This is a genomic window from Salinisphaera orenii subsp. orenii MK-B5 (genome assembly GCF_003788635.1).
Classification (GTDB): domain Bacteria; phylum Pseudomonadota; class Gammaproteobacteria; order Nevskiales; family Salinisphaeraceae; genus Salinisphaera; species Salinisphaera orenii.
This window is the reverse complement of sequence record NZ_AYKH01000002.1, coordinates 1-57,671: the sequence shown is the minus strand read 5'-3', so window position 1 is coordinate 57,671 and position 57,671 is coordinate 1. Positions and strand designations below refer to the sequence as shown.

Sequence of the window (57,671 nt, the reverse complement as noted above, 5' to 3'; positions counted from 1 at the left end):
CGCCGTTGTTGACGTAGATCATGTCGTCGTCGCCGACCGCCAGGCCGCGGGCGGCGTGCGAGTCCTGCTCCGGCATGCCGGTCACGAGGTGTTCCGGTTCGCCTTCCGGGGTGAGCGAATCGCCCAGTCGGTAGCGGTAGATGTCGGTCACTGTCGCGGCATAGAGCCAGCCATCATGGATGGCCAGCCCGGTGCCGCCGCCCTTGCCGAAGGTCGCGCGCTCGTCGGCCTTGCCGTCGTCGTTGCTGTCGCGCAGCGCCATCAGGCCGCCGTCGTCGCCCTCGCTGGCGAGATTGACGTAGACCGTGCCGTTGTCGGCGACGGCTAGATGACGCGGCTGGTGGGCGTCGGTGGCGAACTCGGTGGCGCAGAAGCCGTCGGGCAGGTCCAGCCCGGCGGTGTCGCAGGATTGGGCCAGCGCCGCCGGGGCGGCCAGTACGCCGCCGGCCATGGCGGCCGAGCCGGCGAGGAGTCTGAGAATAGTGGGTCGCATAATCATATTGCGGGTTAGGGAATATGCAGCGGTTGTAGCAGTTCCCCCGGGACGAAGCAAAGACGTTACGGAAAAACGATAAAACAACCGTTGAAACGTGTCGCGCCGTGCCCATCGTTCTGGACAGGCAACAAGGCCCATTCACACAGGAGGAGTTCGACATGGCAATCCAGCGCTTTCAGCCGACCAGCAGCCTGCTGCAGCAGTTCAACGACGAGATCAACCGCATGTTTCTCGGCGAGACCGACGCCGTGCCGGCGTTCGCCGGGGGCAGCTGGCGCCCCGCGGTCGACATACACGAGAACGCCGACGCCTATCTGATCGACGCCGAGATCCCCGGCATCGACCCGGCCGACATCGAGGTCACCCTCGACAAGGGCGTGCTCACGCTCAAGGGCGAGCGTCGCAGCACGCACGAGAAGGCCGCGGAAGCGGCCGGCGACAACGACGGCGGTCGCGGCGAGCAGACACGCCACATCGAGCGCAGTTACGGCCGTTTCGTGCGCCGCTTCTCGCTGCCGGAGACCGCCGACGAGGACAACGTCGAGGCCACTGCCGAGAACGGCGTGCTGCGCCTGTCGATCGCCAAGAAGCCGCAGAGCGAGCCGCGGCGGATCGAGGTCAAGGGCTAGCGCGCCGCAGGCCTGTCGCAGACGGCTGCGACCGCGACGCCCCGTTGCGGGCGTCGCGTGGCCGCTCATCGGGCGGAGTCCGACGGGCTCCGCCTTTTTCATGTGGCGGCGTCAGTCCTCGGCGCGCAGGCTCGTCCAGGCCGGCTGGCGCAGCACATCGCCCAGCGACGCCAGCCCGGCCAGCGCGATGGCGATCGTCGCCGAGGTCACCGCGACCAGCCACACGCCGGGCCGCCAGGTGTAGCCGAGGTCCAGCACCTGGGTGGCCAGCACGACGGCCGCGATCTGGGCGACGACAGCCGCCAGCACCGCGGCGCAGGCGCCGAGCAGCAGGCATTCCACGACCACCGCCTGGCGCAGCCAGCGGGCGCGCGTGCCGAGCGCGCGCAGCAGGGCCGCCTCGCGCCGGCGCGCGCTGCGGCTGGCCTGCATCGCCGCCAGCAGCACGACCAGACCCGCGGCCAGGGTGAAACCGAAGACCAGCTCGACCGCCAGGCTCACGCGGTCGATCAGCGTGGTCAGCTGGTCGAGGATCGCGGCAATATCGATGACGCTGACGTTGTTGAACTCGCGGACCAGATCGCCCAGCACCGCACGTCGGTCGTCGGGCAGATGGAAACTGGTGATGTAGGTGCTCGGATAATCGTCGAGAAAGCCGGGCGGGAAGAGCACATAGAAATTGGCCTCCAGGCTCGACCAGTCGATGCTGCGGATGCTCCGGATCTCGGTGGTGAACGTCCGGCCGGCGAGGTCGAAGCCCAGCGTGTCGCCGATGCCGACACCGAGCCGTTCGGCGACCGATTCGTCGATCGACACATGCGGCTCGCCGCGATCGGCCGGCTGCCACCAGCGGCCCTCGAGCAGACGGTTGTCGGCCTTGAGGGTGTCCGTCCACGACAGATTTAGCTCGCGCCGGGCGAGCTCGCCGGCCGACTCGGCCAGCGCCGGGTCGGATTCGATCGCTCGGCCGTCGACCGTGGTCAGGCGTGCGCGCACCAGCGGAAAGAAGGCGGGCGCCTCGATGCCGTGCTCGGCCAGAAAATCGGCCACCTGCGGCTGCTGATCCGGCGTGATGTTGATCAAAAAGCGATTGGGCGCGTCGGCGGCGATATCCGCACGCCAGCCGGCCAGCAGATCGCCGCGCACGATCACCAGCAGGAACAGCATGATCAGACCGACGCCGAAGGCCACGATCTGCAGTACGCTGGCCGCGCGTCGACGCGACAGCGCGGCCAGTCCCAGCCGGATGCCGGGCCCGAGCCGTCCACCCAGGCCGGTGCGCGCCCGCTCGACGCACCAGAGCAGGCCGAGCGCGCCGAGAGCAAGTGCCGCGGCGCCGGCGAGCGCGCCGCCGAGCACCCAGGCCGTAAGCATTGCATCCCGGGTCGCGAGCGCCGCGAGCACGGCCACGCTCGCGATCGCGCCGGCGTGCATCCGCCACGCCCGGCGATCGTCGTCGGCCAGGGCGCGGGCCAGCACGCGCGCCGGCGGTGTCCGGCGGGCGCGCGCCAGCGCCGGCCAGGCGAAGCCGGCCAGCAGCAGGGCGCCGGCGATCGGCCCCGGCCAGAGCCCGCGCCAGGCCGGACCGGGCAGCGCGATCTCGAAGGCGCCGGCGATGACGCGGCCGATGCCCGCCTGGGCCGCGGCGCCCAGAATCAAACCGCCGGCGATGCCCAGCACGCCGATCAGGACCAGCTGCCAGGCCAGCACCCGGGCGATCAGCCCGCGGCGGGCGCCGAGCGTCTTGAGCAATGCGATCTCGTCGAGCCGCGATTCGGCGTGGCGCCGTGCGGTCAGGGCGATGGCCACGCCCGCCAGCACCACCGCCACGAGGGCGGCGAGGTCGAGGAAGACATCCGCCCGTGAGAGCGCCCGCGATAGGGCCCGGTTCGACTCCGCCGGCGTCTGCAGGCGTTCGCCGGTGGCCAGATCGTCATCGAGCGCGGCCCGCGCCGCGGCCACTGCCGGGGCGTCGCCGGCGATCAGCGTGGCGTACTCGGCCCGGCTGCCGAATCCGAGCAGCCCGGTGGCCTCGATGTCGGCCGCGGCGATCATCACCCGCGGCGCGAGGCCGGCAAAGCCCGGATCGCGGTCGGGTTCGGTCACCAGCACGGCGTCGATCGTGAGCTCGGCATCGCCCAGCTGCAGCCGGTCGCCGACGCCGCGGTCCTGTTCGTCGAGCACGCGCTGGGCGACCCAGACGCGGCCCGGCGGCGGGCCGTGGGCCACGGTCTCGGTGGCCGTACCCGGCGGTCCCCGCCGCAGAGTGAGCGTGCCGCGCAGCGGATAGGCCCGCTCGACCGCCTTGACCGAGACCAGCGTCACCGTGTCGTCATCGGAGAGCGTGCTCGGAAAGACCGTCACCGCTGCGGTCTCCACGCCGGTGGCCGCCAGCGCGCGGGCGCGATCGGCCTCCAGCGGCGCCCGCGTCGACAGCCGCAGATCGGCGGCCAGCGTGGTCGCGCCCTGGCGCACCATGGCCGAGCGCACGCGGTCGGTCAGCAGGCCGACCGCGGTCACGGCCGCCACCGCGACCGCCAGCGCGACGAGCAGAATCAGCCATTCGCCGCGCCCGGCGGAGCGCCGGCCGTGGCGCCAGGCCAGACCGAGGGCGGACGCCTCGTTGCCGCGCTCAGACATGCAGCCGGCCGTCCGCCAGCCGGGCGCTGCGGCTGCAGCGTTCGGCGAGGGTGTCGTCGTGGGTGACCAGGACCAGCGTGGTCGCCTGCTCGGCGTTCAGGGCGAACAGCAGGTCGGCCACATGCGCGCCGGTGGCGCCGTCGAGATTGCCGGTCGGTTCGTCCGCGAACAGGATCCGCGGCCGGCAGGCGAAGGCGCGGGCGATGGCCACGCGCTGCTGTTCGCCGCCGGAGAGCTGGCGCGGCGTGTGCGTCAGGCGATCGCCCAGGCCCACCTGATCGAGCAGGTCGCGGGCGGTGGCCCGGGCCGTCGTCAGATCCGTACCGGCCAGTTCCAGCGGCAGGATCACGTTGTCCAGCGCCGACAGGCCGGCCAGCAGTTGAAAGGACTGGAACACGAAACCCACGCGCGCGGCACGCCAGGCCGCGCGGGCGTCCTCGTCCAGCTCGGTGAGGTCGCGTCCGAGCAGTTCGATGCGGCCGCGGCTGGGGGCGTCGAGCCCGGCGAGCAGGGCCAGCAGCGTCGATTTGCCGGAGCCGGACGTACCCACGATCGACAGCGTGTCGCCGCCAGTCAGCGTCAGTTCGATGTCGTCGAGTATCGTGAGCGTACGCTCACCGCTGGCGACGGTCTTGGCCACGCCGCGGGCCACCAATGCAGGAGAGGCCATTGAACGGTTTTCCCCGGACGAATGATTCACGGATGCGCGGGCGCGGCTGGCGCCTGCTCGTGTGCGCCCTGCTGCTGGGCGCGACGCTGCCGGTATACGCAGCCGGCGGGATTCTGGTTTTCGGCGACAGCCTGAGCGCGGCCTACGGGATCGATCGCAGCGCCGGCTGGGTGGCCCTGCTGCGCGAGCGTCTGGCCGCCGCCGATGCACCGCTGGCCGTGCACAACGCCAGCGTCAGCGGCGAGACCACTGCGGGCGGCCGCGAGCGCCTGCCCGAGGCGCTGGCCCGCACCGAGCCGGATATCGTCGTGCTCGAGCTGGGTGCCAACGATGGCTTGCGGGCGCTGTCGCTCGAGGCCATGCAGGCCAACCTCGCGGCCATGATCGAGGCCAGCCGCGAGGCCGGGGCCGAGGTGTTGCTGCTGGGCATGCGCATCCCGACCAACTACGGCCGCGACTACGGCGAACGCTTCCACGCGAGTTTCGAGACCCTGGCCGAGCGTCATGACGTGGCCTACGTGCCGTTCTTCCTGGCGCCCATCGCCCGCGACCGCAGCGCTTTCCAGGACGACGGCGTGCACCCGGACGCCGCGGCCCAGCCGGCGTTGCTCGAGCACGTCTGGCCGGCGCTGAAGCCGCTGGTGGCCGAGGTCAGGCAAACGTCGGCGGTGCGCTGAAGCCGCCCATGGCCGCGGCCAGATGCTGGGCGAAGGCGATGGCCGTGGTGTCGCGGCCGTAGTCGGCCACGATCTGCAGGCCGACCGGCAGCCCGGCCGCGGTGACGCCCACCGGCGCGCTGGTGGCGGGCAGTCCGGCCACGGTGGCCGGGGCGATCCAGCGGAAGAGATCGGTGTAGCCGCGGCTGCGGCCGTCCACGTCGATACGCCGCGAGAGCACGTTGCCGCTGTGGTCGTGGGCGATGGCGGGGACACAGACGCTCGGTAGCAGCAGCACGTCGCAGTCGCGGAAGAATTCGTGCCAGGTCTCGCGCAGCCGGTGGCGCGCTTCGTTGGCGACCATCCAGTCGCGATGGCTGGTGGTGGCCCGGCGGGTGAAGCTGGCGAGCGTGCCGGGGCCCTTGTCGCGGCCGGCCAGGCCCAGAAAGCGGGCGCCGCGGCGCGCCTTGGCGTAGAGCTTGTCGGGGATGGCCGCACCGACCATGCCGTTGAGCAGCCGGTCGTAAGTGTCGTAGCCGGTCTCGAAACCGCCCGGTAGATCGTCGATCGCCGCCACGCGGGCGCCGGCGCGGCGGGCCGTCTCCAGCGCGTCTTCGAGTCGTTGCCGTACGGCCGACGCGACCGGGCAGAAGGCGTGGTCGAAGCAGTGGGCGACGCGGAAGTCGCCGAAGGTGGTCGGGCCGGGGGCCGGCAGGCGCGCCGACCACACCGTGGCATCCACGGCGTCCGGGCCGGCGAGCACCTCCAGTGCGAGCCCGAGATCGTCGGCGCTGCGCGCCAGCGGTCCGGCCACGCACAGATCCGGTTCGGCCCGCGTGCCCGGCGGCCCGGGCACATGGCCGCGCATCGGGATCAGCCCGTAGCTGGCCTTGTGGCCGTAGACGCCGCACCAGCTCGCCGGCGTGCGGATGGAGCCGGCGAGGTCCGAGCCGATCTCCAGCGCGGTGAAGCCCGCGGCCAGGGCGGCCGCCGCGCCGCCGGAGGAGCCGCCCGGCGTGCGTTCGGGGTTCCAGGGGTTGTGACTGGTGCCGTGGACGGGATTGGTGGTCTGCACGTCCTGGGCCAGACGCGGCGTGTTCGTCTTGCCGAAGATCACCGCGCCCGCCGCGCGCAGACGCGCCACCGCCACGGCGTCCCGGTCGCTGACATAGTCTCGCAGCTTGGGTTCGCCGACGACCGTCGGCAGGCCGCGCACCTCGTAGGTGTCCTTCACGGTCATGGGCACGCCGTGCAGCGGCCCCCACGATTCGCCGCGGGCGATCGCCGCATCGGCGGCGTCGGCGCGTTCGCGCGCGCCCTCGGCGTCGAGCGCGATCACGGCGTTGATCGGCGAGCCCAGGCGTTCGATGCGTTCGAGATAATGATCGAGCGCGGCGCGGCTGCCGGTCTCGCCGGTAGCGATCGCGCGCGCCAGCGCGCGGGCGGACAGCTGATGGAGTTCGGTCATGGTCATGGCGTATCGGTTCGCGGACAGCGTGTCATTCTAGCCGGCGTCGCCGCGCCGGCGTGCGCCGTGCCCTGGCGGGACGGCGGATAGCGCGGATCGGCGGTGCGCCGGGACGCAGGAGTCGACGGATTGCCGCGGCCCGGCGTGACCGACGCGCGTCGTGGCGGCTCCGGCGGTCGGTCGTCGGGTATGTCGACGGCCCCGACAGGCCGTCCACAGCGCATGCACGGTCGCCCGAGTCGCTCGACGAGACTGTGAGTACGGCTGACCAGCCGACATCCGCGACAGCCGGGCCGCCCTGACGCGAGGAATCGCCAGTGGCGCGGGCGCTGGGAATGCATCCACGTTTCGAAAGCCGCGACCCGCGATCGGTCATCGACCACGGCGCGTCGGATGGCCGAAGCCGTTGAGCCTACAGCGCATGATCGGCAGGGGCGGTGGCGGCGTCCGCACCGACTGCGCGCGGCGTGCAGCCGTCCATGCGCCGGGCCGTGTGTTCCGGCCCTTCGACCGGCGCGCGCGGGTCGATGCGGATCGCACGCCGATCCGCAACTCGCCGGCAAGCGACGGGGCGCTCGGCGCCGAGCCGCCTCGGGGCCGGCCCTCTCTCGTCGAGTCGCCGTGCCGGATCGCGGCGCCCACTAGGCCGCGTCGGCCGGTGTCGCACGGCGCCGGCTCCGGGCACTGCAAGCGCCGACGCCGAGCCGGATCACGACGATGGGCGGGAATGCGACCCGCACGGTCGTCGGGTACTAGTCGTGGGGCGTGCCGAGAGCGTCGAACAGGGCCTGGCGGAAGCGCTCGGGCGCTTCGATGGGCGGCAGGTGGCCGATCCCCTCGAAGGTCACCAGTTCCGCCTCCGGTATGGCGGCCACGGTCTGCCGGCCGAGCCGGGGATAGTCGCCGAGCCGGGCGCGCAGTTCGTCGGAGACCAGGTCCTTGCCGAGTGCGGTGCGGTCGCGGGTACCGATCATCAGCGTGGTGGGCACCGTCAGCTGGCCGAATTCGTGCACCACCGGCTGGGTGTAGACCATGTCGTAGGTCGCGGCCTGGGCCCAGGCCACGCGCGCCCGGTCCTCGCCGGCGTACATGCCCGCCAGCGCCTTCGCCCACTCGGCGTAGTCCTCGTTCCATTCGCCGTCGTAGTAGCTTTTCTTCTGATAGGCCTTGATCGCGGCATAGTCCTTTTTCATCTCCCGCGCATACCAGGCGTTCATGCCGCGATAGGGCACGCCCTTGGCCTTCCAGTCCTCCAGCCCGATCGGATCGACCAGCACCAGCCGCTCGACCGCTTGCGGATACATCAGCGCATAGCGGGCCGCGAGCATGCCGCCCATGGAGTGGCCGACGACGGTCGCGGTGTCGATATCGAGATCGTTCAGCAGCGTGCGCGTGTTCTCGGCCAGATGGTGGAAGGTGTAGCTGTAGGCGGCCGGCTTGTCGGACTTGCCGAAGCCGATCTGGTCGGGAACGATCACCCGATAGCCGTTGGCGGCCAGCGCGCGCGCCGTATCCTCCCAGTAGGCGCCGAAGAAGTTCTTGCCGTGCAGCAGCACCACCACCGGCGGGTCGCTGATGTCGTCGTCCGGCGCGATGTCCATATAGGCCATCGACACCTCGCCCTGCGGCGCCTCGAGCGTGTGACGCTCGACCGGCCAGGGATAGTCGTAGTGTTCGAGGTTCGCGCCCAGGGCCCGGACGTCGGACTCGTCGTCGGCGGCGAAGGCCGCCGGAGCGGCCAGCGCCGTCAGCAGACCGATGAATAGCGCGGCGAGCGTGGTTGGGGTGCGGGTCATGATCTAGGCGGGCCGGAAAGGGTTGTCACCAGCTTACGCATGAAACCGCCGCGCCGGCCAGCGCGCGTCCCCGGGCTGCCGCAGCCGCTGCGTGACGACGTTCCGGGGAGCGCAGGCCGATATGCCCGGCCGGCGGCGCGCAGCGGCCGTCGGCATGAGCGCGCATGGCGAGCGGTTTCCGCGGGCGACCGTGGCCCCCGAAGATGCGGGTTGCAGGAAATTTCGTGCCCATCCGGAACCTTGTGCGTCGCTGCGGGTTCTATATGCGTAGGCCCAGGAGACGGGCCCGCATATCGCGGGCCGCCGGACCATTCGCATGGGGGAAACGTGATTCGTCGATTGCTCGGCGCAGGAAACGTCTGCGGCCCGAAAGCCGCATTCAGTACGGGTCGGGCCGCCGTCTGGCTGGTCATGCTGTTCGTCGGCAGCACGGCGCTGGCGGCGCCGACCATGGTCGAGACGGTCGATGTGGAACAGCAGCGCTGGCGCCAGACCCTGCCGCTCTACGGCACGCTGACGTCGCCGCGCGACGCCGAGCTCACGCCGCGGGTCGCGGGCCTGGTCGAGCGGGTGGATGTCGACGCCGGCGATCGCGTGGACGCGGGCGAGACCCTGATCACCCTGGACCGGTCGCTGGCGCGTCTCACCCTGAACACGCTCGAGGCGTCGGTCGCCGAGGCCCGGGCGCAGCTGGCCGAGGCCGAGCGCCTGGCCTCCGAGGCCGAGCGTCTGGCCGCGCGCAGCGCCATCTCGCAGACGGAGCTGGCCAGCCGGCGTTCCGAAGTGGATGTGCAGGCCGCGGCGCTGGATCGGCTGCGGGCAGAGGCGGCGCGCCAGCGCGAGGTGCTCGACCGCCACGAGATCGTCGCCCCGTTCGCGGGCACGGTGCGCGAGCGCCTGGTCGAGCCGGGCGAGTACGTCGCCGAATCCACGCCGGTGGTGGGCCTGGTGGCGACCGAGCGGCTGCGCATGGATGTGGCCGCGCCCCAGCAGTATTTCTCCGCGATCGAGGCCGGCATGCCGGTGCGCATCCAGCCCGAAGCGCTGCACGGCGAGACACTCGAGGCCAAGGTGGACGTGAAGGTCGCGGCCTCGGACGCGCTGGCACGGACCTTTCTCGCCCGCATCTTCGTGGACAACGCCGCAGGGCGCCTCACGCCGGGAATGTCGGCGAAGGTGCTCTTCGAGATCACCTCGCCGGAGGAAGTGCTGGTAATCCCGCGCGACGCGCTGGTGCGCGAGCCCCGTGGCGGCACGCGCGTCTGGATCGTCGAATCCGGCGACGAGGGCCTGCGCGCCGTGGAACGTCAGGTCAGCCTCGGTCGGAGCGCCGACAACCGGGTCGAGGTGCTGTCGGGGCTGTCGGCGGGTGACCGGGTGATCGTGCGCGGCAACGAGAGCCTGTCCCGCGGCCAGCGCGTACGCCTGGCCGAGCCGCGCGCCGGTCCGGATCGGGCCGCGACCGCCGCCGACCGGTCGCTGCGACTGTCCGACGGCACGAGCGGCTAGCCCATGTTCGAGGCGCTGATGCGGCGCGGCACGCTGATCACGATCACCGTGCTGCTGATCTGTCTGTTCGGGGTGCTCGCGGCGATGCGCATCCCGGTGCAGATGATCCCCGATCTGGCCGTGCGCACGATCACGGTCAACACCAGCTGGGCCGGGGCGACGCCGCAGGATATCGAGAACGAGATCCTGATCGAGCAGGAGGAGTATCTCGCCAACATCATCGGCCTGCAGCGGATGACCGCCGAGGCCAAGACCGGCGAGGCCGAGATCGAGCTCGAGTTCCCCTTCTCGACCGACATCAACGAAGCCCTCATCCGCGTGACCAACGCGCTGATGCAGGTGCCGAGCTACCCCGAGGACGTCGACGAGCCGGAGGTCATCGCGGCCTCGTTCTCCCAGAATTCGTTCATGTACTTCAACGTCGCGCCACTGGAGGGCAATCCCGCGGGCCTGGACATGGCCTTCATGCGCGATTTCGTCGACGACTCGATCCGACGACGGATGGAACGGGTGGAGGGCGTGGCCGACGTCGAGGTCGGCGGCGGCGCCGAACGCCAGATCCGCATCGCGGTGGACCCGTCGCAGCTGGCCGCGCGCGGCATCGGCCTGGCGGATGTGCGCGACGCCATCCGCGAGCGCAACCAGGATTTCTCCGGCGGCGACATGGATGCCGGCAAACGGCGCTACCTGATCCGGACCGTCGGCCGCTTCGAGGATATCTCGGGCCTGTCCGAGGTCGTGCTCGAGCGTGAGGGCGACGCCGTGACCACGCTCGGCGACGTCGCCCGCATCCGGCTGGATCACGCCGAGCAGCGCCAGCTGTCGTTCTTCAACGACGAGGAGGTGGTCAACCTCCAGGTCCGGCGTCAGCCGGGCTCGAACGTGATCGACATCAAGAACGACATGGCCGCCGCGGTCGAGGGCATCAACGCCCGCATCGCCGAGCCGGCCGGCATGCGCCTGGCGCTGACCTCGGACGACGTACGCTATGTCGAGGCCTCGATCGCCAGCGTCTGGCGCAATCTGGCGCTGGGCGCGGTGCTGGCGGCGATCGTGATGTTTCTCTTTCTGCGGTCGCTGCCGGCCACGCTGATCACCGTGCTCGGCATCCCGGTATGCGCGATCGCCGCCTTCATCGGCCTGCTGATCTTCGGCCGCACGATCAACGTGATCTCGCTGGCCGGCATCGCCTTCGCGATCGGCATGACCCTGGACAACACCATCGTCGTGCTGGAGAACATCGAGCGCGAGCGCCGCCGCGGTCGCTCCCGATGGGATGCGGCGGTGGCCGGGGTGCGCGAGGTCTGGCCGGCGGTGCTGGCCTCGACGCTGACCACGGTGATGGTCTTCGCGCCGGTGCTGTTCATCACCGAGAAGGCCGGCCAGCTCTATTCGGACATTTCGATTGCCATTGCGGCGGCGATCCTGACCTCCATGGTGGTCGCGATCATGGTCGTGCCGGCGGCGGCCGCGCGCGTGCTGCCGCGCCAGGTCTCCGACGTGGACGCCGCGCCCGGGCGCTTCTCGCGTGGCGTGCTGGCGCTGGCCGGCTGGATCGTGGCGCGCCGGATGCGGCGCTGGGGCACGATGCTCTCGATCGCCGGCGCGCTGGGCCTCGGCGTCTACGCGCTCACGCCGCCGGCCGAGTACCTGCCCGACGGCGAGGAGGCCAAGACCTTCTCGACCATGCTGCCGCCGCCGGGCTACAACCTCACCGAAATGGCGGGCATCGCCGAGGAACTTCGGGCCGATCTCCTCGATTACGTGGTCGACGAGGACGGCGACATCGCCGCCGACGACAACGCGGTGCCGCCGATCGCCTACATGAACATGAGCGTGTCGACCAACGAGCTGCGCATCATCTCGGAGCCGGTCGACGACGGCGATCTGGCCGCGCTGATGCGGGCCTTCAACGAGCGTTTCGAGGCCTATCCGGGCATGCGGGCGTTCTCCACGCGTGGCTCGATCATCTCCTCCAACGACGGCGGCACGCGGGCGATCAATCTCGACATCTCTGCGCCGGAGCTCGCCGACATCTACGCCGTGGCCGAGACCGCCTACGACCGCGCCGAGACGGTCTTCGATAACCCGCAGCTGCTCGCCGAGCCGTCCACGCTGACCCTCGCCCAGCCGCTGCTGCGGGTCGAGCCGGACTATCCGCGCATCGCCGAACTGGGGCTGGACGCGGAGTCCATCGGCTATGCGGTCTCGGCGCTGGTCGACGGCGCCTATGTCGACGAATATTTCTTCGCGGACGACAAGGTCGACATCTATCTCTATGACGACGGCGGCAAGCCCGACGCCGTCGACGCGCTCTCGCGGCTGCCGATCTACACGCCAGAGGCCGGGGTGCTGCCGCTGACCGCGCTGGCGCGGGTCGAGCCCACCGTGGACACCGACGTGATCCGTCGACTGGACAGCCGGCGCACGGTGACGCTGCGCATCATTCCGCCGGAGGATGTGCCGCTGGAGGCCGGGGTCGATCGCGTGATGAGCGACATCATCGGCGAGATGCGCGACGCCGGCGAGATCCCGTCCTCGGTCGACATCGACATCTCCGGTGCCTCGGACGAACTGGAGGTGACGCGCAACGCGCTCACCGGCAACTACATCGTGGCCCTGCTGGTCTGCTACCTGCTGCTGGTGGCGATCTTCTCCCACTGGGGGTATCCGCTGCTGATCCTGACGAGCGTGCCGCTGGGCATCGCCGGCGGCATCGTCGGACTCTGGCTGCTGAATGCCCTCGGGAGCTGGTTGCCCGTGATCGGCATCGGCGCGCTCTCCCAGCCCTTCGATCTCATCACCATGCTGGGTTTCCTGATCCTGGTGGGCACGGTGGTGAACAACCCGATTCTGATCGTGGAACGGGCGCGGGCCAACGCCGCCGGGGGCATGGCCGCCGCGGATGCCGTGGTCGAGGCCGTGCAGGTGCGGCTGCGGCCGATCCTGATGACCACCATCACGACCACGTTCGGTCTCGCCCCGCTCGTTTTCCTGCCGGGCGCGGGCACCGAGCTGTATCGCGGCCTTGGCGCGATCGTCATGTTCGGCCTGCTGTTCACGATGTTCACGACCGTGACGTTCCTGCCCGCCATGCTCACCGGCGTGCTGCGCTGGCGCGAGCGGCGCTTCGCGGCGTCGTGAGACGGAGGGCGATACACCCCCGCCGCGGCCGATGTAGAATGCATGGAAAGACGCCGTCCGGCGTCGACACGTCACCCCAGACCGGAGCTGCTCTTGAGCGATCTCTTCTCCCCCTGGACCCTGGGCGAAGTCACTTTCCGCAACCGCATCTTCGTCGCCCCGATGTGCCAGTACTCCAGCGCGGACGGGCACCCGACCGACTGGCACTTCGTGCATCTGGGCAGTCGGGCGGTCGGCGGCGCTGGCCTGGTGATGATCGAGGCCACCGCGGTGACGCCGGATGGCCGGATCACCCCGGACGACTCGGGCATCTGGGACGAGGCGCATATCGACTCGTTCCGTCGCATCGTCGATTTCATGCACGCCCAGGGGACGGTCGCCGGCATGCAGATCGCCCATGCCGGGCGCAAGGCCTCGACCGACGCCCCCTGGCGCGGCGGTCGGCCGCTGGGCCCGGACGAACGCGGCTGGACGCCCGTGGCCCCGAGTGCGCTGGCCTTCGCCGAGGGGCATCCCGTGCCCCGAGCGATGAGCGCCGACAACATCGCCGAGACCGTGACCGCTTTCGCCGACGCGGCCCGGCGCGCCCGGGATGCCGGCATCCGCGTGCTCGAGATCCACATGGCCCACGGCTATCTCCTGCACGAGTTCCTGTCGCCGCTGTCGAACGAACGCGACGACGACTACGGCGGCGCGCTGGAAAACCGCGCCCGGTTTCCGCTCGAGGTCGTGCGCGCCGTGCGCGCGGTCTGGCCGAAGGCGTTGCCGCTGTTCGTGCGCATCTCGGCCACCGACTGGGTCGACGGCGGCTGGGACATCGAGCAGTCCTTGCGGCTGGCGCACTGGCTCAAGGCCGAGGGCGTGGACCTCGTCGACTGCTCGGCCGGCGGCAGCACCCCGGATGCCGTGATTCCGACCGGGCCCGGCTATCAGACCCCGTTCGCCGCGCGCATCCGTCACGAGGTCGGCATCGCCACCGGCGCGGTCGGGCTGATCACCGAGCCGGTGCAGGCCGAACACATCGTGCATTCGGGCCAGGCCGACTGCGTGCTGCTCGCCCGCGAATTCCTGCGCGATCCCCACTTCCCGCTGCGCGCGGCCGCCGAACTGCGCCACGCCGAGGCCGATTGGCCGCCGCAGTACGAACGCGCCCGGCGCTGACCCGAGCCGCGGGTGCGGCATCCGCGTGCGGCGCGAGCGGTCGACACTCGGGCCGTTTCGGCAGGCCGGGTCGCGACGGACCAGCGGCTGATGCCCGCGAGCGCAGGCGGCGATCAGGGCCGGCTCTGCAGGGAGCGCAGGCCGTTCGATGGGCCAGCCGATCCCGCGTCGCGGCGAACCCGCGCGGCCGGGTCGGTTGCTGCGTCCGTGGGCGCTCGCGGCGTTCGGCCGTCGAGTTCGTGAGCGGGCCCGCAACGCCGCTTCGGCCCACTTATTGGAGGTTCGACGCGAGCGCATCGCGCGTCGGCTTGCCGTGTCGCGAGTCACGCGGCGGATCGCCGGCCCGTGTGTTGGGAAGATGGCCGCGCGGCGCATGCCCTGGTGTTGGCGAAGTCGGCGGAATCGCGTTCGAGGCGAACGCGCGAACGTATCGGCCGGTCTTGCCTCCGCGCCCTGCGTAGCAGGCGACACGGGGGCGCCGAGGGCGAAGCCGATGTGCCTTCGGGCGAGCGGCCGCTCGCCGCACGAATGAACGCGCAACATCGGACGTGCAACCCGCGGGGCGCCGGTTCAGACTGACGGCATGCGATCGGTGACGGAGCGTGTCCGATGAGCGAGGAGAGCGAGGCTGCGGTGTCGACGGATTTCGATGGCGATGCCGCGCGCTGGCGGGCGGTCTGCGCCAACGACAGGCGCGCGAACGGGTGCTTCGTCTATGCCGTGCGCACGACCGGTGTGTACTGTCGCCCGGGCTGTGTCTCCCGCCAGCCGCGGCGCGCGAACGTGGTCTTCTTCGACACCGGCACGGCCGCCGCGGAGGCCGGCTATCGACCCTGCAAGCGCTGTCTGCCGAGCGGCCGAAGCCGCGCCGAGCGCCACCGCGAGTTGGTCGTGCGCGCCTGCCGACGGATCGACGCCGGGCCGGGCCGCGTATCGCTGGCGGATCTGGCGACGGCGGCCGGGCTCAGTCGCGGCCATTTTCATCGTCTGTTTCGCGAACACACCGGGCTGACGCCGCATCAGTACGAGCGCGCCCAGCGCGATGAACGTCTGCGGTGCGCGTTGGCGGACGGCGCGCCGGTCGCCCGAGCGCTGGGCGAAGCCGGTCATGATGCCGGCGGGACCGGGCACGCCCGGGCCACCGGCGCCCTGGGCATGCCGCCGTCGCGCTATCGCCGCGGCGGGGCGGGCAGCACGATCCGTTTCGCTGTCGGCCAGGCGACGCTGGGTGCCGTGCTCGTCGCCGGCGCCGAGCGCGGTGTCTGTGCCATCGCCCTCGGCGACGATCCCGACGCCTTGGTACGCGGGCTGCAGGCGCGTTTCCCGCGCGCTTCGCTGGTGGCGGACGAGGACGGATTCGCGGCGCATGTGGCCCGTGTGGTGGGTTTCGTCGAAACGCCGTCGCTGGGGCTGGATCTGCCGCTGGACATCCGCGGCACGGTGTTCCAGCGCCGCGTCTGGCGGGCGCTGTCGGAGATCCCGCTCGGGGGCACGGCCAGCTACGCGGAGATCGCCCGCGCCATCGGCGCGCCGGGGTCGGCTCGCGCCGTGGCCGCGGCCTGCGGTGCCAATCCGCTGGCGCTGGCCGTGCCCTGTCATCGGGTGGTGCGCAGCGATGGCGGGCTGTCGGGCTATCGCTGGGGCGTCGAGCGCAAGCGGGCGCTGCTCGCCCGGGAGCGCGACGCCGCGGGCTGATGTCGCCGTCGGTCGCCCCGCGAGCGAGGTCGCCGAGCGTCGGGGCGGCGACGCCTGTCGCCCTGGCGAACACCGGCGTCGTGACGCAGCGAGCTCGCGCCGGTGCGTGCGGTGCGGGCCCGCGCGGTCCGTAGAGCCGGAACGGGTATGCGTCAGCTTTTGCGGCGGGTGCCAGTATCAACGTCAGGACGCGTGGGACATCGGCCGCCGTAGGCGCCGTACGCGCGGCTGTGGCTGGACGCGGGCGCTGATCGTTTCCACCGTCGTATAAGCCGCATGGAGGGGCGCGGCTGTCATCGGTGCCCGGGCTCGCCTATGCTGCAGCGCGACACGCGACCTGCGGCAACGCTACAATTGCATCATGAAACGACCCGTTTTTCTCCCGGATAACTTCATTCTGGCGCTCGTGGGCGCGATCGTGCTGGCCACGGTGCTGCCGATATCCGGTGCGCCGGCGGCGGTCTACGGCCACATCACCACGGCCGCGATCGCGTTGCTGTTCTTTCTGCACGGGGCCAAGCTCTCGCGCGAGGCGGTGTATGCGGGCGCGACCAACTGGCGGCTGCATCTGTGCGTGCTCGCGGCCACCTTCGTGCTGTTTCCGGTGCTCGGTCTGGCCGGCGGCCCGCTGCTGTCGGACTGGCTGACGCCGGAACTCTACACCGGCCTGCTGTTTCTGTGCGTGCTGCCGTCGACGGTGCAGTCCTCGATCGCCTTCACTTCCATGGCGCGTGGCAACGTGCCCGCGGCGGTCTGCAGCGCGAGCGCCTCCAACCTGCTGGGCGTGCTGGTCACGCCGTTGCTGGCCGGCTGGCTGATCAGCAGCCAGGGCAGCGCCGGCTTCTCGCTGGATGCGGTCGCCTCCATCGTGCTCGAGATCCTGCTGCCGTTCGGGGTCGGCCAGATCGCCCGGCGCTGGGTCGGTGCCTGGGTGAGCGCGCATCCGAAGCTGGTCAAGTTCGTCGATCAGGGCGCGATCGTGCTGGTGGTCTACGGTGCGTTCAGCGCCTCGGTCAACGAAGGGCTGTGGCAGGAATTGCCCCTCCAGGCGCTGCTGCTGCTGCTCTTGGTTTCGGCGGTGCTGCTCGCGATCGTGCTCGGGGTGACCTTCGCCGTCGGCCGGCGCTTCTTCGCGCGCGAGGACGAGATCGTGCTGCTGTTCTGCGGCTCCAAGAAGAGCCTGGCCAGCGGCATCCCGATCGCCAAGGTGCTGTTCGCCGGCGGTGCGCTGGGCGCCGTGGTGCTGCCGTTGATGATCTTCCACCAGATCCAGCTGATCGTGTGCGCGGTCATCGCCCGCCGCTACGGCCGCGCCGCGGACCGGGCCACGAGCGGGCCGCAGCCGTCGGCGGGCAGCGGCTCCTGAGCGCCGCCGGCGCCGGCTCCGCCGTCGCCCCGCGTGCCTGGGGCATCGCCGCGATCGCCTTCCTCGGCGGGGTCGGTGGCGGCGTGGTGTTTCCGATCCTGCCGGTCGTCGGACTGGACCTGGGCATCTCCGGGTTCATGGTCGGGCTGATCCTGTCGGCCAACCGCATCACGCGGCTGGGTTTCAATCCGATCACGGGCAGCCTGCTGGATCGCTTCGGCGCGCGCTGGCCGGTCGCGGCCGGGCTCGCCATCGAGGCGTTGGGCACGCTGGCCTTTTCGGCCGCGCTCGTCGCCGATTCTCCGGCGGTGTGGTTTCTGGCCGGGCGCGTGATCTGGGGCATCGGCTCGTCGCTGCTGCTGGTCGGCACGCTGGCCGCAGTGATGGCGATCGCCCCGGTCGAACGTCGCGGCAGCCTGACGGCACGGGTGCGCACGGCCATCAGCCTGGGGCTGCCGGCCGGACTGGTCATCGGCGGCCTGGTCGCCGACGGGGTCTCGGCCAATGCCGCCTTTCTCGCGGCCACCGGCCTGAGTCTGGTGGCGGCGCTGGCCGCGCTCCGCGTGCTGCCGGCCCGGGTCGATCGGCGCGCGCCGCCGTCCAGCCGCACGGCCGGCCGGGCCGAGCGTCGCGCGGAGTGGCGCGCGCTGCTGGCGATGCCGACGCTGCGCATCATCTGGGGCGCCAACGCGCTGCTGTTCTTCGCCGTGTCCGGGGTGCTGCTGGCGACCATCGCGGTGTTGGTCGACCAGCGGGCCCTGTATCTGTTCGGCTTCGGGGCCGAGGGCAGCGCGGGATTGTTCATGGCCGTGCTGATGGGCGCGCGGGCGAGCGCGTCGCTGGCCGCCGGGCGCTATCTCGACCGGGCGTCCTCGCGCACCCGGCTGCTGCTCCCGGCCATGCTGCTGGTGGCTGCGGGTCTGGTCGCCCTGGGCCAGGCCGGATCGGTGGCCACCGCGGTCGCCGCACTGCTGGTCATCGGCGTGGGCTCCGGCGGGCTGACCATCCCGATGCTGACCCTGCTCGGCGATGTTGCGCCGCGGCACCTGCACGGGCGGGCGCTGTCGGTCTACCAGTGGTCCAGCGATCTCGGCGGCGCGTTCGGTCCGGCCGCCGGCCTCGAGCTGGGCCGGCTGTTCGGCTACGGCCCGGCCTACGGCGCGGTCGCGGCCTCGATCCTGCTCATGGCGGTGCCACTGCGCTGGCTGGCGGTGCGCGAGCGGGGCTAGTGCCCGGCCCCGCCCGGGGCGGTCGATGACAGCGCCCGGCGGCCCGCTTTCGCCGTACGCGGCCAGGGCGGCTAGAGCGGCGACGCGTCGTTACTGGCCGCCGGCGGCTCGATCGGCGTGCGTTCGACGACATCGCCGGCGGCGTCGACGAACACGGTCTCGGCCTCGAGTGCCTCCGGTGTCACCGTGAGCGCGACATGATGGCGCCGGGCGCCATCGGCCTCGATGCGGGGCACGCGGGCGCAGTTGAGCATCAGCGTCTCCGCCTCGCGGAGGTGGGTCCGGCGCCAGGCGCCGCTGTGCTTGCTGCGATGATGCATGTGGCCGGCGAGCACCGTGCGCACACGGCGTCCGCTCGCGCGGGCGTGCGCGATGGCGGCGCGCAGGTCCGGATCGCCGAAGTCGCCGAGATCCGGCTTGAAGTCGCAGCCGAACGGGGCGGTGGGGTCGTCGCCCAGCCCCGACGGCCCGTTGTGGGCGAGGACGATCAGATCCTGCGGCGCGGCGTCGATCAGGCGTGCCAGGCGGGCCGCGCTCGATTCGAAGTCGGATACGCCGAAGCGGCGCTGCAGATAGCTGCGGTAGTAGAACCGGTCGGGGCCCATGGCGTGCGGGCGCGCGATCAGCAGCCCCAGATCGTCGTTCAGCGTCTCCAGCGTGTAGCCGCCGAGTCGTACGGGAGCCATGGCCTGCGCCATGCGCCGGACGCGTCGGCCCATGCCGATGGCGCCCAGAAGCGCCATTGACGGCCGATCGCGGATCTCGGCGAGCAGCTGCGGCAGGGTCACGCCGTCATGATTGCCGGGGATGGCCCAGGCCGGGGTGGTCAGGCCGGCCAGTCGACGCGCGACCGGCCGGCTGCCGGTCACGCGGGCGAAATCGCCCACGAACAGCAGCATGTCGTAGCCGGCGGCGTTGAAGAACGCGGTGTCGCGTTCGTCCCAGAAGCCGTGTATGTCGCCGATGACGCCGAATTTCATCGGGCGTTTTTACGATGCGTGCGCGAGTGCGTCAACCGGCAGGCGGGCGGGCGCGTCGGGGCCGTGCCACGTGCGTCTGGCCGCGCCAAGGAACCGGTGGCGTCGTGCGACGGGCCGGTGGCGCGGGCAGAACCGGCGGCCGTGGCGGGCCGCCGGTCTGATCGTCAGTCTGGGCGCGCATCGAGTTGGCTTTTGCAGTATTCGACGCGGCTCTGGGCGGAGTCGCGGTTGTAGTCGGCCGCCGCGACGCGCTCGCCGTCGCGATAGAGCGGGCAGCCCTCGAGTTCGCCGTCGTCGCGATAGAAGGTCCACACGCCGGTGCGCTTGCCGTGCTCGTCGAAGCGGCCCTCGGCGACCGGGTAGCCCCGGACGCTCAACGTCTGCCAGCGGCCGACCCGTTCGCCGTGGTCGTAGCGGCCATGCCAGCGCGTGCCACGACCGGCGCTCTCCATCCAGTCGCCGTGTTTCGCGCCGTCGACATAGCGCCCTTTTCCGCGCAGGTCGCCGTTTTGGTCGTAGCGCGCGTAGTCGCCGTCTTTCGTTCCGTGGTCGTAGTGGGTGATCTCGCGAATCTGGTCGCCGTCGAGCACGCGCTGCACGCCGTCGAGGCGCCCCTGGGCGTAGCGGCCTTCGGTGCGCCGGCCGTTGTAGGCGATTTCGAAGAACGCGCCCTCGCGTGTGCCGTGCACCCAGGTGGTCATGCGAACGGTCTTGCCGTCGCGGGTCTCGATCTGGCGGCCGTGGCGTTCGCCGTGGTCGTCGTAGACGATTGCGACGCTATGCCCCGGCTCGCGCCGTTCGAAAAAACGGCCCACGCGGTGATGATTGCGCAGTTCGCGGCGATAGGTGAGCGCGCCGTCGGCGGCGAAACGCCGCTCGATTTCCCGTGCCGTGCCCGGGAACAGGATGCGGCGGGCCTGCACATAGCCGTAGCGGTCGAAATAGTCATGGATCTCGCGCGCACGATCGCCGTCGCGCAGATGGCGTACGCGGATCTTCGGCCGGCCGTCGTCGTATTCGGTCTTGGTTAGGAGGTTGTTGTCGCTATCGAACACGGCCTTCACGGTCACCTGGCTGTCAACGTCGTAGCGGTTGACGATCTGTTGGCCCACACGCTCGCCGTTACGGTAATGAGCGATTTCGCTGAGCTGGCCGGCGGCCTGGTCGTGCCAGTAGCGCTCGGGGCCGTCCTTCTTGCCGTCGACATAATGGATTTCGCTGATCGTCGCACCTGCTTCATAGCGACGAAACCAGCCGTGCGGCTTGCCGTGACGGTAATGGCCGCGGCTGGTCAGCGCCGGCTGCATGCCGACGCTGTACTGCTCGGTCAGGCCATCGAGCCGGTCGTGGCGATAGTCCTCGATACGCCAGACCTTGCCCTGCACATACTCGACGTGCACGCCGTGGCGCTGATCGTTTTCATAATGGGTGACGGTATTGAGCTCGCCGTCGATATACCGGCGGGCCCGGCCGTGACGCTTGCCGTCGCGATACAGGGTTTCGCTTTCGAGCCGGCCTTGTTCGTCGAAGGTCGTGACCAGACCCTGCTGGCGGGCCTGGGCATCGGTGGTGCCGACTTCGGCCAGGCGGTGTTCGCCGGCCATGCGATAGAGCTGATAGGCGCCGATCCAGGTGACGTCCGTATCGCCGGGCTCGGGGCGGGCGACCGTGCCGCGCATGCGCAGCGCATCGTCCTCGATTCGGCGTAGCTCGGCTGGCCAGCCGATGCCGTCGCGTTCGTCGGCCACGCTCAGCCGATAGCTGGCGCGCGCCTGGCTGTCGACCGGATACAGCCCGTCGTCGAACCAGAACACGGTCTCGGCCCGGGCCGTGAGCGCATAGCCCAGCAGGACGGCGGCGAGTAGCAACGTCCGGGCCAGGGCGGTCAGCCGGCGGGTGTGCCTTGGCCGGGTCGCATTCGCGGCGACGCCGATCATGCCGGGCGCACCCGGTCGTGGCGCGCGCGTGCGGCCTGTTCGTCTTGCATTGCCCGGGCGGCGGCGTGGTCGACCGGCTTGCCGTGGTTCATCTGCCAGCGATGGATCGTGCCGTCGCTTCGGTGGTCGGCCTGTTCGCCGTGCAGCCGGCCCTGCCCGTCGTAGCGACGCCATTCATAGCCGCCCTCGTAGGTCTCATCGATCTGCAGGCCGGTCTTCTTGCCGGCCACGACTTCCTCGCGATATATGATCCCGCCGTCGCCGGCATAGCGCGTGACGATCTGGTGCGGCGTGTCGGCGAAGATGATACGGCGGGTCGCGAGATAGCCGGTGTTGAAAAAGTTCTCGGTGATGCGCTGCTCGCGGCCCTGTTCGTCGGTGTCGATCCGCTCCTCGACCTTGCGCGGGCTGCCCTTTATCGGCCAGAACTGGGTTCGGCGCAGTCGGCGCTTGTCATCACCCAGCACGCGCTCTTCATCGAGACGCCCGCCGCTATACTCCTGCAGCAGGCCGTATAGCTTGCCGTCGCGATAGTGGTATACCGCGTCAAGATGGCCCGCCGCCTGGTCTTCCCACCGCCGCTCGACGCCGTTCTTCTTGTCGTCGACGTACTGGGTTTCCTTGAGCAGCGCACCTTCGAGCGACCATATACGTTCCCAGCCGTTGAGTTTGCCGGCGCGATAGTGGGCACGCCGTGTGAGCACCTGCGGCGAGCGGCCATAGCCGTATTCTTCGACCACGCCGTCGATTTTGCCGTCGTGCAGTTCCATGAGCTTGCGGATACGCCCGTCGCGGTAGGTGGTCTGAATGCCTTCCGACTTGCCGTCGACCAACGGGGTGAGATGACGCAGCTCGCCGCGGACATAGCGCCGGCCCATGCCCTGCATCACGCCGTCGACATAGGGGGTTTCGTAGGCGAGATCGCCGTCCCGGCTGAATCCGACGGCCAGGCCGTTGCGTTCGCCGGCCAGGTTGCGGGTGCCCACTTCCTCGAGCCTGTGATCGCCGGCGAATCGGTAGAGCTGGTAGGCGCCCACCCATGTCTGATCGGCATCGCGCAGGTCGGGGGTGGAGCTATAGCCGCGAAAATGCAGCTGGTCGTAGCGGATACGACGGATCTCGACCGGCCAGCCGGGGCCGTCGCGCTCGTCGGCCACAATGGCCTCGTGCGTGGCGTTGGCCTTGGCCACGGCTTCGAAGTCGTCGTCGAGCCAGTAGGTCTGGGCCGCAAACGCGCCGGCGGCCTGTAGTGTCAGCCCGGCAACGAGCGCGGTCTGCAACGCGCAGCGATCAATCGCGCGATTCATTGCAGGCCTTCGAGATGGGTATGCCAGCGTTTCTCGATCGGCTCGCCAGAGAACGTCACCGACTTCACCCGCGCGATCCGGCCCCAGAAGCGGATACGCCCGGCATCGTCCAGATAATCGGCCACGGTGTGGTTCGCCCCTTCGACACGCCAGTCGTCGAGCTGGGTGTCCGGTGTCATGTCCTTGAGCATGGGCCGTACGAGCTCGCCGCTGCCGTCGAGAAAACGATGGCTGTCGAAAAAGCGCTTGGCCTGTTGGCCCCGATCGATCGGGCCATCGATCACGGCATCGAGATCGACCAGCCAGGGTTTGTCGCTATCCGTATTCACCTCGTGTGTCTGCCACGCCGGCTGGCCCGGGCAGCGCAGGGTGGTGGTGACATCGATGCCATAGAAATAGACGCGCACACCGTCGTCGGTCATCAGCTGCCACGGCGCGGTATCCGGATGTTCGCCGGCGCGACGGCTGCCGATGCCGAAACCGGACGCCCGCTCGTCGTCGGGCCGCCAGACCAGGGCGTGGCCGGATTCGGCCGGGGCGTCGGCGCTGAGCTCACAGGCCGAGCCCACGCCGATGGGCAAACGCATGTTCAGCTGATTCTCGTCCGCGCCTTCGGGGGCAACGTCGTCCAGGCTCAGCGACGCATCGTCAGGGATCTCGTCGATATACAGCTCGCGCGTCTCCGGCGGCGGCAGTTCGCGGTTGGAATAACGCTGCTGGCGGCTGGTGAACGTGACGTCGTGCGTGCTCGGCCCGGGCATGTTCTTGTATAACTTCAGCCCGAAAGCATCGCCCCTGCCTTCGACGAGAATCTGCTGCACCCAGGCATCGGGGACGTCGACGCGCGCCAGCAGGGTGCGATCCGAAGGCGTCAAGCCGTCGTGGGCTGTCTGGCTGATCCGTGCCGACAGGTCGCGCGCAAAGACCGCGCTGCTGTCGAAGATATAGAACGTCTGCTCGGTGCCCGACAGGAACAGCCGCCAGCCGTCGTCGGTGGGCACCGCGCGGGCCTGTGCGGCGCCGTCGTGCAGTTCGGTGGGCGTATCGGCCAGCGGGATTTCGACGTGCTCGGGCTCGGCGGGTGCGGCGTAGTCGAGCTGGGCTTCGACCTCGGTGATGCGATCCAGCCCGGCATCCTGCCAGCCCATTGGCAGCAGGCGCACGATGGTGTTCATGCTGCCCTTGGCATAATCGGGCCCGATGGACTCCAGCACCATCGGGATATCCAGCGTTTGGCCGTCGGCGTCGCGCAGGGTGAGGCTTTTGAGTGTCGACATGCCCAGGTTTTCGTCGATGCCGATATCGTGCGCGAGGGTGAGCACCAGCGCGTTGTCGGCCTCGTCGATCGAGAAACTCGGGTCGGCGTCGGCATAGGGTGTCTTGGCCGGGTTGAACCCGCGCCCGCGGTCGGCTTCACTCGGGCGGTGGGCCAGGGGCAGCTCGACCTCGTCCGATTGTGGGCTTATGTGTGCCGTGGCGCGTAGTTGATCCAGACCGTTCGCCAACGAACCGAGCGCGGGATCGTCGACGGCGTGCATGGTCATGATCGTATGCATATGGCCCTTCTGGCCGTCGGTCTGGACGTCCTGATCGCTGATCAGGGTCATCGCGTCGATCCAGCCGCCGTCGCGATCCACGCGCATGCGCCCGTGCACCGCGGTGACGCGCATACGGGCGTTGTTGTCGGAACCGCCGACCGGGGTATAGGCGCTGTCGGCATCGTCGGCGCGCTCGAGTGTGACGGTCACGATGTCGTCGGTGACCGTATCGACGGTCAGGGTAAGCGCGGGCATGCCCTGAAACGCGTCGACCGTGATCTGTGCGCCTTCACGGGCCGGCAGTTCCCGGGTGAGCGACGGGGCGGCCATCTGCTGTTTGAACTGATCGGTCTGAGTGCTGCCCAGGCGTTCGGTGAACTCGTTCCAGGCGTTCTGGTTGACCGCATTAAGCCGCGTGTCGCCGCTCTTGCGATCCATGATCAGATCGAAGCCGTCGCTCATGAGATCGATGACCGGCGTGCCGCGCAGCTTGTCGCGGTTGGCGCTGGAAAACATCTGGGCGCCATCGCCGTCTTCGACATCGATAAAGCGTGGCTGGACGTGCATCTTGAGCGTCGGCCCGTCCGCATCGACGCGATAGCGCATCACGCTCTGCATGACCAGCGATTGGCTGTTGTAGGCGTTCGGCGGGTCGTCGCCTTCGCGGACATGCGCGACCACGCCCACGCGGTAGTCGCGCGTTTCGCCCTTGGCCGGGTCGAAGGCCACACCCGAGGATCCCCAGAACAACATCGTGGCCATACCCGCCGCGATGAGCGCCAACAGAGCCACGAGGGCCAGAACCAGTTTTTTAGTCGACACGTGCAACTCCCCATGGGGCAAACCAAAAATCAAACAGGTCGCGGCAGACCGCGCTCGACGACACGTTGCCTCGAGGCGGGCACGCGCCGGGTTCGTAACAACGATCGGTCACGCTAGTCATCGCCTCGAGGCGCGCGGGTGAACGTCAAATCATGGGTGCTCGCTTTCGCTTCGGCCGTATACAGCGCGAGCGCGAACGAGTCGATATCGCCGGCGAGCTCGTACTGCTGAACCCAGACGTCGGGGTCGTCGACGCTGTCGAGCAGGACCTGATCCGTGGGCGCAGCGCCGCCGTCGGCGCGGTCGCTGGTGATGGCCGAGCGGCCCTTGAACACGGTGGTGTGGTCGTAGGTGTAGTAGGTGCTGTAAGAGCCGATCAGGGTGATGAGCCAGCCGTCGTCGACGGGCACGGCCCGGGCATGCGCCGGCCCATGGTCGAGTTCAGTGGTGGCATCACGCAGCGGCAGGCTCACGTAGGTGGGCGCGCTGACCGGCTGGTAGGTCACGCCCGCCTGGACGTCGGCGATCTCGTCGAGCCGGTCGGCCTGTGGCCCCAGGGCCAGCAGGCGTATGCGCGAGGTATTGTCTTCATCGCGATTCTGCCCGATCGATTCGAGCACGAAGCCCAGATCCAGGGGTTGGCCCTCGGCGTCACGCGGCGTGAGCGTATCCACTGTGATCTGGTCGATGCCGATGTTTTCACCGTCGTGATGACGGATATCGAGAACGAGCGCGCCGTGCTCGTCGTCGGTATGAAACACGGGTTCGGCATCGGCAAGCGGGCTTTGTGGCGGCTCGATCACCCGGCGCTCCGGGGCGTCGGCCGCACTCTCGGGCAGGTACATGTCGGCGCCGGCCAGCGCGGCGAGCATGGCGTTGGTCTTGAATTGGCGGAGACTGTCGTACATGCCGCCGGTGGCCGGATCGTCGACGGCGCGCAGGGTCACGGCGCTGTGCAGGCGCAGGGTCCGTCCGGCGCGCCCGACCTGCCGATCGCTGATCAGCGTCATGGCCGTGATCCAGCCGCTGTGGCGATCGATACGCAGGCGGCCGGTGACATCGGTCACGGGGATGTTGGCGGTGTGGCCGGCCTGCGCCTGGTCGATTGCCGCGGTGACGCTGTCGCGATCCACCTGCTCGACGGTCAGGCGCAAGGCGGGCAAGCCATGTAAACGGTCGATCGTGACCTGGGCGCCCGTCTCGGCGGGTATGGCGCGGGCCACGGCCGGAGCGGGTATCAGTTGCCCGAGCTGCTCGACCGGGAGATCGATCTTGGCGGCGATCGCCTGAAAGGCGCGATCGTCGCCGGCCTGGAGCGTTGTTGCACCGGTCTCGCGCGTGATGTCCAGCTCGAAGCCGCTGTCCATCGTGCGCGCCAGCAGGGCGTGTTCGGGTGCGCTGTGCCGGGCGCTGGAAAACACGACCCCGTCCTGGTTATCGGCCTGCAGGAACCGCGGTTCGGCGTGCATTGTCAGCATCGGCTCGTCGGCGCCGGCACTGACGCGATAGCGCGTCACGCCCTGGAGCGTGAGCCACCGGCCGCTGGACGCCTGCCGGGCCCCCTCGGTTTGGGTACGCATGGCCACGCGATACGTGTGTGGCGTGCTCTGGGCCGGGTCGAAGACGACCTCGGCAGGGGCGGCGACTGCGCCATGGGCGGCGAACAGTGCCCATAGAGCGATCAGAATCAGCACCGGTTTTCCTGCTTTCACGCGAAACTCCCAACTCGAAACGAAATCTGAACAGCTCAGGGCCGGTCGCCGCGCTCGTCTTGCGGCGTGTCGCGGCGTTTGAATTCAACGGTATAGCTCCGGGTCTTGCCGGGCGTAATACGCATCAGCGGGTAGGCGGCGGGCGCATGGTCGGCCTGTACGCGTACGGTTTCGATCTCGGCGCTCGGGCTGTCGACCCGGGCCATCAGCTCGGCTTCGGCGGCGCTCAGCCAGCTGTCGCGGGGCGCAACGCCGGCCATGGCGTGCACGCCGGGCGCGGCCTGTGCCCAGCTACGTTTATAGGCATAGCCATCGCGGTTTTCGATCTGCAGCCACCACACGTTGTCGGCGGCTGCATCGGGCTCGACGCTGACCCGCGCCGGGCCGTGGGTCAGTTCGTGGCGCGCGTCGTCGAGTGCGATCGTGACACTCCGAGATTTCGTCTGGCGATAGGTCAGCGTCGCCTCGGCGCGGGCGACCGGCTCGAAGATCGCGGGATCGCCGGCGAGCGGGGCGTAGATGAACAGACGCCCGGGCTCGAAGGTGCGGTAATCCCAGGACGGCAGGATATTGTTCAGCTCGATCGGCAACTCCACCGGCCGGTCCTCGCGGTCGTAGAGCGTGAGATCGGTCAGCGCCACGGTGTTCAGTGGCAGGCGCGCGTGCTCGTCGTCGACGCGCACGCCCAGATGCAGCACGCTCAGCTCCACGCGCAACGCGGTTTCGCGGGTGTCGAAGGCCGGGTCGTCGGTGGCCGGGTCGGGCTGGCGGGTATTGGCCGGGCTTTGTCGCACTTCGACGTCGTCGGGGCTTTCGTCGGTCACGCCCCAGAACGGGTCGGACGTGTCGTGCATGTCGCCGGTGAGCAGGTCGCGCTTGCGCCGCGCGCGGGTGACGTGGTCGATGGCCACGGCCCGACCGTCGCGGGTGGCGTAATCGCGGCGCACCCGCGTCATGGACTCGATCCAGCCGTCGTGGCGGTTCACGCGCAGGCGCGCGAGCAGGCGGGATCTGTCCGCCGTCTCAGGGGCCCCGTTGTCGGCCACGGTTCGGGACCGGTCGGTGGTTTCCAGACGGATCGTGAGCGTGTCGTCATCGACCCGTTCGACGGTGGCCCGGATATGGCTTAGCCCGCGATAGCGCTCGAGCACATGCGTCGCGCCGACACGGGGAGCCAGATGAGAGGCTAGCGCCGGCGGCAGGGTCGGGACGATGAGCTGGTCGAGGATCGGGTTGCCGTCGGGCGTATCGATCTGTTCGGCTAGTGCGGCCAGCGCCCGGGTGCGCGGCCGTTCGAGCGCGAGCGCGCCGTCGCTGTCGAACGGCATATCGAAGCCGCGCTCCTGGACGTGGCGCAGATCAGCGGAGGAATACAGCGCGGCCAGCTGAGAGGTGAACACGGGCCCGTCCTGGTTGTGGGCGACGAGCGTGAGCGGGCTGATATGCAGCTGGCGGGTATCGCCGAAATCCTCGGCGCGGTAGCGCATCAGGCCGTAGGTCTGGGCCCAGCGATCGGTCGGCCCGTTCTCGTCGGCGGCCTCGCGCACCACGACCCGATGGCCGACCCGGTATGCCACCGTCGTGCCCGCCGACGGCGAAAAGCCGTCGCCGTGGGCGCTCTGCGTGAGGCCGGTCTGCCAGACGACCACGCCTGCCACGGCGATAACGCATAAGCCGCCGAGCAGAATGATCGCGCGTTTCACGGTTGCGGTTCCTCGAGATTTCCGGCTCGGCGCTTGGCGGCGTTCGGCCAGGACTTCTTCACCACCAGCGGTTTGTAATCGAGCATGACCACACGGGCAACCTCGCCCCAGATACGGATGACGCCGTTGTCGCCGACGTAGTCGTCCACCCGGTGCTGATGGGATTCCTCGGCCCAGTCGCCGGGCGTGTCCTCGGCGGCGGCGCCGCGCAACCGGGGCCGCAGCGGCCGGTCGTCGGCATCCAGAAACTGCACGTGATCGAAATAATCGGCGGCCGAGCCGGTGGACTGCGGCCAGCGGCCGGTCAACGTACGTAGATCCAGCTGCCATGGTCGGTCCCCGGTCACGGCGATGCGGCGCCATACCGGGGTGCCGGGGCAGGTGAGTATCGTGTCCAGCGGCAGTTCGCTGACGTCGGCGTGTGCGCCATCGGCAAGGGTCAACTGCCAGCGCTGCATGCCCGATGGCGGGCCGGCGTCGTCGGGCCGCGGCATCTTGCGCCAGAGCCGGACCGGCCGGTCCGGGCGCGCGACCCAGGCGGCCAGCCCGCACTGGCCGTCCAGACCCAGCGGCAGATCCATCTGCAGCCCGCCGCGGCCGTCCGGCTCGGGGGCGAGTCGCGCCAACGACAGATCGCGTTCGCGGTATGACGGCTGGTCGATATGGCGCGTGGTGGGTGCCACCGCCAACGGGTTGGTGAAGCGCACGGTCTCGGTCTGCGTGATCCGGCCGTTGTCGGCATCCAGCAGGGTGAGCTCCAGCGACGGGCGGTCGGCCTCGATACGCAGCGTGTTGTGCCAGGCGCCGGGGTGTTCGTTGCGCGCGAGCATGATCTGGTCGGCCGGGGTCAGCCAGGTATCGGGGTCCTGGACCCAGCCGGTGCCGCTCACGCCGTCGGGCAGGGTCATCGGGTCGAGCCAGTACTGGCGCTGGCCGCCGCTGGTCAGGGTCAAACGCCAGGCGTGGGTCGCGCCCGCGATCGGCTCGGCCACGGCGCGGGCGTCGCCGTGTTCGAGGACATGGCGACGGTCGTCGAGTGCCAGGGTCACCGGTTCGCCCGTCTCGCGCCGGCGATAGCCGATATCGGCGCGGACCTCGGCGATGTCGTTCACATCCGCGCTTTTCCAGCCGAGTGCGACGAGATCGAACAGCCAGCCGCCACCGTCGGCGTCGTCGTAATTCACGCGGTTGTAGGCCAGCGGACGATCGACCGGTTTGCCGTGGGCATCGAGCGCGGTCGCGTTCTGCAACTCAAGGCTGCCATACGGCAGCCATGGCGTATTGCCGTCGTTGAGATACAGCATCAGATGCCCACGCGCACCCATGAGGATCTGCGTGTTGTCGATCGGCTCGATCCGGGCCGGCGGTTCGTGCATGGGCGGTGGCGCGAACACGCCGCTGTACTGGGCCTGCCTCAGATCGCTGCCCTGGACATATTCGATGGGCAGCATGCTGAAACCGTCGAGCGGCGTTCGTGTGCTGCCGGCCAGCACGTTGTCGGCGCGATGGGCATAGGTGATCGAGCGCATCGTCGCGGCCCGCTCGCCCACGGCCATGCGCAGGTGAACGACCAGTGTCATGTCCTCGATCCAGCCGTGTGCGCGGTCGACGTTCATGCGAGCGGCGACTCGAATATCCGAGATTTCGATCGCTTCGGTGGGCGGCGCCATCCGCTGGACCAGCGGCGAGTCGGCGGCCAGCGTATCGAATTCGCCGGTCACGCTGAGCCGGGCGTTCGTGTCGTCCAGTGCCTCGACCGTGACGGTCAGCCCGTCGAAGCCCTGAAAACCGTCGAGCTTGGCCTGCGCGCCCTCGCGAGCGGGAATGCCCGGCGGCACGGCCGGGCCGAGCACCGCCTGCGAAAACGGATCGCCACCGAATCGGTCGAACTGTTTGGCGAGCGCCTGCATGGCGGCCTCGTCGACCGCCGTGACTCGCATCCGGCCGTCGCTGGCCCGGCGCAGGTCGAAGCCGGCGCCGAGGGCTTCGGCCACCTGTGTGGTATAGGCGTCCCCGGGGTCGAGGGCCGGGCTGGATAACACCGGCTGATAGTCGAACTGCAGGTCGAGCATGTCGATATCGGCGTGCAGATGCACCGGTTCGCCGGTATCGACCACGCGATAACGCACTAGGCCGTAGGCGGTGGCCGTGTGATCGAGGCTGCGGCCGTCGATCGTCACGTTCACACGATTGCCTATCCGATAACGGTGCTGGTCGCCGGCCGACGGGGCGAACACGAGCGACGGTGTCGACGCGCGCAGGCTCAGGGCTGCCGCCATGCCCGCGGCCCCGAATACGGCCAGCACGAGCACGCCGAGTATCCAGCGTTTGCGGTTCATGGCGTGAGCGGCCGCCTGGCCGGCAACGCTGCCGATGGCGAGGTCGGAACACATTCGCCATGCAGCGCCGATGACCGGTGCGCGCATCGAGCCATCGGTGCGTCGCGCCGGGTTCCGGAACGACCCGCACAAGACCGCCATGCAGACCATGCCGGGTCGGGCGCCGACAATAGAATTACCATTCCGGCGCGTCGGCGCCTTACACGCGATTTCAATCCAATCCCCTAAAAACAGACCGCAGCCGCGGCGTGGCTATCACCCGCGCCGACGACGACAGGCAGGCCGGGACCATATGGGCAATGCGCCGGCCGCTGCGGCAGAAAAATTTCAATTAAGTGAAAAATATAGCAAAAAATACGGCAACCGTTTGTGCTGGAATATGATTACGCCTTCACGAAAGCATTTCGGGAAATTGTATGAGTGTCTGGATCGAACCCACCACGCTGGCCGGACGGCATGTTCGACTCGAGCCTTTGACCCATGAACACGCGCCCGCGCTCGCCGAGGCCGTGCAGGACGGCCAGCTGTGGCGGCTCTGGTATACCTTCGTGCCGGCAGCCGATAGCGTCGACGGCTATATCGAGTCCGCGCTGGCCGAAAATCGGCGTGGCGGGCTGGCGTTCGCGGTGCGGGATCTGGCCAGCGATACCGTCGTGGGATCGACGCGTTTCTGCCATGTGGACGAGCTCAATCGACGCGCCGAGGTCGGCTATACCTGGTATGCCAAGCGGTTCCAGCGCAGCGCGATCAATACCGAATGCAAGTGGCTGATGCTGGCGCACGCGTTCGATACGCTCGACGCGATCGCCATCGAGTTCCGTACCCACTGGCACAACCGCGCCTCGCGGGCGGCCATCGCGCGCCTGGGTGCGAAACAGGACGGCGTGCTGCGCAATCACCAGGTCAGTGGCGACGGTATCCTGCGCGACACCGTGGTGTTCTCGATCATTGCCGCCGAGTGGCCGGCGGTGCGCCAGAACCTGGATTTCCAGCTCGAGCGCTTCGGCTAGCACCACGCCCGCTCGGCGCGCGAGCGGGCGTCGCGCTGCCGGTCAATCCCAGCGGTAGGTAATGCTGCCCAGCACGTTGCGCCCCACGCCGTAATCACAGAACGAACTCGGCTCGGTGCCGGTGCAATAGACCTTCACATCGTCGAAGACGTTGCGGGCCGAGACCTGCAGGCGCACGTTGTCGAAGGTATAGCGCACGGCAGCATCGACGAGTGTCGCCGAGGGGTAGCGCGCGGTGTTGTCGGCGTTGCTGAATGCCGAGCCGCGATAACGCACGCCCGCGCCCATGCCCAGGCCGTCTAGCACGGGGCGCTGGAATTCATAGTCGAGCCAGAGCTTGGCGATATGCTCGGGGCGATCGACCACGCGCTTGCCGTTGGTGGCCTGGGCGCCGCCGGCTTCCACGACCTCGACCTCGTTCCAGGTATAGCTGGCGATCGCCGACAGCCCGCGGGTGAGATCGATTTCCGCGCCCAGTTCGACGCCACGCGAGCGTGTTTCGCCGATCTGGTCCTGCACGGTCGGGTTGCTGGGCAGGGCGACCAGTTCGTTTTCGCGGCTGATATCGAAGGCCGCGATCTCGAAGGAGGCGTTCCAGCCGATCGGCCGATAACGCAGGCCGATCTCGTACTGCTTGCCGCTGATCGGTTCGTAGCTGGCGCCGGTGGCCTCGTTGACACCGTATTGCGGCGTGAACGATTCGCTATAGCTGGCATACGGCGCCAGACCGTTGTCGGCGAGATAGACCAGCCCGGCGCGCCAGCTCAGGTTGTTCTGGTCGTTCTCGTCGGCGCCCAGCGATTCTTCGCGCACCCAGTCCTGGCGCGCGCCGGCGGTGAAGGCCCAGTGGTCGCCGTATTTCACGTGGTCCTGCACATACAGGCCGTACTGGTCGGCCTCGGTCCGGCTGCGGGTGAAGGTGGTGGGCAGGGCGTAGTCCTGACTGTAGTCGGGATCGTAGAGATCCAGCGGCGGAATGTCGGTGGTCGGGTTGCGAAAGCCGCTGTTGCGGGCCTCGTAGTCCAGCGTCTTGTAGTCGAAGCCGACCAGAACGCTGTGGTCGAAGTTGCCGTGCGACAGCTCGGTGACGAGCTGGTTGTCGACGGTTAGGGTATCGCCCTCGTCGAAGCGCAGACGCGCGTCGCGAGACAGTTCGGTGAGGTCCTCGTTCAGCGGGTAGAGGGGATCGTCCGGGTCGTCGGGGTTGGCGAAATAGTCGCGGAAGACGTCGACCACGTCGTAGTCGATATGGCGATAGCGGGCGTTCTGGCGGAAGGTGAAGCGATCGCCGATGAGCTGCTCGAACAGATAGCCCACGGAATAGACTTCCGACTCGTAGCCGCCGAGGCCCGGGATGCCGATATAGCGGTCCTCGGGGATGCGGCCGTTGTCGCTGTCGTAGGCGGTGCCTTCGCGCGGAAAGCCGGTCCAGTAGTAGTCGGATTCGTTCTTCTGATAGTCGGCGAGGACGGTCAGCTCGGTGCGCGCGCTCGGCGCCCAGGTCAGCGCCGGGGCGATATAGACACGATCGTCCTCGATGAAGTCGATCGGCGAGTCGGCGTCCTGCACCAGCCCGGTCAGGCGGTAACGCCAGTGGGCGTTGTCGTCGATGGGCCCGCTCACGTCGCCCTTGAGCTGCTTGTGGTGGTCGCTGCCCATCTCCAGGCCGAATTCGCGCAGCGGCGTGGCGGTCGGGCGCTTGGTCACCAGATTGATGATGCCGCCCGGCTGGCCCTGGCCGTAGAGCACCGAGGCCGGGCCCCGCAGCACCTCGATACGCTCCAGGCCATAGGGTTCGACCGGCGCATCGTAGGGCAGGCCGGCGAACAGGCGGGTGCCGTCGCGATAGGTCGCGTCCGAGGCCTGAAAGCCGCGGATATTAATGCCGATCGAATCGATGATGTTGTTGTTGAAACGGTTGAGGACGGCGATGCCGGGGCTGTATTCCACGGCTTCGGTGAGCGTGTCGGCGTCGCGATCCTCGAGCTGCTCGCGACCGATCACGCTCACCGCCTGGGGCGACTCGATCAGCGGGATATCGGTCTTGGTGGCGGTCGCGCTGCGCTCGGCGACATAGCCGTCGACCGGCGAGAAGGCGCGTTCGACGCCGGCGCCCTCGACATCGATCGGCGCCAGCCGGGTCTCGCCGGATTCGCTCTGGGCGGCCGCGCCGGCGGCGATCAGTACCAGCGACAGGGTGGTCAGCGCCTTTCGCAGGGTCGTCGACGGTCGTTGAGCCGGTCGTCGCGAGGTGTTGGGTGCGGTCGGTGTGGGCATGAGGTCCCCCTTGGCGTGCTGGGTTGTGGTTCGGTCGTTTCCTGAAGAATCGGCTGGCCGGGCCGCCGCTATGGCGGCGGCGTCAGTACACATCCATGCGGATCCGGCCTTCGGCATGCAGACGGTCGAGCCCGGCGTCGCCGACGATCTCGGCCAGCGCCGCGGTCACGCCCGGCGCCATGCCCTCGTGGCTGCCGCAGACATAGACGATGGCGCCCGCGGCCAGCCACTCGCGAACGACGTCCGCCTGTTCGGCGAGCCGGTGCTGCACATGACGCCGCGTCTCGCCGTCGCGCGAGAACACCGGATCCAGCCGCAGCCGGCCCTCGCGTTCCTGGTCCGTGAGTTCCTCGGCGAAGTAGAAATCACGGGCGCGCTGGCGTTCGCCGAAGATCAGCCAGTTGTCGTGGCGGCCGGCGGCGATGCGGGCCTGCAGATGGGCGCGCAGGCCGGCGATGCCGGTGCCGTTGCCGATCAGCAGGGCGGGTCGGGCGAGCGCGTCCGCATCGGCGCGAAAGCCGGGGTTGGCCCGCAGACGGACGTCGACGGCCGCGCCGAGGGCCGCGTGTTCGATGAGCCAGCCCGAGGCCACGCCGGTGCCGCCGTCGTGGCATGCCAGACGGACGACCAGCTCGATGCCGCGGCCGGCGTCGATGTTGGCGATGGAGTAATTGCGTGCGGCCAGGGGCGGCAGGCCGTCGTACCAGGCCTGCAGATCGGCGCGGGCGTCGGCGTCGGCCGTCTCGGGCAATTGCCGGTCGGCGAGCGCATCCTGCAGATTCATCGCGACGTGGCCGCGCACGACCATCGCGCAGGGGTCGAGCCCGTGGCGGTCCAGCCATGCGGCGACCCGCGCGCCCGCATGATGCGGCCGGATCTCGGCGATGTCGCCGGCGCGCCACTCGGCGGGTGGCGTCTCGTCGCAGGTCAGGCGCAGCCAGGCCGTCGGCGTGCCGAGACTGGCCGGGTTGAGTACCGCGCGTTCGGCCAGCCGCCAGCGCGAGAACGCCGGCTCGGCCCGGGCCGCGGCGACGCCGAACAGCCCGGCCAGCGCGGCGTGCCAGCGGGCGAGCGCGTGCTGATCGGCCTTGTCGACCTCGATCGGCGTGAGCAGCGTGCGGGCCCCGCGTTCGCGCAGGCTGCGGTCCAGTCGCCGGCCGAAGGCGCAGTAGCTGTCGGCGTAGTCGCTGTCGCCCAGGCACAGCAGGGCATAGTCGAGCTGTTCGAGACGCGGCTCGCCGGCGTGACAGAAACGGCGGTCGAAGTGGCGCGCGGCCACGGGCGCATCGCCTTCGCCGTGGGTGCTGACCACGAACAGGGCGCGTCGGTGTGCGCGCAGACAGGTCGGCGTCAACGCGCCCAGATCGGCCATGCGCACGGCGCGGCCGCCCTGCTGCAGCGTGTTCGCGGTCTGGGTGGCGATACGCTGGGCCAGCCCGCTCTGGCTGGCATAGGCCACCAGCACCGTCTGCTCGCCCGGCGCGGCGTCGACGGCCCGCCGCGTCGGCGCGGCCACCTGTCGTTTCATGCGGCGTCGGCGCAGATACAGCAGCCAGCCGGTGACGAAGAACACGGGCATGGCCAGGCTGGCGAGCATCATGAACACCACGCCCGGCGTGCCGAAGAAGGCGCCCATGTGCAGGGCGTAGGCGCTGGCCAGCAGTTTGTCGCCGAAGCCGAGTTCGGCGAAGCTTTCGCGACCGAGAATCTCGCCCGTGCCGGGGTGGACGAACAGCTCGCTGTCGGCGAAACGGTGCTGGGCGTCGCCCGGGACATAGTGCACGTCGACCGTGGCCGAGGGCTCGTCCGGCAGGCGGATGAACACCGAGAGCGCGTCGGCCATCTCGGGGGCGATGCCTGCCCAGATCCGTTCGAGGTCGGGGTCGGCGACCGGCGCCTCGAGGCTGGGGTGCGCGGCGGTCTCGCCGGAGGCGAACAGGGCGTTTGCGCCGTCGCGGTACCAGTCGAACGACCAGATCAGCCCGGTGAGCGAAGCCAGCAGATAGGCGACGAGCGCCCAGACGCCGAGCACCGCGTGCCATTCGCCGGCGAGCTTGCCGCCGAGCGCGCGCGGCCAGAGCCAGCGCCAGCCCTGACGCGGCCGCCGCTGCCAGCGCAGGTACAGCCCGCTGATCGAGAGCACCACGAGCGTGATCGTCGCGATGCCGACGATGATCTGGCCCGTGCGCCCGGCGGCCAGGCGCTCGTGGAGCTGGCGGATGAGGCCGAATGTCCACTGCCCGCGTGGCTGGGCCATCGGTTCGGCGGTGTAAGGGTCGAGGAGCGCGCGCCCGCCGCGCTGGTCCGTGCTCTCGGGCGTGTCATAGCCGATCAGCATCGGATACGGCCGGTCCTGGCGCCAGAACAGTGACGACACCCGGTGCTCCGGGTGAGCCTCGTGATAGCGCGCCACGAGCTCGGGCGGCGACAGGCGCGGTGTGTCGACACTCAGGCGTTCGACGGTCGCAGGATTGAGCCATTCCAGGATGTCCTGCTGGAACGACATCAGGCCGCCGGTCACGCCGACGACCACCAGCACCGAGCCGGCCGTGATGCCGAGCAGCCAGTGGAGCTGAAAGATCGGATGGAGTGCCCGCAGTCGGTCCCGAAGCGTCATCGGATACCCCTTGGCGCCGCGCCGGCTCGAGCCGTCCGGTGTGGCCGGCGCTGCGCCAGCCGTGGTGACGGCGCGGGCGTCGACAGGCGATCTGCGCGCAGTCCGCGGGCGTGGGCCTCGTTCGACGTCATCCTGTCCCCCTGTTGGCCGGCGCGGCCGCCGGCCGGTGCTACCGTCATCCCACGCTTAAAAGAGCGCGGCCCGAAGGCCGCGCAATCCACCGAGTGGGAGGTTTCCCCAAATCGCATTCGCGAGCGCGGTGCCTCGCGCCGGCTGGCGAACGAAGACGCATTCGCGAATGCGAATAATTCGCATTATATACAAAAGATCGGAAGCTGCAAGCGGCGTTCGCTCTCCCGTGGTCTGGGCCCTCGCGGGCAAAAAAAACGCGGCCCGAAGGCCGCGTTGTGGTGACGGGTGGACGGAATCCTCAACGCCAGCGATAGCTCACCGTGGCCGTGGTTTCGCGACCGTAGCCGTAGTAGCAGAAATTCGGGCTCGCGCAGGAGGAGACGTACTTCTTGTCGAACACGTTCTGCACGTTCAGGGCTACACGCCAGCCATCCCAGGCGGGCTTGACGCCGCCGAGCTCGTAGTGCAGGGCGGCGTCGGCGACGGTGTAGTCCGGCACCTGCAGGTCGTTGTCGTTGGTGACCTGCTGTTCGCCGACGTAGCGTAGGCCCACTCCGGCGCCGGCGCCCTTCCAGGCACCGCCCGGCTGCGTGTAGTCGAGCCACAGCGAGGCGGTGTAGTCGGGCGTCTGCGAGAACTCGTTGCCCTCGGTGCCGTCGTCGGCGCTGGTGATCTCGGAGTCGAGATAGGCCGCGGCCAGCGACAGGTCGAGACCGCTGGCCAGGCTGGCCTTGCCGTCGATCTCGAAGCCGCGAATGCGGACTTCGCCGGTCTGGGTGGTGATCTGCGTGGCCGGGTCCGTCGTGGGCACGTTAGTGCGCGTCAGCTCGAAGGCGGAGGCGGTGAACAGGGCGTCGCTGCCCGGCGGCTGGTACTTCAGCCCGGCCTCGTACTGCTCGCCCTCGGTCGGGTCGAGAATACCGGCGGCGGTGTTGCTCGTCGCCGGCGACTGGAACGACTCGGCGTAGCTGACATACGGCGCGATGCCGTTGTCGAACGCGTAGAGCGCGCCGAGCCGGCCGGTGAAGGCGCGGTCCGTACGCGTGTCGCGATTGGTGCCGTCCGGGCCGACGGCGGTCGTGTCGATGACGTCGTAGCGCCCGCCGGCCAGCATCGTCAGGCGGCCCAGCTTGGCCTGATCCTGGAGATAGAAGCCGATCTGGTCCTGATCGAAGTCGTAGCTGCTGCGGGCCGGCGGCGTGATCGCCTGATCGTTGTTCGGATCGGCGATCGACAGGGACGGTGCCGCGCCCAGGCCGTAGTAGCGGTCCGCGTCGAGGTTCTGGTAATCGAAACCGGCCAGCAGCGTATGTTCGACCGGGCCGGTGTCGGCGTAGCCCAGCAGCTGGTTGTCGACGAGGATGCCGTTGACGCTCTCCTGCGAAGCCGCGGTCCCCCGCGCGAGCGTCTCGTCGTCGACCAGGCCGGCGCCGTAGACGCTGCGATAGTCGACCTCGGCGTCACGGAAACGGAAGTTCTGACGGAACTCCAGGCTGTCGTTGAACCAGTGCGAGAATTCGTAGCCGATCTGGACCGTCTTGCGGTCGAAGCTCTCGAAACTCTCGTCGCCGTCGTAGAAATCGCGATCCAGCTTCGAGCCGTCGCCCAGCGGGTCGACGGTGCCGCGATAGGGCAGGGCGCCGTAGGAGCCGGAGTCCGGGTCGTTGCGGTACTTGCCCAGCAGCGTGAACTCCGTGTCCTCGGACAGTCGCAGCCGCAGCGACGGCGCGATGGAGAAGTTCGACGTCTCGACGGTCTCCTGGGGGCCGTCTCGCCGGCTGCCGGTGGCCACCACGCGGTAGAGCGCGTCGCCGTCCTCGTCGAGCGCGCCGCCGATATCGAAACCGGCGCCCAGGCGGTTGTCGTTGCCCGTCTCCAGATAGAAGCGGTTCTCCTGGTCCTCGACGGGGCGCTTGGAGACCAGATTGATCAGGCCGCCCGGGGGCGTCTGTCCGTAGAGCACGGACGCCGGGCCCTTGACGACTTCCACGCGCTCGAGCAGGAACGGATCGGTCTTGGGAATCGTGTAGAAGTAGCTGAGCTGCTTGAGGCCGTCGAGATAGAGATCCGGCTGAAAACCGCGCAGCGTGAGCTGGTCATAACGGCTGGCCACATTGCCCCGCAGTTCGGGGACCACGCCCGAGACGTAGCGCATGACCTGGCGGAGATCGCGTGCGCCCTGGGCGTCGATCTGGTCGGAGCCGATCACCGATACCGCCTGCGGGGTTTCGGCCAGCGGTGCGTCGGTCTTGGTGGCCGAGCGCGTGCGCTCGGCGCTGTAGCCGTCGACCGGCGCTGTGGCCGAGGGCACGTCGCTGTCGCCCTCGACGCTGATCTCCGACAGCGTCTCCGATGCGGTTGCGCTGTTCTGGGCGAGCCCGGGCGGCGCCGCCATGGCGAGGCCGACGGCCAGCGCCGAGGCCAGCGCGGTGCGGTGCGGATGAGCGTTGGACGAAAACGGTCGCACGTGAATCCCCCTGGGCCGCGATAGTGAACCGCGGCTGTATATGAATGAGAACGATTCTTAATTATATTTGGCAAACCATCGTCCTGTACAGGAGGCCGGCCACGCGGGCCTGACGGTTTCGCCCGGAAACCGATACCATCGGCACACCCAAGCCCACCGGAACATGGCATGAGCTTTCCCGGATATCCGGTTCGTTCGCGCGCCGCACGGGGCGCCGCGATGCTGCTGGCCCTGTCGGCCGTCGCTCTCGTGAGTGGCTGCGACAGCGACGACGAGAGCGACAGCTCCGAGGCATCGACCGAGGACGGCGCGTCGTCCGGCACCGTGAGCGCCGAGCGGATCCGCGCGCGCATCATCGGCAACACGGTCGGCGGCACCATGTCGCCGGACAGCAGCTACACCGAGTACTACGCCGAGGACGGCACCATCCACGGCCCCGGCTACGAGGCCGAATGGCGGATCGACGGCGACCGGATGTGCTTCGATTACGACGAGGCCCCACAGGCGGACTGCTACGACGTGCGCATCGACGGTGACAGCGTCAGCTGGCGGCGCGACGGCGAGACCGAAGGCCGGGGCACGATCGTCGAGGGCAACCCGAACAACTTCTGACACGCCGGTGCGGCCGCGGGCCGCGACCGGCCGCGGCGCCCGTGCGGCGCGCAAGGACAGGCATGGCTGAAACCGATAGCCCAGGCGACCACGACATCGACGCCGGTGCGGAGGCCGGTCCCCGTCGCCGCGTGACGCGCGCCGAGGGCGACTATCTGCTGCTGGGTACCGCCCACGTCTCGCGAGCCAGCGCGGACGAGGTCCGGCAAGAGATCGAGTCCGGCGACTACGACGCCGTGGCCATCGAGCTCTGCGATGCGCGCCACGCCGCCCTCACCCGCTCGGGCGAACTCGAACAGATGGACCTGTTTCAGGTGCTGCGCCAGGGCAAGGCCGGCATGGTCGCCGCCAATCTGGCGCTGGGCGCCTATCAGCAGCGGCTGGCCGACCAGTTCGGCATCGAGCCCGGCGCCGAGATGCGCGCAGCGATCGAGTCCAGCGCCCGGGCCGGCCTGCCGCTGCAGCTGGTCGATCGCAACATCGGCATCACGCTCAAGCGCGTCTACCGTCGCATCCCCTGGTGGCAACGGCTGAGCACCCTCGGCGCCCTGTTCGCGAGCCTGCTCTCGCGCGAGAAGATCGAGGAGTCGGACATCGAGAAGCTCAAGCGCGGCGACATGCTCGAATCCACCTTCAACGAGTTCGCGCAGGAGTCCGCCGACCTGCACGAGGCGCTCATCGACGAGCGCGATCGCTACATGGCCGCGCGCCTGCTCCAGCAGACCGGCGCTTCACGCACGCTGGTCGTCGTCGGCGCCGGCCACCTCAAGGGCCTGGCGGGCTATCTCGAAGCGGGCATGGACGACCCGGCGGCCACCGTCGCCGCACTGGACCGGGTGCCGCCGGGGGCGCGCTGGGTGAAGTGGATCCCGTGGGTGGTGGTGGCGCTCGTGGTCTGCGGTTTCGCCCTGGGTTTCTCCCGCGACACCGGGCTCGGCCAGCAGATGGTCGTGGAATGGGTGCTCATCAACGGCGCCCTGTCCGCGCTCGGGGCGGCGGTCGCGCTGGCGCATCCGCTGACCGTGCTCACCGCCTTCGTCGCCGCGCCGCTGACCTCCCTCAACCCGACCATCGGCGCCGGCATGGTCACGGCGGCCGCGGAGCTGTGGCTGCGCAAGCCGCGGGTGGGGGATTTCTCCACCCTCAAGACGGACGTCACCCGGCCGGCCGGGTGGTGGCGCAACCGCGTCTCGCGCACGCTGCTGGTGTTCGTGTTCTCGACCATCGGCTCGGCGGCCGGCACCTATATCGCCGGTTTTCGCATCTTCGGTCAGCTGGTCGGCTGAGCGCGCCGCGCTCAGATACAGATCCGCATCGGCAGGCCGTCGGCGTCGTACGCCGGGCGACCCGGCAGCACCTGATGGCGGCCGGCGGCCACCCGCTCGGCGGTGAACAGACAGGCGAGGGCATCGGCGATGTCGTCGTCGGCCAGAGCTTTGCGTGGATGGGCTGCGCGCACGGCTTCGAGCAGGCGGCGGTCGTGGCGTGCCAGGACCAGTGTCAGGCGATCGAAGGCGCCCAGGGCGGCGGTCTTGGGATGCGGCATCGGCTGCAGGCGCGTGCTCTCGCCGCCATTCCAGGCCGCGAACGACAGCTCCGGATGGGCCTCGACCATCGACGCCCGCCAGCGCGGATCGTCGTGCAGCAGCCGATCCACCTCGCGCAGCTTGTCGAATAGATTGTAGGCCTGGGCGGAGACCCCGGCGCCGCCGTGCGCGCGGTTGATGCGGGTGGCCTCGGCCTGGGAGGCGGCCCCGTGCACGGCCGCCCGCGTCGGCGTGTCGAACACGCTGGCACGGCGCGGTCCGCCGAGCTGTTCCCGCGCGACCCGGTCGCAGTCGCGGCTGCCGCAGACGGGCAGGCCGATCGGCATGTCGACCGCAACCACGCTGCGTGCCGGATCCGCACCGAGCGTGTCCAGCAGGCCGGCCAGCGTTGGGCCGACGGCCAGGCCGGCGGGCGTCGCCGCTATCCAGCCGGCGCGGCAGCCGTCGACGCCGATCACGCGGGGTTCACCGGCCATGGCGCGCCGCGCGGCGTCCGCCTGCGTCGCGGTTATCCCTGCGGCAGGCCGCCGATGCAGTAGTACTTGGTCTCGAGATACTCCTCGATGCCGACATGGGCGCCCTCGCGGCCGAGACCGGACTGCTTCACGCCGCCGAAAGGCACGTGCGGCCCGGTGATGTCCATGGTGTTGACGCCGACCATGCCGTAGTCGAGCCCGCGGAGGAAGCGGCGGATGCGGGCGTCGGCGTGCGTGAGCACATAGGCGGCCAGGCCGAAGACGGTGTCGTTGGCCGCGGCGATCACGGCGTCGTCATCGTCGAATGCACAGATCGGGGCGACCGGGGCGAAGGCCTCCTCCGAGAACACCCGCATCCCGGGGGTGAAGTCGGCGACGACCGTGGGCATGAAAAAGCGCGGCCCGGGCGCCTCGGCCTGATCGCGGCCGAGGATGCGCGCGCCTTGCTGACGGGCGTCGTCGACCAGCCCCTGCGCCTTGTCGACCGCGCCTTCGTGGATCAGCGGACCGATGGCGTTGGCCTCGTCGAGGCCGTTGCCCACGGCCAGGGCGTTCATCCGTTCGACGAAGCGATCGAGGAAGTCGTCGTAGAGGGCGCGGTGGACGAAGATGCGATTGGCGGCGATGCAGTCCTGACCGGAGGTCTGGAACTTGGCGGCGATCGCGGTATCGACCGCGGTCTCCACGTCGACATCGTCGCAGACGATCAGCGGCGCATTGCCGCCGAGCTCCATGGCTGTGCACTTGACCGTGTCCGCGCTCTGACGGATCAGCGACTTGCCGACCTCGGTCGAGCCCGTGAACGACAGCGCCCGGACGCGGGCGTCGGCGCACACGCGTTCGGCAAACGTTCGGCCCGGGCCGGTGACGACGTTGAATTCGCCGCGGTCCAGGCCCGCCTCGGCCGCCAGCGCAGCCAGCGCCAGCGCAGAGAACGGCGTTTCGTTGGCCGGGTTGACCAGCGTCGTGCAGCCGGCCGCCAGGGCCGCGCCCACCTTGCGGGTGATCATGGCCAGGGGGAAGTTCCAGGGCGTGATCACCGCCGCCACGCCGACCGGTTCGCGCAGGGTGCCGATGGCCACCGTCGGGTCCTCGGGCGGGATGGTGGCGCCGGTCGTGCGGCGGGCCTCTTCGGCGAACCAGCGCAGGAAACTCGCCGCATAGTCGACTTCGCCGCGCGCCTCGGCGATGGGCTTGCCCTGTTCGTGGGTCATCAGCCGCGCGAGCGCCTCGCGATGGGCGGTCATGCCCTGATACCAGGTCAGCAGGACGTCGGCGCGTTCGAGCACGGGGCGCTGCCGCCAGGCGTCGAAGGCCGCATGCGCGGCGTCGATCGCGCCGTCCATGTAGGTCGCCGACAGGGCGGGCACCTGGCCGAGCGTCTCGCCCGTGGCGGGATCGTCCACGGCCGTGGTCGAACGGTCGTCGGCCACGATCCAGCGACCGCCGACATAGGCCTGTTCGTGCATCAGTTCCATGGTTGCTCTCGCTTGGATGCCCAGGACGCGGCACGCTAACAGCCGCCGACGCGGGCCGGCATCAGTAGTAGCGCGTAACCCGGCCGCACGCCGCGCGGGCGGGACCGCGGTGTTAGGCTCGGGTTCACGCAGTCATGCAGCACAAGGAGAACGGTCATGTCGCGCATGCAAGTCGCACAGCTCAGCGCCGCCGGCGCCGATTTCGAGCTGGTCGAACGCAACATCCCCGAGCCCGGGCCCGATCAAGTCCGGGTGAAGATCGAGGCCTGCGGCATCTGTCACTCCGATGCCTTCGTCAAGGACGGCGGCTTTCCGGGACTGGAGTACCCGCGGGTGCCGGGCCACGAGGTCGCCGGCACTGTGGACGCGCTCGGCGATGACGTCGATCACTGGCAGCCCGGTCAGCGGGTCGGTGTCGGCTGGCACGGTGGGCACTGCTTTTCCTGCGAGTCCTGCCGCCGCGGCGACTTCGTCACCTGCGCCAACGAGCAGATCTGCGGTATCTCCTATGACGGCGGCTACGCCGAATACATGATCGCCCCGGCCGAGGCGCTGGTCGCGATCCCGGACACCCTGTCGTCGGTGGACGCGGCGCCGCTGCTGTGTGCCGGCGTGACCACCTACAACGGCATGCGCAACACCGGTGCGGTGGCCGGCGACGTGGTCGCGATCCAGGGCATCGGCGGGCTCGGTCATCTGGCCATCCAGTACGCCCACGCCATGGGCTTTCATACCGTGGCCATGTCGCGCGGCACGGACAAGAAGGCCCTGGCCGAGGAACTCGGCGCCGACACCTATATCGACACCGAGGCCCAGGACGCGGTCGAGGCCCTGCAGGCGCTGGGCGGTGCCCGCGTGATCGTGGCCACCGCGCCCAATCCGAAGCTGATGAGCTCGGTGGTCGACGGTCTGGGCGTCAACGGCCGGCTGCTGGTGCTGGGGGCCTCGCCCGAGCCCATCGAGGTCTCGCCGTTCCAGCTGCTGATGGCCCGCCGCAGCGTGGCCGGCCACCCGAGCGGCACCCCGCGGGACTCCGAGGACACGCTGGACTTCTCGGCGCTGCGCGATATCCAGACGCGTATCGAGACCTATCCGCTGTCCGAGGTCAACGACGCCTACGCCCGCATGATCAACAACGACGCCCGTTTCCGCGTCGTGCTGACCATGACCTGAGCGGTCGTTCACGATCGCCTTCGAAGCCCGCCACCGGCGGGCTTTTTTGTTGGCCGGGGCTCGTCGCGCGGCGGCCGCAGAACTTGAAAAAGCGCCGAGCGGGCCGCATACCGCCGTGTTAGGTGGCGAGGGCGCCACGGTCACCATTCAACAGCCACAGATCGGACGAGCCAAGCGATGAGTGAAGAGCAGTCGAACCCGGACACCGAAAGCGCGCAGCCGAGCGCGAACGCCGAGAAACACGGTTTTCAGGCCGAGGTGAAACAGCTGCTGCAGCTGATGATCCATTCGATGTATTCGAACAAGGAGGTGTTCGCCCGCGAACTGATCTCCAACGCGTCGGATGCGCTGGACACGCTGCGCTTCGAGGGCCTCAAGGACGATTCGCTGTTCGAAGGCGATTCTGAGCTGCAGATCTGGATCGAGCAGGACAAGGACAACCGCACGGTCACCATCGGCGACAACGGCGTAGGCATGACGCGCGACCAGGTCATGGAGCGCATCGGCACGATCGCCAAGTCCGGTACGCGAGCCTTCCTCGACAGCCTGTCCGGCGACGAGAAGAAGGACGCGAAGCTGATCGGCCAGTTCGGCGTGGGCTTCTATTCGGCCTTCATCGTGGCCGATCAGGTCGTGGTCGACACCCGCCGCGGCGGCGAGTCCACCGGCGTGCGCTGGATCTCGGACGGCGGCGGCGAATACACGCTCGAAGAGATCGACAAGCCGCAGCGCGGCACCACCGTGACGCTGCATCTGCGCGAAGGCGAAGAGGAATTCACCGAGCCGCATCGGCTGCGGCATCTGGTCAAGACCTATTCCGACCATATCGCCTTCCCCATCAAGATGCGCGAGCAGCTGTCGGAAGAAGACGAGAACGAAGGCAAGGAAGCCGGCTGGGAGCAGGTCAACCGCGGCGCGCCGCTGTGGGCCGAACCCAAGTCGAAGCTGTCCGACGAGGACTACGCCGAGTTCTACAAGCACACCTGCAACGACTTCGAGGATCCGCTCACCTGGACCCACAACAAGGTCGAGGGCAGCCAGGAATACACCAACCTGCTGTATATCCCGAAGCGTGCGCCCTTCGATCTGTTCGACCCGAACGGCAAGCAGCACGGCGTGAAGCTGTACGTGCAGCGCGTGTTCATCATGGACGACGCGGAAAAGCTCATGCCGCGCTACCTGCGGTTCGTTAAGGGCGTGATCGATTCCAACGATCTGCCGCTCAACGTCTCGCGCGAGCTCTTGCAGAACAACCGTCTGCTGGACAAGATCCGCTCCGGGTCGGTGAAGAAGGTGCTCGGCCTGATCGAATCGATGGCCAAGGACGAAGACGATCCGGAGAAGTTCAAGACCTTCTCCAACGAGTTCGGCACCGTTCTCAAGGAAGGCGTCGTCGAGGACTACGAAAACCAGACCCGCATCGCCAAGCTGCTGCGCTTCAAGACCACGCAGGATGAGTCCGCCGATCCGGGCGTGTCGCTGGATACCTATATCGAGCGCATGGCCGAAGGCCAGGACAAGATCTACTACATCACCGCGGATACGCTGGCCGAGGCCAAGCACAGCCCGCATCTCGAGATCTTCAAGAAGAAGAACATCGAAGTGCTGCTGCTCACCGACCGCGTCGATGAGTGGGTGATGGCCCACATGACCGAGTACGAGGGCAAGGAGTTCTCCTCGGTCGCCAAGGGCGCGCTGGATCTCGGCGAAGCCGAAACCGAAGAAGAGAAAGAACAGCAGAAAAAGCTCGAGGAAGAATCCTCCAATCTGGTCGAGCGCATCAAGGAGGCGCTGGGCGAACGGGTCAACGAAGTGCGGGTCACGCATCGTCTGACCGATTCGCCGGCTTGCCTGGTCGCCGACGAGCACGGCATGTCGGCGCATCTCGAGCGCATCCTCAAGGAAGCCGGCCAGGAAATGCCCAATACCGCGCCGCATCTGGAGATCAACCCGACCCATCCGTTGGTGGAAAAGCTGGCCGACGAGCAGGGCGAGGACGAGTTCAATTCCTTCTCGCAGATGCTGTTCGAGCAGGCCGTGCTGGCCGAGGGCGGCGAGCTGGAGGATCCGGCGACTTTCGTGCGGCGGATGAACCAGATGCTGCTGGCGGTCTCGCGGGGCGCGGCCTAGGTGCGGGGGTCGCCCCCGGCGGTGCGAGCGGGCATAGTCGGGGGCGTACCGACACGGAGGAACACGACCATGAAGAATACGCTGCGAATCGGCACCGCCCTGATCGGGCTCACGCTCGCCAGCATGGCGGCGACAGCCGCGGCCCAGACCGTCGAGATCGGCGGCACCACGCTCGACCTCGGCGAGTCGCGGGCCGACACACTGGCGATCGCCAACGCCCAGTTCGACGTGTCGCCGACCGGCACGAGCGGGCACTACAATCTCTATCCTAAGCCGCGCGCCGGCGACTCCTGGGATACGCCACGGGGGCCGGCGATCGGCAGCCTCACCCTCGAGGACGGCCGGCTCGTGCGGGTCACGCACAATCTCGGCTCGTTTCGCAGTGAGGACGCCGAGGCCGCGATCGAGAATCTCATCGCGGCTTTCGACCGGGCGCCCGCGAGCGGCGAACGCCCGAGCGTGCACACCGATCGCGCCGGGTCGGGCCAGGGCGGCACGTCGCGGGTGTACTTCAGCTATCCGGACCGCGTGATCCAGATCGTGATCTATCGGCCGGACTTCGAGGGCGGCATGGCCACCATCGACATCACGGAACAGTACGCCCTGCGCGGCGGCAGCCGTCCACAGTCGACGCCGATGGCCGAATAGCGTGCTCTGGGCCGCTACCGTCGCCGCCGGCGCGATCATCGTCGCGCTGGCGGCCTATGCCGGCTGGCTGTGGTGGCGGGTCGCGACCCAGCGACGCGACCGCGACCGTCACAACGCGGCCGTGCTGGCCGACACCCAGGCCGAGCGGAGCGCGAGCATCGCCATCCTCGCGGACAGCCTCCTGACCGGCGAGCTCAATCTCTCCGAAGGCGCGATCCGGCTCAAGGTGCTGCTGGACCATTGGTATGCCCCCGGCAGCGGGCAGGCCGACTACCCCGCGATCTATCGTCTCTATCTGTCCACCTGTACGATGCCACGCGGCGCCGAGCGTGATGCCCGGCCGAAACGCGAGATACGCCGCCTCGATCGCGAGCGGGAAGCGTTCGAACTCGCGGCGCGAGACGCCGTGCTCGCCGAAGCCCAGGCGCTTCAGCAGCGCTTCGGCGTGCCGCCCGGCCGTGCCGGGCTGAGCCGGCTGCAGGTCGCGCCCTAGGCCTTTTTAGGGTTCGCGCGGAGCGAACCTCTACCGGTGTTTTTCGAAAACGCCGCGGCTTGGCCTCGTGGCGGGTTCGCCTGTGCGCATGTCCGCGAGACGGATCGCATCGTCCGGCGCCCCGATCATTTCAATGATGGAGTGTGGATGACAACCACAGACGATACCCCGCGCATCAGTGTGCCCATGGCGGCGCTGCCGATCGTGCTGACGTTTCTGGTGCTGGGACTGCAGCTTTTCGTGTTCGACACCTTCGTGCCGCACGTGCCGCTAATACTCGGTATCGGCATCACCGCCGCGCTCGGCCGGCTCAACGGCTGCAGCTGGGACGCCATGCAGGACGGCATGCTGCACGTGGTGCGCGTCGGTCTGCCGGCTCTGGGGATTCTGCTGCTGGTCGGCATGATCACGGGCGTGTGGATCGCAGCGGGCACCGTCCCGACCCTGATCTACTACGGCCTGGAACTGCTCAGCCCGCAGGCCTTTCTCGCCACCGCGGCGATCCTCTGTGCCGTGGTCTCCGTGTCGCTGGGCACCTCCTGGGGCACGCTCGGCACCGTCGGTCTCGCGCTGATGGGCATCGGTCACGGCTTCGGCCTGCCGGCCTACTGGACCGCCGGCGCGGTGGTGTCGGGCGCGTTCTTCGGCGACAAGATATCGCCGCTGTCCGATACCACCAATCTCGCCCCCGCGGTCACGGGCGTGAATCTGTTCACGCATATCCGCAACCTCATGCCCACCACCGTGCCCTCGATGGCGATCGCGCTGGCCGTCTATACCGTGGCCGGCTTCGTGTTGATCGGCAACCAGCCGGTTTCGTTCGAGCGCATTACGAGCATCACCGACGGCCTGGCGGCGCATTTCACGATCTCGGCGTGGACGCTCCTCCCGGTGGTGCTGGTGATCGGCCTGGCGCTGGCGCGCATGCCGGCGATGCCGACACTGTTCTTCGGTGTGCTCGTCGGCGCGGTCACCGCCCTGATCGCCCAGGGGGCGAGTCTGGCCTCGATCTTCGACGAGGCTTTCGCCGGCTACAGCATCGAGACCGGCGTCGAGTCCATCGACGGCCTGCTCAACGGTGGCGGCATCCAGTCGATGACCTGGGTGATCACGCTGCTGCTGATCGCGCTGTCCTACGGCGGCGTGCTGGAGCGCACCGGCTGTCTGCGGGCGCTCATCGAGGCGCTGGTACAGCGCGTGCGCAGCTTCGGCGGGCTTCAGACCTCGGCGATCGGTGCCGCGGCGAGCACCAACGTGGTCGCCGGCGATCCCTATCTGTCGATCGCGCTCACCGGACGCATGTTCGGTCCGGCCTATCGCGGTCAGGGAGCGGCCATGCGCAATCTCTCGCGGGCGACAGAGGAGGGCGGCACGCTCGTCTCCCCGCTGGTGCCCTGGAACGCCGGCGGCGCGGTCGTGATCACCGCGCTGGGGCTGGGCATCGCCGAGGGCCAGGCGATCAACCTGCTCTACATCCCGCTGGCCTTCGCCTGCTGGCTGTCGCCGCTGATCGGCATGGCCTACGGCTGGCTGGGGTGGTTCTCCCCGCGGGCCGACGCGGCCGAGCGCGCGCAGTGGCAGCGCGACGGCGAGCACGTGCTGGACGTCGACGCGCTCACGCCGGCCTCGCCGTCGCTGGCCGCGACTAGTCGGCGCTAGCGCAGACGGGGCTTTCCTGCCCGATCGCGGCACAGCCGATGCCGCGCGGGTCGGCGGCCGCATCCACGCGGTCGTCGACCCGATCCCATATCACCGCATGCATGTCGCCGTAGCGGCGATCGACCCGCTTGAGCCGGTGGCCGAGCGCCTCCAGGCCGTCGATGGTGTCCGCCGACAGGGCGCCGGTCTCGTATTCGACCGCGTCCGGCAGATACTGGTGGTGATAGCGCGGGGTCGACACCACGCTTTCGGCGTCACCGCCGTGGGTGAAGTCGAGCACGCCCAGCAGCACCATGGAGATGATCCGCGAGCCGCCCGGCGTGCCGAGCGCGAGCGTCCGGTCGTCGCCGACCACGAACGTCGGCGTCATGCTCGACAATGGCCGCTTGCCCGGTGCGATGGCGTTGGCTTCGCTGCTGACCAGCCCGTAGCCGTTGGGCGTGAGCGGCTTGGCCGCGAAGTCGTCCATCTCGTCGTTGAGAAACACTCCCGTGCCGGCGGCGACCATGCCCGAGCCGAAGGGGAAGTTCACCGACAGCGTGGCCGCGACCCGGTTGCCCTCGGCGTCGATCACCGAGAAGTGGGTCGTATGGCGGCCGTTGGCGTGATCGGCGGTGACCCGGGCGAGTTCGTTGCTGCGCGTGGCCCGGTCGCGACGGATCCCGACCCGCAGCCCCGCGGCGTAGCGCTTGTCGGTCAGGCGCGCGATCGGCATGTCGACGAAGTCGGGATCGCCGAGATAGACCGCGCGGTCGCGGTAGGCGCGGCGCATCGCCTCGATGGTGATGTGGCGGCGCTGGACGTCGTCCAGCCCGGCCCAATCGAACCCCTCGATGATGTTCAGCGCCTCGACCAGCACCGGGCCGCCGGAGGACGGCGGTCCGGCGGATACGATCTCGTAGCGCCCCTGCGGCGTCTTGTAGCGGCCGCGTATGGGTTCGCGCTCCACGACCTCGTAGTCCGCCAGATCCTGACGGGTCCAGATCCCGCCGGCGCTCTGCACGGCTTCCACGAGGCGGCGGGCGACGTCGCCGTCGTAGAAGCCGGCGCGGCCCTCTCGCGCCAGGATCTCGAGCGTCCGGGCCAGATCCGGCTGGCGCAGGGTGGTGCCGACCGGCAGCGGCTGATCGTCGTCGTCGAGGATCAGCGCCGCGCTGGCCGGATACCGGGCGAGCACGTCGCGGCGGTATTCGGCCAGTCGGTGCATGTGCTCGCCCACGGGAAAGCCCTCGCGGGCGAGGCGGATGGCCGGCGCCAGGCTGGTGGCCAGATCGAGCGCGCCGTACTTGCTCGCCATGTGCACCAGGGCCGCGGGCTCGCCCGGGATGCCCGCGGCCAGGGCGCCGTCGCGCGAGGCGTCCTCGATGAACTCGCCCGAGTCGTCGAGATACATGTCGCGGCTGGCGGCGTTCGGTGCCTTCTCGCGGCCGTCGACCATGATGTCGCGGCCGCTGTCGGCCTCGTGCAGCAGCCAGAAACCGCCGCCGCCGAGCCCCGAGCCCTGAGGCTCGACCACCGCCAGGGCCGCGGAGACCGCCACCGCCGCGTCGAAGGCGTTGCCGCCCTGTTCGAGTACGGTCATGCCCGCCCGGGTGGCCGCCGGATGGGCGCTGGATATCGCCGCGGCCGGCGGTGTGTCGCTGTCGGCAGCGGCCGGCAGGGGCGTGGCCGGGAGAACGAGGGCGGCGAGCAGCAGGGTCAGGGTGCGGCGCATCGATGATCGACGTGGTTGAGGCAGGGCGCCAAGATACCCTGTCGAATCATCGCACTCCAGCCGCTGCCCGCGGGCCGGCCGGCGCTAGCCGGCCGTCTTCTCGTGCAGCTTGTCGGCCACCAGCCCCGGCACGAGCCCGCTGATGCGCCCGTCCAGGAACGCGATCTCGCGCACCAGCGTCGACGAGATGTGGGCGAACTCCGGCGACGGGGCGAGGAAGATGGTGTCCACCTGGGGCGCCAGATGGCGATTCATCACCGCCATCTGTTTCTCGTATTCGTAATCGCCGACCCCGCGGACCCCGCGGACCAGCACCCGCACCTCGTGCTTGCGCGCGAAGTCGACGATCAGGCCGCTGACCGGCATGACCACGACGTTGTCGACGTCGGCGAGCACCTGCTTGGCCAGCTCCACGCGCTCGGCGTGGTCGAATATGGATTTCTTGCTCGCGTTGCTGGCGACCGCGACGATCAGTTCGCTGAACATGCTGGCGGCCCGCCGGATGACGTCGGCGTGGCCGTTGGTGATCGGATCGAAGGTCCCCGTGTACGCGGCGCGTATGGATTTGGATTGGCTCATGGCCGGCTATCTTCGCTGCGCGCGCCGGGCTGTGCAAGACAATAGCCGACAGCGCCGGCGCGTCTGGCCCGCAGGAGGTCGAAATCGTCGGCCAGCAGCGCCTCGATGTGCGCCTGGCGCGCGGCCGGATATTCCAGATACAGGCGGGCGCCGGGCGCCAGCCGGGGCGCGATCGCGGCCACGGCCCCCGCGTGCAGATCGGCATCGAACGGCGGGTCGATGAAGACGATGTCGAAGGGGCCGGCGGCTGCCGCCTGCGCGCCGGCGTCGGCGGTGACCGCGTGCCCGCGTGCGCCCGCGCCGAGCGTGACCAGGGCGGCTTCGATGGCCGCGGTGGCCGCGCGATCGGTATCGACGAAGGTGACATGGCCCGCCCCGCGCGAGAGGGCCTCCAGACCGAGCGCGCCGGTACCGGCGAACAGGTCCAGGCAGCGGCTGCCGGCGATGCGCGGGGCCAGCCAGTTGAACAGCGTCTCGCGCACGCGGTCGGGCGTGGGGCGCAGGCCCGGCCGCTCGGCCACCGCCAGCCGGCGGCCGCGCCATTCGCCGCCGATCAGGCGCAGGCCGGCGGCCGGACGCGAGGACGAGCGGCGTGGACGGCGGGGCATGCGGCGCGCGGCGTCTGCGCCGCTCTCAGCCCTGCTCGGTGCCGCCGACCGTGATCGCGTCGACCCGGAGCGTGGGCTGGCCGACGCCCACGGGCACGCTCTGGCCGTGCTTGCCGCAGATGCCGATGCCGGTGTCCAGCGCCCAGTCGCGACCGACCATGGAGATGCGCTCGAGCACGTCCGGGCCGTTGCCGATGAGCGTGGCGCCCTTGACCGGCGCGCCGATGCGGCCGTTCTCGATGCGATAGGCCTCGTCGGCCGAGAACACGAAGTTGCCTGAGGTGATGTCCACCGAGCCGCCGGAGAAGTTCACCGCGTAGATGCCGTGATCGACCGAGGCGATGATGTCGTCCGGGTCCGAGGTGCCCGGCTGCATGTAGGTATTGGTCATGCGCGGCATGACGGTGTGCGCGTAGGACTCGCGGCGGGCGTTGCCGGTCGGGCGCGCGCCCATCAGCCGGGCGTTGTGCTTGTCCTGCATGTAGCCGGTGAGCATGCCGTTTTCGATCAGCGTGTTGGCGGCCGCCGGCGTGCCCTCGTCGTCGACCGCGAGCGAACCGCGGCGGCCCGTCAGCGTGCCGTCGTCGACCACCGTGCACAGATCGGAGGCCACGCGTTGGCCCATGCGCCCGGCGTAGTTGGAGGAGCCGCGGCGGTTGAAGTCCCCCTCCAGTCCGTGGCCGACCGCCTCGTGCAGGAGCACGCCGGGCCAGCCGGCGCCGAGCACCACCGGCAGGCTGCCGGCGGGCGCGGGCTCGGCGCGCAGGCGCACCAGCGCCCGGCGCACGGCCTCGCGGGCGTATTCGGCCACGTGGTCGGTGTCCTGGGTGAAATAGTCGTAGCCCATGCGCGCGCCGCCGCCGGCCGAGGCCGATTCGCGTACGCCGTTGTCCTCGACCTGAACGGAGACGTTCACGCGCACGAGCGGACGCACGTCGCCGGCGAGCGTGCCGTCGGAGGCGGCGACGAGCATGGTGTCGGAGGACCCGGCCAGCGACACCGTCACGCGGACCACACGATCGTCGCTGTCGCGGGCGACGCGGTCGGCGTGATGGAGCAGGGCGACCTTGGCATCGGCGTCCAATGTGGCCGCCGGGTCGATCGGCGCGTAGCGCGCCACGCCGCCGGTCTCGCGCCGTGCCAGGGCGTTGACGGTGGCGCTGCGACCACTGCGGGCGATCGCGGCCGCTGCCTTGGAGGCCTGCGTCAGGGCCGGGAAGGCGAGCTCGTCGGCGTAGGCGAAGCCGGTCTGCTCGCCGGCCAGCGCACGCACGCCCACGCCCTGGGCGGTGGAGGCGCCGGCGCTTCGGACCACGCCGTCCTCGAGCAGCCAGTTCTCGTTGCGCAGGATCTGGAAATACAGGTCGGCGTAGTCCACCCCGGGCACCATCAGGGCGCCCAGCGTGGCCTCGAGCTGACCGGCCTCGATGCCGGCGCGGCCGAGCAGGGTGTCGGAGGCGATGTCGATTGCGCTGTTCATTTCGTCAGGCTAACACCACAGCGGCTCGGATAGCGCCTGCACGCTACGGCCGATGCGTCCGGATTTCGCGGTGTTCGGGCGGCCGGCGGCCCGCCCGAGCGATTGGCCATGACAGCCGGAGTACGGCCCACGCGACCGACTCCGCGGCTTAGGCGACGACAGGCACGTAGCCCGCGGCGATCCGGCTTTCGAAATCGCCCCGGATGGGCTCCTGCGCTCGGCCCGGACGCGCGCTGCGGTTACGACAGGCGAGGCGCACGCTGGCCGTGATGTCGGCGGCATGCGCCCGCGTCGCGGCTCGCGATCGTGCCCAACTCCTCAGGGCAGCAGAATGGTCGACCCGGTGGTCTGCCGGTCGGCCAGGGCCCGCTGGGCGGCGCCGGCCTCCTCGAGCGCGAAGCGCTGGCCGATGTGGATCTTCACCGCGCCGGATTCCAGAACCGAGAACAGGTCGGCGCACATCATCTCGAAGCGTTCGCGGGTGTCGGCGTAGCCGCCCAGACTCGGCCGGGTGACGAACAGCGAGCCGCCCTTGTTGAGCTCGGCGAGGTTTACGCCTTCCACCGGGCCCGAGGCGTTGCCGAAGCTCACCATCAGCCCGCGCGGCGCGAGACAAGCCAGCGAGTCCTTCCAGGTGTCGCGGCCGACCGAATCGTAGACCACCGGCACCATGGCGCCGTCGGTGAGTTCGCGGACGCGTTCCGGCACCGATTCGCGGGTGTAGTCGATGGTCATCCAGGCGCCGTTGCGGTGGGCGAAATCAGCCTTGTCCTCGTTGGAGACGGTGCCGATGACGTGCGCGCCCAGCGCATGCGCCCACTGGCAGGCGATCGAGCCGACGCCGCCGGCCGCGGCGTGGAAGAGGATGTTCTCGTCCTCGTCGACGGCATAGGTCTGGCGGATCAGGTACTGAACGGTCAGGCCCTTGAGCATGCCGCCGGCGGCGGTCTCGAAGTCGATCGCCTCCGGCAGGGCGATGACGTTGGCCGCCGGCATGATCGCGAACTCGCCGTAGGCGCCCTTGGGGCCCTGGGCGTAGGCCACGCGATCGCCCTCCTCGAAATCGTCGACGCCTTCGCCGACCGCGTCGACCACGCCGGCGCCCTCGGTGCCGAGACCGCTGGGCAGCTCGGTCGGATACAGGCCGGTGCGGAAATAGATGTCGATGAAGTTCAGGCCGATCGCCCGGTTGCAGATACGCACCTCGCCGGGGCCGGGATCGCGGGGTTTGACGTCCACGAGTTCGAGCACTTCCGGGCCGCCGGTCTCACGAAACTGGATCTGTCGCGCCATGAAGCGTCCTTGTCGTTGCTGGTTGGAAACGGATGCGGCCGGCTAGCCGAGCCGCCGATGGGCCAGACAGGGAAAGCCGCTGCGCAGTTCGGCCGCGCGCCGGCGGTCGATGCGCGCGAGGATGACCTCGTTGGCCTCGGTCTGCGCCTCTGCCTTGATCTGGCCCCAGGGGTCGACGATCAGGCTGTGGCCGTAGGTCCGGCGCCCGCTGGCGTGATGGCCGACCTGGTTCGGGGCGATGAGCGTGACCAGATTCTCGATCGCCCGCGCGCGCGTCAGCACGTGCCAGTGGGCGCTGCCGGTGGTGTGGGTGAACGCCGACGGGGCGACGATGACTTCCGCGCCGGCCGCGGTCAGGGCGCGGTAGAGCTCCGGAAAGCGCAGGTCGTAGCAGATCGAAAGCCCCAGCTTGCCGATCGGCGTGTCGAGGACCTGCGGCGGTTCGGGCGTGCCGGCGATGAAGGTCGCGGACTCGCGATAGGCCTCGGCCGAATCCGGCATGCCGACGTCGAACAGGTGGATCTTGTCGTAGCGGGCCACGCGGTTGCCGCTGTCGTCGTAGACCGGGCAGGCGGGATAGACCCGGTCCGGTTCGCCGCCGGCGATCGGGATGGTGCCGCCGACGATCCACAGCCCGTGTGCGCGCGCGGTCTCGGCGAGAAAATCCTGGATCGTGCCCTCGCCGTCGCGCTCGGCCACGCCCAGCTTGTCGGTCTCGCGCGCGCCCATGAGCGCGAAGTTCTCGGGCAGCACCGCCAGTTGCGCGCCCTGGCGCGCGGCCTCGGCGAGCAGATCGCCGGCCAGGGCGAGATTGGGGGCGACCTCGCCGAGCGAGGACATCTGGATGGCGGCGACGGTGGGGGAATCGAGCGCGGACATGCGGCCTCGTGCGGGTTGGTTCGACTGTGTCTGTAACGACTGAATCTATTGTTCGGCGCTGGGTTCCGCAATCTGCGGGTCGTCCCAGCTGCCCTTCAATGTATACCCGATGCTGGAGAATTTCTGGATCGGCTGCTTGAGCAGCTCCTGGACCGCCAGCACCGCCGCGCCCACGATCGGCCCGCCGAACACGGTGCTGGCGATCGCCACGCCGCTGCCGACCTTGGGCACGATGGTCACGCGTTCGTCGTAGTCGCGTGCGGCCAGCCCGATGCGCCCCTCGATGTCGATGCGCGACGAGGGCGTCTCGATGCGCACGCCGTCGCCGTAGGCGTTGCCGTCGTCGATATCGAAATGGGCGCGGATGCTGTCGAAGGCCAGCCCTTGGTCGACCACGTCGCGGAAGTCCAGCTGCAGGCGGCGGGGCAGCACGTAGAGGTTGACCAGCCCGAGCACCCGGGCGGCCCCCGGGTCGACCGACAGCAGCGTGCCGTTGTCGAGCGCGAGATTCACGCCGCCGTCCAGCGCGCGCAGATCCAGGCCGTTCGGATTCGGCGCGATCTCGAGCTGTGCATGCACGCGGGCGCGTTCGGCGCGTACCGTCGGCGGGTAGCCGAGCGTGCCGAACAGTCCGGGCAGGCCGTGCCCTTCGAAGCGCGTTTCCGCGCTGGCGCGCGTGCGGCCGTCGGCCCGCGTCCAGCGGCCCGTGGCCCAGCCGGTCAGCGCGCCGTCGTCGAGCGCCAGCCGCTCCAGCTGCCAGCCGTCGGCCCGCGTGGCCGCGCTCAGGCTCGCACGGCCGAAGTCGGTGTCGTCGACCCACAGCGAGGCCACGTCGACCCTCAGGCCCGGCAGTTCCCGCGGGTCCACCTCCGGCCAGATCACCGGCGAGGGCGTCTGTCCGTCGCCGTGGTCGTCGTCCGGCTCGGGCGGCCGGGTATGGATCGCCAGCCGGGCCAGATCGCCGTCGATGGCCACCCGGCCGCCCGCGGGCTGAGTCCAGGTGAACTGGCCGCGGGTGTCGGGGCCGTCGAGGTCCACGCGCCAGCCGGGCGCGTCGCTCATGGGCCGGGTCCGGACGTGGACGTTCTCGTAATAGCGGTTGTCCACGCGCAGCTCGCCGGCGCGCAGGTCGCCGCCGATGAAGGCCAGCTCGGTGGCTTCGTCGTCCGTGCTTGTCGCCTCCTCTTCGGCGGCGGTGAGCAGGTTGCGCACGAGATAGAACCAGCCCAGCCCGTCGACCGTGTCGGCCCGGCCGCCGATCCACACGCCGTTGGTATCGGGCGGCGTCAGCCCGGGGTCGTTGAGCCGGGCCTGCACGCGGGTCGGGCGGCCGCCGGCCAGGCGCACGCCGATGTCCAGGCGCTCGTCGTAGGCGACATCGACGCGGCTGCCGTCGCCGGCGATCGTGATGTCCAGCGGGGCCGGGGTTTCGGCGGTCTTGGCCATCGGTGTCGGCAGGTTCAGGGCCATGCCGGCGAGATCGCCCGTGGCGTGGATATCCGACGGCCCGCCGTCGCGGCCGACGTCGAAGGCCACGCGTAGGGCCGTGGCGCCCTCGGCGTAGTCCAGCCAGGGCCGCGGCAGATAATGGGCCAGAGCGTC

At 69.5% G+C, this 57,671-nt stretch carries 40 protein-coding genes (1 of these 40 running past the window's edge); 16 read left to right on the top strand and 24 right to left on the bottom strand.

The genetic code is table 11. The features are described 5' to 3' along the window. Positions 1-493: the start of a PQQ-dependent sugar dehydrogenase gene (locus SAOR_RS02060; RefSeq protein WP_123590886.1), read on the bottom strand. The gene continues 776 nt to the left of window position 1, outside the view; the window shows 493 of its 1,269 coding nt (coding positions 1-493); it begins with the start codon at positions 491-493; its stop codon lies beyond the left edge, outside the window. A 161-nt stretch (positions 494-654) separates the two neighbouring features. Here SAOR_RS02060 and SAOR_RS02055 point away from each other — a divergent pair, with 161 nt between their 5' ends. After that, positions 655-1,125 carry an Hsp20/alpha crystallin family protein gene (locus SAOR_RS02055; RefSeq protein ID WP_123590885.1) on the top strand — a complete coding sequence of 157 codons (471 nt, stop codon included), beginning with the start codon at positions 655-657 and terminating at the stop codon, positions 1,123-1,125. Between the two features lie 111 nt (positions 1,126-1,236). On the opposite strand, the gene SAOR_RS02050 is transcribed toward SAOR_RS02055, so the two are convergent. Next, the gene (locus SAOR_RS02050) at positions 1,237-3,765 is read right to left on the bottom strand and encodes an ABC transporter permease (RefSeq protein ID WP_123630011.1); all 2,529 of its coding nucleotides are present in this window, start codon (positions 3,763-3,765) and stop codon (positions 1,237-1,239) included. Then, positions 3,758-4,435: an ABC transporter ATP-binding protein gene (locus tag SAOR_RS02045; protein ID WP_123630010.1), complete on the bottom strand. Its 678-nt coding sequence runs from the start codon at positions 4,433-4,435 to the stop codon at positions 3,758-3,760. The genes SAOR_RS02050 and SAOR_RS02045 overlap by 8 nt, the downstream gene beginning before the upstream one ends. On the opposite strand from SAOR_RS02045, the gene SAOR_RS02040 reads away from it, so the two are divergent. Next, positions 4,435-5,112, top strand: a complete 678-nt coding sequence (locus tag SAOR_RS02040) for an arylesterase (RefSeq protein WP_245965369.1) — start codon at positions 4,435-4,437, stop codon at positions 5,110-5,112. The two genes, SAOR_RS02045 and SAOR_RS02040, sit on opposite strands and share 1 nt — an antisense overlap. On the opposite strand, the gene SAOR_RS02035 is transcribed toward SAOR_RS02040, so the two are convergent. After that, positions 5,087-6,565: an amidase gene (locus tag SAOR_RS02035; RefSeq protein ID WP_221179846.1), complete on the bottom strand. Its 1,479-nt coding sequence runs from the start codon at positions 6,563-6,565 to the stop codon at positions 5,087-5,089. The two genes, SAOR_RS02040 and SAOR_RS02035, sit on opposite strands and share 26 nt — an antisense overlap. 746 nt (positions 6,566-7,311) lie before the next feature. Further along, positions 7,312-8,355, bottom strand: coding sequence for an alpha/beta fold hydrolase (locus tag SAOR_RS02030; RefSeq protein WP_123630008.1), 1,044 nt, complete (start codon positions 8,353-8,355; stop codon positions 7,312-7,314). A gap of 339 nt (positions 8,356-8,694) precedes the next feature. Between SAOR_RS02030 and SAOR_RS02025 the strand changes: the two genes are divergently transcribed. The 6 genes from SAOR_RS02025 to SAOR_RS02000 all read left to right on the top strand — a co-directional run bounded on the left by SAOR_RS02025 (position 8,695) and on the right by SAOR_RS02000 (position 18,459). Continuing rightward, positions 8,695-9,864, top strand: coding sequence for an efflux RND transporter periplasmic adaptor subunit (locus tag SAOR_RS02025; RefSeq protein WP_185015517.1), 1,170 nt, complete (start codon positions 8,695-8,697; stop codon positions 9,862-9,864). A gap of 3 nt (positions 9,865-9,867) precedes the next feature. Beyond that, positions 9,868-13,008 carry an efflux RND transporter permease subunit gene (locus tag SAOR_RS02020; protein WP_123630006.1) on the top strand — a complete coding sequence of 1,047 codons (3,141 nt, stop codon included), beginning with the start codon at positions 9,868-9,870 and terminating at the stop codon, positions 13,006-13,008. Between the two features lie 93 nt (positions 13,009-13,101). Then, positions 13,102-14,169 (top strand): NADH:flavin oxidoreductase/NADH oxidase, encoded by a 1,068-nt coding sequence (locus tag SAOR_RS02015; RefSeq protein ID WP_123630005.1) that lies wholly within the window; start codon positions 13,102-13,104, stop codon positions 14,167-14,169. A gap of 609 nt (positions 14,170-14,778) precedes the next feature. Beyond that, complete coding sequence (gene ada / locus SAOR_RS02010) at positions 14,779-15,864, top strand: bifunctional DNA-binding transcriptional regulator/O6-methylguanine-DNA methyltransferase Ada (protein WP_123630004.1); 1,086 nt, start codon at positions 14,779-14,781, stop codon at positions 15,862-15,864. Positions 15,865-16,225: 361 nt separating this feature from the next. Then, entirely contained in the window at positions 16,226-17,230 is a 1,005-nt protein-coding gene (locus tag SAOR_RS02005) for a bile acid:sodium symporter family protein (RefSeq protein WP_123590876.1), read from the top strand. Next, a complete protein-coding gene (locus tag SAOR_RS02000; RefSeq protein WP_123630003.1) occupies positions 17,146-18,459 on the top strand; it encodes an MFS transporter in 1,314 nt (437 codons plus the stop codon). The genes SAOR_RS02005 and SAOR_RS02000 overlap by 85 nt, the downstream gene beginning before the upstream one ends. A 71-nt stretch (positions 18,460-18,530) precedes the next feature. On the opposite strand, the gene SAOR_RS01995 is transcribed toward SAOR_RS02000, so the two are convergent. The 7 genes from SAOR_RS01995 to SAOR_RS01965 form a co-directional block, all read right to left on the bottom strand. After that, positions 18,531-19,439 carry a metallophosphoesterase gene (locus tag SAOR_RS01995; protein ID WP_123630002.1) on the bottom strand — a complete coding sequence of 303 codons (909 nt, stop codon included), beginning with the start codon at positions 19,437-19,439 and terminating at the stop codon, positions 18,531-18,533. 164 nt (positions 19,440-19,603) lie between these two features. After that, on the bottom strand, positions 19,604-21,376 hold the full coding sequence (locus SAOR_RS01990; protein WP_123630001.1) for a toxin-antitoxin system YwqK family antitoxin: 1,773 nt from the start codon (positions 21,374-21,376) through the stop codon (positions 19,604-19,606). Continuing rightward, complete coding sequence (locus SAOR_RS01985; RefSeq protein ID WP_123630000.1) at positions 21,373-22,683, bottom strand: toxin-antitoxin system YwqK family antitoxin; 1,311 nt, start codon at positions 22,681-22,683, stop codon at positions 21,373-21,375. Before SAOR_RS01985 ends, SAOR_RS01990 begins: the two co-directional genes overlap by 4 nt. Continuing rightward, positions 22,680-25,043, bottom strand: coding sequence for a hypothetical protein (locus tag SAOR_RS01980; protein WP_123629999.1), 2,364 nt, complete (start codon positions 25,041-25,043; stop codon positions 22,680-22,682). The genes SAOR_RS01985 and SAOR_RS01980 overlap by 4 nt, the downstream gene beginning before the upstream one ends. Before the next feature lie 113 nt (positions 25,044-25,156). Next, positions 25,157-26,755: a hypothetical protein gene (locus SAOR_RS01975; RefSeq protein ID WP_123629998.1), complete on the bottom strand. Its 1,599-nt coding sequence runs from the start codon at positions 26,753-26,755 to the stop codon at positions 25,157-25,159. Positions 26,756-26,790: 35 nt separating this feature from the next. After that, positions 26,791-28,458, bottom strand: a complete 1,668-nt coding sequence (locus tag SAOR_RS01970) for a hypothetical protein (RefSeq protein ID WP_123629997.1) — start codon at positions 28,456-28,458, stop codon at positions 26,791-26,793. Beyond that, positions 28,455-30,797, bottom strand: a complete 2,343-nt coding sequence (locus SAOR_RS01965; protein WP_123629996.1) for a hypothetical protein — start codon at positions 30,795-30,797, stop codon at positions 28,455-28,457. The genes SAOR_RS01970 and SAOR_RS01965 overlap by 4 nt, the downstream gene beginning before the upstream one ends. Positions 30,798-31,213: 416 nt before the next feature. On the opposite strand from SAOR_RS01965, the gene SAOR_RS01960 reads away from it, so the two are divergent. Then, the gene (locus SAOR_RS01960) at positions 31,214-31,807 is read left to right on the top strand and encodes a GNAT family N-acetyltransferase (RefSeq protein ID WP_123629995.1); all 594 of its coding nucleotides are present in this window, start codon (positions 31,214-31,216) and stop codon (positions 31,805-31,807) included. A 42-nt stretch (positions 31,808-31,849) separates the two neighbouring features. Here SAOR_RS01960 and SAOR_RS01955 read toward each other — a convergent pair whose 3' ends face one another. From SAOR_RS01955 to SAOR_RS01945, 3 genes are all read right to left on the bottom strand, one after another. Beyond that, entirely contained in the window at positions 31,850-34,084 is a 2,235-nt protein-coding gene (locus SAOR_RS01955; protein ID WP_185015515.1) for a TonB-dependent siderophore receptor, read from the bottom strand. Positions 34,085-34,166: 82 nt separating this feature from the next. Continuing rightward, on the bottom strand, positions 34,167-36,701 hold the full coding sequence (locus SAOR_RS01950; protein WP_123629993.1) for a sulfite reductase flavoprotein subunit alpha: 2,535 nt from the start codon (positions 36,699-36,701) through the stop codon (positions 34,167-34,169). Positions 36,702-37,131: 430 nt separating this feature from the next. Continuing rightward, entirely contained in the window at positions 37,132-39,300 is a 2,169-nt protein-coding gene (locus tag SAOR_RS01945; protein ID WP_123629992.1) for a TonB-dependent siderophore receptor, read from the bottom strand. Positions 39,301-39,468: 168 nt separating this feature from the next. On the opposite strand from SAOR_RS01945, the gene SAOR_RS01940 reads away from it, so the two are divergent. After that, positions 39,469-39,912 carry a hypothetical protein gene (locus SAOR_RS01940; RefSeq protein WP_123629991.1) on the top strand — a complete coding sequence of 148 codons (444 nt, stop codon included), beginning with the start codon at positions 39,469-39,471 and terminating at the stop codon, positions 39,910-39,912. Between the two features lie 62 nt (positions 39,913-39,974). Further along, positions 39,975-41,198 carry a TraB/GumN family protein gene (locus tag SAOR_RS01935; RefSeq protein ID WP_123629990.1) on the top strand — a complete coding sequence of 408 codons (1,224 nt, stop codon included), beginning with the start codon at positions 39,975-39,977 and terminating at the stop codon, positions 41,196-41,198. An 11-nt stretch (positions 41,199-41,209) separates the two neighbouring features. On the opposite strand, the gene SAOR_RS01930 is transcribed toward SAOR_RS01935, so the two are convergent. Both SAOR_RS01930 and SAOR_RS01925 read right to left on the bottom strand, forming a co-directional pair. Then, a complete protein-coding gene (locus SAOR_RS01930; RefSeq protein ID WP_123629989.1) occupies positions 41,210-41,935 on the bottom strand; it encodes a DUF429 domain-containing protein in 726 nt (241 codons plus the stop codon). Between the two features lie 32 nt (positions 41,936-41,967). After that, complete coding sequence (locus SAOR_RS01925) at positions 41,968-43,413, bottom strand: NAD-dependent succinate-semialdehyde dehydrogenase (protein WP_123629988.1); 1,446 nt, start codon at positions 43,411-43,413, stop codon at positions 41,968-41,970. A gap of 156 nt (positions 43,414-43,569) precedes the next feature. Between SAOR_RS01925 and SAOR_RS01920 the strand changes: the two genes are divergently transcribed. The 5 genes from SAOR_RS01920 to nhaC all read left to right on the top strand — a co-directional run bounded on the left by SAOR_RS01920 (position 43,570) and on the right by nhaC (position 49,516). Further along, positions 43,570-44,586, top strand: a complete 1,017-nt coding sequence (locus SAOR_RS01920; protein ID WP_184947514.1) for an alcohol dehydrogenase — start codon at positions 43,570-43,572, stop codon at positions 44,584-44,586. A 177-nt stretch (positions 44,587-44,763) separates the two neighbouring features. Then, positions 44,764-46,716, top strand: a complete 1,953-nt coding sequence (gene htpG / locus SAOR_RS01915; protein ID WP_123629987.1) for a molecular chaperone HtpG — start codon at positions 44,764-44,766, stop codon at positions 46,714-46,716. A 69-nt stretch (positions 46,717-46,785) separates the two neighbouring features. Continuing rightward, positions 46,786-47,364, top strand: a complete 579-nt coding sequence (locus SAOR_RS01910; RefSeq protein WP_123629986.1) for a hypothetical protein — start codon at positions 46,786-46,788, stop codon at positions 47,362-47,364. 1 nt (position 47,365) lies between these two features. After that, entirely contained in the window at positions 47,366-47,857 is a 492-nt protein-coding gene (locus tag SAOR_RS01905) for a DUF2489 domain-containing protein (protein ID WP_184947788.1), read from the top strand. 147 nt (positions 47,858-48,004) lie between these two features. Further along, complete coding sequence (gene nhaC / locus SAOR_RS01900; protein ID WP_221179845.1) at positions 48,005-49,516, top strand: Na+/H+ antiporter NhaC; 1,512 nt, start codon at positions 48,005-48,007, stop codon at positions 49,514-49,516. Here nhaC and ggt read toward each other — a convergent pair. From ggt to SAOR_RS01865, 7 genes are all read right to left on the bottom strand, one after another. Continuing rightward, the gene (ggt, locus tag SAOR_RS01895; protein WP_123629985.1) at positions 49,503-51,230 is read right to left on the bottom strand and encodes a gamma-glutamyltransferase; all 1,728 of its coding nucleotides are present in this window, start codon (positions 51,228-51,230) and stop codon (positions 49,503-49,505) included. The two genes, nhaC and ggt, sit on opposite strands and share 14 nt — an antisense overlap. A gap of 84 nt (positions 51,231-51,314) precedes the next feature. Further along, complete coding sequence (coaD, locus tag SAOR_RS01890) at positions 51,315-51,809, bottom strand: pantetheine-phosphate adenylyltransferase (RefSeq protein ID WP_123592530.1); 495 nt, start codon at positions 51,807-51,809, stop codon at positions 51,315-51,317. Beyond that, positions 51,806-52,417 carry a 16S rRNA (guanine(966)-N(2))-methyltransferase RsmD gene (rsmD, locus tag SAOR_RS01885; RefSeq protein WP_123629984.1) on the bottom strand — a complete coding sequence of 204 codons (612 nt, stop codon included), beginning with the start codon at positions 52,415-52,417 and terminating at the stop codon, positions 51,806-51,808. Before rsmD ends, coaD begins: the two co-directional genes overlap by 4 nt. Positions 52,418-52,442: 25 nt before the next feature. After that, positions 52,443-53,897, bottom strand: coding sequence for a metalloprotease TldD (gene tldD, locus SAOR_RS01880; protein WP_123629983.1), 1,455 nt, complete (start codon positions 53,895-53,897; stop codon positions 52,443-52,445). 318 nt (positions 53,898-54,215) lie between these two features. Beyond that, positions 54,216-55,190: a quinone oxidoreductase family protein gene (locus SAOR_RS01875; RefSeq protein WP_123629982.1), complete on the bottom strand. Its 975-nt coding sequence runs from the start codon at positions 55,188-55,190 to the stop codon at positions 54,216-54,218. A 42-nt stretch (positions 55,191-55,232) separates the two neighbouring features. Continuing rightward, positions 55,233-56,069, bottom strand: coding sequence for a carbon-nitrogen hydrolase family protein (locus SAOR_RS01870; protein WP_123629981.1), 837 nt, complete (start codon positions 56,067-56,069; stop codon positions 55,233-55,235). A 45-nt stretch (positions 56,070-56,114) separates the two neighbouring features. Then, a partial coding sequence (locus SAOR_RS01865; protein ID WP_148077365.1) for a YhdP family phospholipid transporter occupies positions 56,115-57,671 on the bottom strand: 1,557 nt, incomplete at its 5' end.

What these genes read in the sequence shown, in the direction of transcription:
- nhaC (WP_221179845.1), top strand. Translation starts at nt 48,005, where the DNA reads ATGACAACCACAGACGATACCCCGCGCATCAGTGTGCCCATGGCGGCG.
- SAOR_RS02005 (WP_123590876.1), top strand. Translation starts at nt 16,226, where the DNA reads ATGAAACGACCCGTTTTTCTCCCGGATAACTTCATTCTGGCGCTCGTG.
- SAOR_RS02045 (WP_123630010.1), bottom strand. Translation starts at nt 4,435, where the DNA reads ATGGCCTCTCCTGCATTGGTGGCCCGCGGCGTGGCCAAGACCGTCGCC.
- SAOR_RS01990 (WP_123630001.1), bottom strand. Translation starts at nt 21,376, where the DNA reads ATGATCGGCGTCGCCGCGAATGCGACCCGGCCAAGGCACACCCGCCGG.
- SAOR_RS02050 (WP_123630011.1), bottom strand. Translation starts at nt 3,765, where the DNA reads ATGTCTGAGCGCGGCAACGAGGCGTCCGCCCTCGGTCTGGCCTGGCGC.
- SAOR_RS01910 (WP_123629986.1), top strand. Translation starts at nt 46,786, where the DNA reads ATGAAGAATACGCTGCGAATCGGCACCGCCCTGATCGGGCTCACGCTC.
- tldD (WP_123629983.1), bottom strand. Translation starts at nt 53,897, where the DNA reads ATGAACAGCGCAATCGACATCGCCTCCGACACCCTGCTCGGCCGCGCC.
- rsmD (WP_123629984.1), bottom strand. Translation starts at nt 52,417, where the DNA reads ATGCCCCGCCGTCCACGCCGCTCGTCCTCGCGTCCGGCCGCCGGCCTG.
- SAOR_RS02030 (WP_123630008.1), bottom strand. Translation starts at nt 8,355, where the DNA reads ATGACCCGCACCCCAACCACGCTCGCCGCGCTATTCATCGGTCTGCTG.
- coaD (WP_123592530.1), bottom strand. Translation starts at nt 51,809, where the DNA reads ATGAGCCAATCCAAATCCATACGCGCCGCGTACACGGGGACCTTCGAT.
- SAOR_RS02035 (WP_221179846.1), bottom strand. Translation starts at nt 6,565, where the DNA reads ATGACCATGACCGAACTCCATCAGCTGTCCGCCCGCGCGCTGGCGCGC.
- SAOR_RS02055 (WP_123590885.1), top strand. Translation starts at nt 655, where the DNA reads ATGGCAATCCAGCGCTTTCAGCCGACCAGCAGCCTGCTGCAGCAGTTC.
- SAOR_RS01935 (WP_123629990.1), top strand. Translation starts at nt 39,975, where the DNA reads ATGGCTGAAACCGATAGCCCAGGCGACCACGACATCGACGCCGGTGCG.
- ggt (WP_123629985.1), bottom strand. Translation starts at nt 51,230, where the DNA reads ATGCGCCGCACCCTGACCCTGCTGCTCGCCGCCCTCGTTCTCCCGGCC.
- ada (WP_123630004.1), top strand. Translation starts at nt 14,779, where the DNA reads ATGAGCGAGGAGAGCGAGGCTGCGGTGTCGACGGATTTCGATGGCGAT.
- SAOR_RS01925 (WP_123629988.1), bottom strand. Translation starts at nt 43,413, where the DNA reads ATGGAACTGATGCACGAACAGGCCTATGTCGGCGGTCGCTGGATCGTG.
- SAOR_RS01875 (WP_123629982.1), bottom strand. Translation starts at nt 55,190, where the DNA reads ATGGCGCGACAGATCCAGTTTCGTGAGACCGGCGGCCCGGAAGTGCTC.
- SAOR_RS01930 (WP_123629989.1), bottom strand. Translation starts at nt 41,935, where the DNA reads ATGGCCGGTGAACCCCGCGTGATCGGCGTCGACGGCTGCCGCGCCGGC.
- SAOR_RS01940 (WP_123629991.1), top strand. Translation starts at nt 39,469, where the DNA reads ATGAGCTTTCCCGGATATCCGGTTCGTTCGCGCGCCGCACGGGGCGCC.
- SAOR_RS01995 (WP_123630002.1), bottom strand. Translation starts at nt 19,439, where the DNA reads ATGAAATTCGGCGTCATCGGCGACATACACGGCTTCTGGGACGAACGC.
- SAOR_RS01985 (WP_123630000.1), bottom strand. Translation starts at nt 22,683, where the DNA reads ATGAATCGCGCGATTGATCGCTGCGCGTTGCAGACCGCGCTCGTTGCC.
- SAOR_RS01960 (WP_123629995.1), top strand. Translation starts at nt 31,214, where the DNA reads ATGAGTGTCTGGATCGAACCCACCACGCTGGCCGGACGGCATGTTCGA.
- SAOR_RS01965 (WP_123629996.1), bottom strand. Translation starts at nt 30,797, where the DNA reads ATGAACCGCAAACGCTGGATACTCGGCGTGCTCGTGCTGGCCGTATTC.
- htpG (WP_123629987.1), top strand. Translation starts at nt 44,764, where the DNA reads ATGAGTGAAGAGCAGTCGAACCCGGACACCGAAAGCGCGCAGCCGAGC.
- SAOR_RS01870 (WP_123629981.1), bottom strand. Translation starts at nt 56,069, where the DNA reads ATGTCCGCGCTCGATTCCCCCACCGTCGCCGCCATCCAGATGTCCTCG.
- SAOR_RS02020 (WP_123630006.1), top strand. Translation starts at nt 9,868, where the DNA reads ATGTTCGAGGCGCTGATGCGGCGCGGCACGCTGATCACGATCACCGTG.
- SAOR_RS01955 (WP_185015515.1), bottom strand. Translation starts at nt 34,084, where the DNA reads ATGCCCACACCGACCGCACCCAACACCTCGCGACGACCGGCTCAACGA.
- SAOR_RS01920 (WP_184947514.1), top strand. Translation starts at nt 43,570, where the DNA reads ATGTCGCGCATGCAAGTCGCACAGCTCAGCGCCGCCGGCGCCGATTTC.
- SAOR_RS01950 (WP_123629993.1), bottom strand. Translation starts at nt 36,701, where the DNA reads ATGACGCTTCGGGACCGACTGCGGGCACTCCATCCGATCTTTCAGCTC.